Source organism: Variovorax sp. YR216, assembly GCF_900107745.1.
Lineage (GTDB): Bacteria > Pseudomonadota > Gammaproteobacteria > Burkholderiales > Burkholderiaceae_C > Variovorax.
The window spans coordinates 1-57,671 of sequence record NZ_FNRO01000030.1; the positions used below are offsets into that span (position 1 = coordinate 1).

Here is a 57,671-nt window from a genome sequence, read left to right on the forward strand (position 1 = left end):
GACAAGGAAATGGTCATGCCCGGCGACAACGTGTCGATCACGGTCAAGCTGATCGCTCCGATCGCCATGGAAGAAGGTCTGCGCTTCGCGATCCGTGAAGGCGGCCGCACCGTGGGCTCGGGCGTCGTGGCCAAGATCCTCGACATCTGATCTAGGAATCGCGGAGGGGTATAGCTCAATTGGCAGAGCGTCGGTCTCCAAAACCGAAGGTTGTAGGTTCGATTCCTACTGCCCCTGCCACCTGAGGGTGGTCCCAAAAAGCCCGTCATGCCCTGACGGGCTTCGGCGTCTCAGAAGACGCATTGAAATGGAAGCCGAGAGGCTTCAGGAATAGTGCCCAAGATGGCTTCTTCTCAAATCGAAACCGTAAGCACCAGTGCTGACAAGGCCAAGCTGGCGACGGCTGTCGTCCTGGTCGTGGCTGCCATTGCTGCGTTCTATCTGCTGACCCGCCAGGGTCCGGTGGTGCAGTGGGGCGCCTTGCTGGTGGGGCTTGCTGCCGCCGTCGGGGTGTTTGCGAGTTCTGAGAGTGGCCGTCAGCTGTTGGCGTTCGGCCGCGACTCCTGGCGTGAAGTCAAGAAGGTTGTCTGGCCGACTCGCAAAGAGGCGATCCAGATGACGGCGTACGTGTTTGCCTTCGTGGCGATCATGTCGATCTTCCTTTGGCTCACCGACAAGACGCTCGAATGGGTGTTTTTTGATCTCATTCTGGGCTGGAGAAAGTAATGACTGACGACGCCATCGACGTTGCGCCGGAGGGTGGGCATGTGCTGGCTCCGGCCGCCAATCCTGACTTCCGCTGGTATGTAGTGCACGCATACTCCGGCATGGAAAAGGCCGTGGAGCGAAACATCACGGAGCGCATCACGCGCGCCGGGATGCAGGACAAGTTTGGCCGGATCCTCGTCCCGACTGAAGAAGTGGTCGAGGTCAAGAACGGGCAGAAGCGTACGACCGAGCGCCGCTTCTTCCCGGGTTACGTTCTGGTCGAAATGATCATGGACGACGAGAGTTGGCATCTCGTGAAGCACACCAACAAGGTGACGGGCTTCGTCGGTGGCGCGAAGAATCGCCCCGCCCCGATTTCGCAGAAGGAAGTCGAGGACATCGTCAGCCAGATGCAGCAGGGTACCGAGAAGCCGCGCCACAAGGTCGAATTCGTCGTGGGCGAATTCGTGCGCGTCAAGGAAGGTCCGTTCACCGACTTCAACGGCACCGTCGAGGAAGTCAACTACGAGAAGAACAAGGTTCGCGTGTCGGTCATGATCTTCGGTCGCGCCACGCCGGTCGAGCTCGAGTTCGCGCAGGTCGAAAAGACATAAGCAAGTAAAGACAAGGCCAGGCGCCCTGGCCTTGAACTTTTTTCGGTTCACGTCCCTCCGACTCGGCGTGAATTCAGGTTGGAAAGAGTCGTCAACCCCGGGGAGCTGAGGCCGAGACGGCCAAGGCGTCAATACCCGCAAGGAGAAAAGCATGGCGAAAAAAATCGTCGGCTTCATCAAGCTGCAAGTGCCAGCTGGTAAGGCCAATCCGTCACCGCCAATCGGTCCCGCTCTGGGCCAGCGCGGTCTGAACATCATGGAATTCTGCAAGGCGTTCAACGCGCAGACCCAAGGCGTCGAGCCGGGTCTGCCGCTGCCGGTGGTCATCACCGCGTTCGCCGACAAGAGCTTCACCTTCATCATCAAGACGCCGCCGGCGATCACGTTGATCAAGAAGGCGATCAAGCTCGAGAAGGGTTCCGCACGTCCGCACACCGACAAGGTCGGCAAGATCACGCGCGCACAGCTCGAAGAAATCGCCAAGACCAAGATGAAGGACCTGACCGCGGCCGACCTGGACGCAGCGGTTCGCACCATCGCCGGTTCGGCCCGCTCGATGGGCGTGAATGTGGAGGGCGTGTAAATGGCCAAGATCACCAAGAAGCAAAAGGCCCTCGCAGGCAAGGTCGACAGCAACAAGCTCTATGCGCTGGCTGACGCGCTCGGCATCGTGAAGGAAGCCGCGACGGCGAAATTCGACGAGTCGATCGACGTCGCGGTGCAACTCGGCATCGACGCCAAGAAGTCCGACCAGGTGGTGCGTGGCGCGGTCGTGATGCCGAACGGCACCGGCAAGACCAAGCGCGTCGCCGTGTTCGCTCAGGGCGCCAAGGCCGAGGAAGCCAAGGCTGCCGGCGCCGACATCGTCGGCATGGACGACCTCGCCGCACAGGTGAAGGCCGGTGACATGCCCTTCGACGTCGTGATTGCCGCACCTGACGCCATGCGCGTCGTCGGTACCCTGGGTCAGATCCTGGGTCCGCGCGGTCTCATGCCGAACCCGAAGGTCGGTACCGTCACGCCCGACGTCGCCACCGCGGTCAAGAACGCGAAGGCCGGCCAGGTGCAGTTCCGTGTCGACAAGGCCGGGATCATCCACGGCACGATTGGCCGCCGTTCGTTCGAGAACGACAAGCTGCAAGGCAATCTCGCGGCGCTGATCGAAGCGCTGGTCAAGGCCAAGCCGGCATCGAGCAAGGGTGTGTACCTGCGCAAGGTTGCGGTGTCTTCGACGATGGGTGTGGGTGTCCGCGTGGACACGCAGACCATCGCCCAGGGCTGATGTGAATTTGCCTGGCGACCCGTCAAAAGGTCGTCGGGCGATGTGGTGGGTCGAAGCTGCTTCAGGCGGCTTCGGGCCATCCAAGACCGCTGGCGTACAGGATTGCCTGTACTTAATCGCTTCACTCGGTGTAGCGGCCAGCGCAGATGGCGATCCCGCTGCAAAGGAACTCGTTTCCCGAACAGTTGGTCGCTGCATGAAGCGCGTTCCGAGACTCCGGTCGAGGGGCGCATTGAAAAGGAGTAGACCTTGAGTCTGAATCGCAGTGAGAAAGAAGCGGTCATCAATGAAGTGACCAGCCTCGCCGCAAAAGCTCAAACGCTCGTGATGGCGGAATACCGTGGCATCACGGTCGCCGATATGACCAAACTGCGCACCGAAGCGCGCAGCAAGGGTGTGAGCCTCAGCGTGTTGAAGAACACGCTGGCCCGCCGTGCTGTCGCTGGAAGCGCATTCGAGGTCGTCGGTGACCAGATGACCGGTCCGCTGATCTATGGCTTCTCCGAAGACGCCGTGGCTGCCGCGAAGGTGGTGGCCGATTTCGCGAAGACCAACGACAAGTTGGTGATTCGCGGTGGCGCATTCGGTGGCAAGGCCCTGGACGTCGACGGCGTGAAGCAACTGGCCAACATTCCTTCCAAGGAAGTGTTGCTGGCACAGCTGCTGGGCTTGATGCAATCCCCGATCTCGCGCACGGCCCGTGTCCTGGCCGCGCTCGCCGAGAAGCGTGGTGGTGGCGAAGCACCGGCGGAAGCTCCCGCCGCAGAAGCGCAGGCCGCCTGAGCCTTGCGTTTGAAAAATTCAACCCAATTGTTAGGAAACAAAAATGGCATTCGATAAAGACGCATTTCTGACCGCGCTCGACAGCATGACGGTCCTCGAACTCAACGACCTGGTCAAGGCCATCGAAGAGAAGTTCGGCGTGAGCGCCGCTGCGATGGCTGCTCCGGCTGCTGCCGGTGGCGCCGCCGCCCCGGCCGCTGAAGAGAAGACCGAGTTCAACGTCGTTCTGCTCGACGCTGGCGCGAACAAGGTGTCGGCGATCAAGGCCGTGCGCGAAATCACCGGCCTGGGCCTCAAGGAAGCCAAGGACCTGGTGGAAGCCGCTCCGAAGGCCGTCAAGGAAGGCCTGCCGAAGGCAGACGCCGAAGCCGCCAAGAAGAAGCTGGAAGAAGCTGGCGCCAAGGTGGAACTGAAGTAATTCAGTCTCCCTGGAGGGCTGGAGTGTGCCGAAAGGCCCTCCAGCCTTTGCCGCTTTCAGAGCGCACTCAAAAGTCGCCTTCCCCCAGCGATTTTTGAGTGTCTTCTGACCCCGACTACAGAAGACCCCTTGGTTCGGGTGATGTGCAACGCATCACTGTCCGCCAACGGCTGGTAGTGGCCAGCCGCCAAGCAGCGGCGCGAAAGCGCGGCTGACAAGTCGCTGAAGATCTCAAGCACCGGAGCTCTCATGGCCCAAACGTCCACGTACAGTTACACCGAACGCAAGCGCATCCGAAAGAATTTCGGCAGCCGCGACAGCGTCGTCGAAATCCCCTACCTGCTGCAGATGCAAAAAGACGCGTACACCGCGTTCCTGCAAGCGGGTGTCCCGCCGCAGAAGCGGACCGTGGAAGGTCTGCAGGCCGCATTCCACGCAGCGTTCCCGATCGTCTCGCACAACGGTTTCGTCGAGATGAAGTTCCTCGAGTACAACCTGGCCAAGCCGGCGTTCGATGTGCGCGAGTGCCAAACCCGGGGCCTGACCTTCGCTTCGGCCGTTCGCGCCAAGGTGCAACTGATCATCTATGACCGTGAATCGTCGACGCCGCAGTCGAAGGTGGTCAAGGAAGTGAAGGAGCAAGAGGTCTACATGGGCGAAGTGCCGCTCATGACGGACAAGGGTTCTTTCATCATCAACGGTACCGAGCGCGTCATCGTGTCGCAGCTCCACCGTTCGCCGGGCGTGTTCTTCGAGCACGACAAGGGCAAGACGCACAGCTCGGGCAAGCTGTTGTTCTCGGCCCGCGTGATTCCCTACCGCGGCTCGTGGCTCGACTTCGAGTTCGATCCGAAGGACATGCTGTACTTCCGCGTGGACCGTCGCCGCAAGATGCCGGTCACGATCCTGCTGAAGGCGATCGGCCTGAACCCCGAGTCGATCCTCGCGAACTTCTTCGTGAACGACAACTTCCGCCTCATGGACAGCGGCGCGCAGATGGAGTTCGTCTCCGAGCGCCTGCGCGGCGAAGTGGCGCGCTTCGACATCACCGACAAGTCGGGCAAGGTCGTCGTTGCGAAGGACAAGCGCGTCACGGCGCGCCATACGCGCGAACTCGAGCAGTCGGGCACGACGCACATCAGCGTGCCGGAAGACTTCCTGATCGGCCGCGTGGTCGCTCGCAACATCGTCGATCCGGACTCGGGCGAGATCCTGGCCAAGGCCAACGACGAGCTCACCGAAACGCTGCTGAAGAAGCTGCGTTCCGCCGGCGTGCAAGAGCTGCAGTGCATCTACACGAACGAGCTCGATCAGGGGGCGTACATCTCGCAGACCCTGCGCATCGACGAAACCGTGGATGAGTTCGCCGCGCGCGTCGCGATCTACCGCATGATGCGCCCCGGCGAGCCGCCGACGGAAGACGCGGTGCAGGCCCTGTTCCAGCGTCTGTTCTACAACCCGGACACCTACGACCTGTCGCGCGTCGGCCGCATGAAGTTCAACGCCAAGGTCGGCCGCGACGAATCGACCGGCCCGATGGTGCTGACGAACGAAGACATCCTGGCCGTGGTCAAGATCCTCGTCGACCTGCGCAACGGCCGTGGTGAAGTCGACGATATCGACCACCTGGGCAACCGCCGCGTGCGTTGCGTCGGCGAACTGGCCGAGAACCAGTACCGCACCGGTCTCGCCCGTATCGAAAAGGCCGTCAAGGAACGTCTGGGCCAGGCGGAGCAAGAGCCGCTGATGCCGCACGACCTGATCAACAGCAAGCCGATCTCGGCTGCGCTGAAGGAGTTCTTCGGTGCATCGCAGCTGTCGCAGTTCATGGACCAGACCAACCCGCTGTCCGAGATCACGCACAAGCGTCGCGTCTCGGCCCTCGGCCCGGGCGGTCTGACCCGCGAGCGCGCCGGCTTCGAAGTGCGCGACGTGCACGTCACGCACTACGGCCGCGTGTGCCCGATCGAAACGCCTGAAGGTCCGAACATCGGCCTGATCAACTCGCTGGCCCTGTATGCCCGCCTCAACGAATACGGCTTCATCGAGACGCCGTATCGCCGCGTGGTGGACAGCAAGGTCACGAACGAGATCGACTACCTGTCGGCCATCGAAGAAGGCAAGTACGTGATCGCGCAGGCCAACGCCGCGCTCGACAAGGAAGGCCGGCTGACCGGTGACCTCGTCTCTGCTCGTGAAACCGGTGAATCGATCCTGGTGAGCGCCGAGCGCGTCCAGTACATGGACGTGTCGCCCGCGCAGATCGTGTCGGTGGCTGCGTCGCTGGTTCCGTTCCTCGAGCACGACGATGCGAACCGCGCGTTGATGGGCGCCAACATGCAGCGTCAGGCCGTGCCTGTGCTGCGTCCCGAAAAGCCGTTCGTCGGTACCGGCATCGAGCGCGTTTCCGCGGTCGACTCGGGCACCGTCGTGACCGCGACCCGTGGCGGCGTCGTCGACTATGTCGACGCGACCCGCATCGTGGTCCGCGTGAACGACGCGGAAGCGGCTGCCGGTGAAGTCGGTGTGGACATCTACAACCTGATCAAGTACCAGCGTTCGAACCAGAACACGAACATCCATCAGCGTCCGATCGTCAAACGCGGCGACAAGATCGCCAAGGGCGACGTGATCGCCGACGGCGCATCGACCGACCTGGGCGAGCTCGCGCTCGGCCAGAACATGCTGATCGGCTTCATGCCCTGGAACGGCTACAACTTCGAAGACTCGATCCTGATCAGCGAACGCGTCGTTGCCGAAGACCGCTACACCTCGATCCACATCGAGGAGCTGGTGGTGATGGCCCGCGACACCAAGCTGGGCGCAGAAGAAATCACGCGCGACATCCCGAACCTGGCCGAGCAACAGCTCAACCGCCTGGACGAATCCGGGATCATCTATGTCGGCGCCGAAGTGCAGCCGGGCGACACGCTGGTGGGCAAGGTCACGCCGAAGGGCGAGACCACGCTGACGCCGGAAGAGAAGCTGCTGCGCGCGATCTTCGGCGAGAAGGCTTCCGACGTGAAGGACACCTCGCTGCGCGTGGACCAGGGCTCGCAAGGCACCGTGATCGACGTGCAGGTGTTCACCCGCGAGGGCATCACGCGCGACAAGCGCGCCCAACAGATCATCGACGATGAACTGAAGCGCTTCCGCCTCGACCTGAACGACCAGCTGCGCATCGTCGAAGCCGACGCGTTCGACCGTATCGAGAAGCTGCTGACCGGCAAGGTCGCCAACGGCGGTCCGAACAAGCTGGCCAAGGGCACGAAGCTCGACAAGGCGTACCTGTCGTCGATCGAGAAGTTCCACTGGTTCGACATCCGCCCGGCGGAAGACGATGTGGCCTTGCAGCTCGAGTCGATCAAGAACTCGCTGGAGCAGACGCGCCACAGCTTCGACCTCGCGTTCGAAGAAAAGCGCAAGAAGCTCACGCAGGGCGACGAGCTGCCCGCGGGCGTGCTCAAGATGGTCAAGGTGTACCTGGCCGTCAAGCGGCGCCTGCAGCCTGGCGACAAGATGGCCGGCCGTCACGGCAACAAGGGTGTGGTGTCGAAGATCGTTCCGGTCGAAGACATGCCGCACATGGCCGACGGCACGCCGTGCGACATCTGCCTGAACCCGCTGGGCGTGCCTTCGCGGATGAACGTGGGTCAGGTGCTGGAAGTGCACCTGGGCTGGGCTGCCAAGGGCGTCGGTCAGCGCATCGGCGACCTGCTGCAGGCGGAAGCCAAGATCGCGGAACTGCGCAAGTTCTTCGACGAGCTCTACAACGGCTCGGGCCGCAAGGAAGAGCTCAACGCGCTCTCCGATGCCGACGTGCTCGAAATGGCGCAGAACCTGTCGCAGGGCGTGCCTTTCGCGACGCCGGTGTTCGACGGTGCCTCGGAAGAGGAAATCCGCGGCATGCTGAAGCTCGCCTATCCGGACGACATCGCCAAGCTCAAGGGCCTGACCGAAACCCGCACGCAGGCGTACCTGTACGACGGCCGTACCGGCGAGCGCTTCGAGCGTCCGGTCACCGTCGGCTACATGCACTTCCTGAAACTGCATCACCTGGTGGACGACAAGATGCACGCCCGCTCGACCGGCCCGTACTCGCTGGTCACGCAACAGCCGCTCGGCGGCAAGGCGCAGTTCGGCGGCCAGCGTTTCGGGGAAATGGAAGTGTGGGCGCTCGAAGCCTACGGCGCCGCCTACGTCCTGCAGGAAATGCTGACCGTGAAGTCCGACGACGTGCAAGGCCGCACGAAGGTCTACGAAAGCATCGTCAAGGGCGAGCATTCGATCGAAGCCGGCATGCCGGAATCGTTCAACGTGCTGGTCAAGGAAATCCGTTCGCTGGGTCTCGACATCGAGCTCGAGCGTTCGTAATCGAAAAGGGGAAAGAGTCTTATGAAATCGCTACTCGACCTGTTCAAGCAGTTCACCCCGGATGAGCATTTCGATGCCATCAAGATCGGCATGGCTTCGCCCGAGAAGATCCGTTCGTGGTCTTTCGGCGAGGTGAAGAAGCCCGAGACCATCAACTACCGCACGTTCAAGCCCGAGCGCGACGGTCTCTTCTGCGCCAAGATCTTCGGCCCGATCAAGGACTACGAGTGCCTGTGCGGCAAGTACAAGCGCCTGAAGCACCGCGGCGTGATCTGCGAGAAGTGCGGCGTCGAAGTCACGCAGACCAAGGTGCGCCGCGAGCGCATGGGTCACATCGACCTGGCCGCACCGTGCGCGCACATCTGGTTCCTGAAGTCGCTGCCGTCGCGTCTGGGCCTCGTGCTCGACATGACGCTGCGCGACATCGAACGCGTGCTGTACTTCGAAGCCTATGTGGTGACCGACCCCGGCATGACCCCGCTGAAGAAGTTCAGCATCATGTCCGAGGACGACTACGACGCGAAGCGCAAGGAATACGGCGATGAGTTCATCGCCAAGATGGGCGCCGAAGGCATCAAGGACCTGCTGATGGGCATCGAACTCGATACCGAGATCGAAAAGCTCCGCGGCGACCTGACCGGCTCCGAAGTCAAGGTCAAGAAGAACTCCAAGCGCCTCAAGGTGCTAGAAGCCTTCCGCAAGTCGGGCATCAAGCCCGAGTGGATGGTGCTCGACGTGCTGCCCGTGCTGCCGCCGGACCTGCGTCCGCTGGTGCCGCTGGACGGCGGCCGCTTCGCGACCTCCGACCTGAACGACCTCTACCGTCGCGTCATCAACCGCAACAGCCGCCTGCGCCGCCTGCTCGAACTGAAGGCGCCGGAAATCATCGCCCGCAACGAAAAGCGGATGCTCCAGGAAGCGGTCGACTCGCTGCTGGACAACGGCCGTCGCGGCAAGGCGATGACGGGTGCCAACAAGCGCGCGCTCAAGTCGCTGGCCGACATGATCAAGGGCAAGAGCGGCCGCTTCCGCCAGAACCTGCTGGGCAAGCGCGTCGACTACTCGGGCCGTTCGGTCATCGTGGTGGGCCCGACGCTCAAGCTGCACCAGTGCGGCCTGCCGAAGCTGATGGCGCTCGAGCTGTTCAAGCCCTTCATCTTCTCGCGCCTCGAAGCCATGGGCATCGCGACCACCATCAAGGCGGCGAAGAAGGAAGTCGAATCCGGTACGCCGGTGGTGTGGGACATCCTTGAAGAAGTGATCAAGGAGCACCCGGTGATGCTGAACCGCGCACCGACGCTGCACCGCCTGGGCATCCAGGCCTTCGAGCCGATCCTGATCGAAGGCAAGGCGATCCAGCTGCATCCGCTCGTCTGCGCGGCGTTCAACGCCGACTTCGACGGTGACCAGATGGCCGTCCACGTGCCGCTGTCGGTCGAAGCGCAGATGGAAGCCCGCACCTTGATGCTGGCCTCCAACAACGTGCTGTTCCCGGCCAACGGCGAACCGTCGATCGTGCCGTCGCAGGACGTGGTGCTGGGTCTGTACTACACGACCCGCGACCGCATCAACGGCAAGGGCGAAGGCCTGATGTTCTCGGACATCGGCGAAGTCCAGCGCGCGCTCGACGCGGGCGTGGTCGAGCTCACAGCCAAGGTCAGCGTGCGCATCACCGAGTACACGAAGGACAAGGAAACGGGCGCGTTCACGCCTTCGACCTCGCTCGTGGACACGACCGTGGGCCGCGCGCTGCTGTCCGAGATCCTGCCGAAGGGCCTGCCGTTCTCGAACATCAACAAGGCGCTGAAGAAGAAGGAAATCTCCAAGCTCATCAACGTCTCGTTCCGCAAGTGCGGCCTGAAAGAGACCGTCGTGTTCGCCGACAAGCTGCTGCAGAACGGCTTCCGCCTCGCGACCAAGGCCGGTATCTCGATCGCGATCGACGACATGCTCGTGCCTTCGGAAAAGCACGGCATCATCGACCGCTCGGCCAAGGAAGTGAAGGAGATCGAGCAACAGTACGTCTCCGGTCTCGTGACCGCCGGCGAGCGCTACAACAAGGTGGTCGATATCTGGGGCAAGGCCGGCGACGAAGTGTCGAAGGTCATGATGGCCAAGCTGTCGAAGGAAAAGGTCATCGACCGCAACGGCAAGGAAGTGGAGCAGGAGTCCTTCAACTCCATCTACATGATGGCCGACTCGGGTGCTCGTGGTTCCGCCGCGCAGATCCGCCAGGTGGCCGGCATGCGGGGCCTGATGGCCAAGCCGGACGGCTCGATCATCGAGACGCCGATCACCGCGAACTTCCGCGAAGGCCTGAACGTGCTGGAGTACTTCATCTCCACCCACGGTGCCCGTAAGGGCCTGGCCGATACCGCGCTGAAGACCGCGAACTCGGGTTACCTGACCCGTCGTCTGGTCGACGTGACGCAGGATCTGGTCGTCATCGAGCAGGATTGCGGCACGCAGGACGGCGCCGTGATGCGCGCGATCGTCGAAGGCGGTGAAGTCATCGAGTCGCTGCGCGAACGTATCCTGGGTCGTACGGCTGCCGAAGACGTGCTGCACCCCGAGACGCGTGCCGTGCTGGCGAAGGCTGGCGACATGCTGGACGAAGACACGATCGAAGCCCTCGAAGCCGAAGGCGTCGACGAAGTCAAGGTCCGCACCGCGCTGACCTGTTCGACCCGCTTCGGCCTGTGCGCCAAGTGCTATGGCCGCGACCTCGGCCGCGGCGGCCTGGTCAACAACGGCGAAGCGGTCGGCGTGATCGCGGCGCAGTCGATCGGCGAACCCGGCACGCAGCTGACGATGCGTACCTTCCACATCGGTGGTGCGGCATCGCGTGCAGCCGTGGCCTCGAGCGTCGAAGCCAAGTCCAACGGCGTGATCGGCTTCAATGCCACGATGCGCTACGTGACCAACAGCAAGAACGAGCTGGTGGTGATTGCACGTTCGGGCGAGATCGTCATCCACGACGAACACGGCCGCGAGCGCGAGCGCCACAAGGTGCCGTACGGCGCCACGCTGACGGTGAAGGCCGACCAGCAGATCAAGGCGGGCCACGTGCTGGCCAACTGGGATCCGCTGACGCGCCCGATCATCACGGAATTCGCCGGCAAGACGAAGTTCGAGAACGTCGAGGAAGGCCTCACGGTCGCCAAGCAGGTGGACGAAGTCACCGGCCTGTCGACGCTGGTCGTGATCGACCCCAAGCGCCGCGGCGCTGCCAAGGTCGTTCGTCCGCAGGTGAAGCTGATCGACGCCTCGGGCGCCGAGGTGAAGATCCCCGGCACCGACCACTCCGTGACGATCGGCTTCCCGATCGGCGCACTGGTCCAGGTGCGTGACGGTCAGGACGTGGGCCCCGGCGAAGTGCTGGCGCGGATTCCGGTCGAAGGCCAGAAGACCCGCGACATCACCGGCGGTCTGCCGCGCGTGGCCGAGCTGTTCGAAGCCCGTTCGCCGAAGGACAAGGGCATGCTGGCCGAGATGACCGGTACCGTGTCGTTCGGCAAGGAAACGAAGGGCAAGGTCCGCCTGCAGATCACCGACCCGGAAGGCAAGGTCTGGGAAGAGCTCGTGCCGAAGGAAAAGAACATCCTGGTGCACGAAGGCCAGGTGGTGAACAAGGGCGAGTCGATCGTCGACGGCCCGGCCGATCCGCAGGACATCCTGCGCCTGCTGGGCTCCGAAGAACTGGCGCGCTACATCGTCGACGAAGTGCAGGACGTGTACCGCTTGCAGGGCGTGAAGATCAACGACAAGCACATCGAGGTGATCGTTCGCCAGATGCTGCGCCGCGTCGTGGTCGAGAACCCGGGCGACACCAGCTACATCGCCGGTGAACAGGTCGAACGCAGCGAGATGCTCAACACCAACGACGCCCTGCGCGCCGCTGACAAGATCCCCGCGACGTACACGAACCTGCTGCTGGGTATCACGAAGGCATCGCTCTCGACCGACAGCTTCATCAGCGCCGCATCGTTCCAGGAAACGACGCGCGTGCTGACCGAAGCCGCGATCATGGGCAAGCGCGACGAGCTGCGCGGCCTGAAGGAAAACGTCATCGTCGGCCGCCTGATCCCCGCAGGCACCGGCATGGCGTACCACCAGGCACGCAAGGCGAAGGACGCGATGGACGAGGCCGAGCGCCGCGCCATCGCCGAAGCCGAGGCGGCTGAGCTGTCCGGCTCCACCGCGGCCGATGATGCGACAGTGACGGTCGACGCTGGCGAAGGTGCTGCAACCGAATAAGCGGTAGTAGCATCGCCGGTCATGACCGGTCCCCAACTGCCCCCTTTCCGCCCGCGGATCGGGGGCTTTTTATTGGGTGCGCACTAGATGCCGGACATGCCTGAATCCCTGCCCTACTGGATTGCCGGTGCGATCGCGCTGTTCTGGTTCGTGGGCGCCTACAACCGGCTGATGCGCCTGCGCTCGGCCGCGCTGCAGGCGTATGCGGTGCTCGACGCGGCGCTGGTCCGGCAGCTCGACTTCGTGCTCGCCCGTGTGGCCGAGGAGGAGCCGTCCGCCACGCCGCTCGAGTCGCCAAGCGCTTCGGTGCGGGCTGCGGCGAACCAGCTCTCCACGCTGCTCGCTGCCACGCGCCTCAGGCCATTGAACCCTGCGGGCATGGCGGCGATGAGCACGGCGATGCACGTCATGCTCGCGGCCTGGCAGCGCCTCCATCCCGATGCGGTGGTCAGCTTCGACGCTGACGGAACCCTGTCGCGGCCCGCGTCGCTCGAGGGTCACGGGGAAGGCGCCGAAGTCTCGATACCCATCGCCTGGCCGGAACCGTCGGCGGCCGCGGAGATGGCCCGGGCGCAATTCAATCTCGCCGTGACCCAATACAACGCCGCAATCGCCGACTTTCCGGCGGTGCTGGTGGCGTGGATCATGCAGCTCAAGGCAGCGGCCCCGCTGCGCTGATCCCCAGTGTTGCGTGGCTGACGCATCACCCAATTACCATCGACCCGATTTGCCAGACCTTTCCCATCCCAATTCTGTTTCGCCGCCTCTGTGGCGCCAGCTGCACTTGACCGCCGCCGCGCTGGCTTCGATCCGCGCGGGGGTTTCGGGCTCCGTCGCATTCGAAGCGGTGGAGCCTTCGCTGCGGCCGGGCGTCCAGGCCCTGGGCTTCCAGGCGCTGCGCTGGCTCGGCCGCGCCGAGGCGCTGCGTCGCCAGCTTGCCAAGCGCACGCCGCCCCCCGCGGCGGACGCGCTGCTCTGCACCGCGCTCGCGCTCGCGTGGGACGCGGCGCGCTCGCCCTACGAGCCGTTCACCCTGGTCGACCAGGCCGTCGAAGCGGCCAAGCGCAATCCGGAAACCCGCGCGCAGGCGAGCTTCATCAATGCCTGCCTGCGGCGCTTCCTCCGGGACCGCGAAGAGCTGATCGCCACAACGGATCGTGAGCCGGTCGCGCAGTGGAACCACCCCCGCTGGTGGATCGAGCGCCTGAAGCGCGACCACCCGCGCGATTGGCAGCGTGTGCTCACTGCCAACAATTCGCAGGCGCCAATGACCCTTCGCGTCAACCTCCGCAAGGGCAGCGTCGACGGCTATCTCCACAAGTTGACCGCCGCTGGCCTGCAAGGCTTTCCTGTCGGCGAAAGCGGCATTCAGTTGGCACGTGCGCGGCCGGTGCAGCAGCTCCCTGGGTTTGCCGACGGCGAATGCTCGGTGCAGGACGCCGCGGCGCAGATCGCCGCGCCGCTTCTGATGGCCGGTCTTCGCGCTGGCGGCGCACCGCTTCGCGTGCTGGATGCCTGCGCAGCGCCCGGTGGCAAGACGGCGCATCTCCTCGAAACGGCCGCTCCCGGCGACATCGAAGTCACCGCGCTCGAGGTTGATCCGGCGCGCAGCCGGCGCATCGATGAAACCCTCGCGAGGCTTGGCATGCGCGCCAAGGTGGTGGTGGCCGATGCCTCCCGGCCGGCCGAATGGTGGGACGGCGTGCCCTTCGACGCCATTTTGCTCGACGCCCCGTGCACGGCCTCCGGGATCGTCCGGCGCCATCCTGACGTGCGATGGCTGCGCCGCGAGAGCGATGTCGAACAGCTGGCGCTCGAGCAAGCCATGCTGCTGCAGGCGCTCTGGCCCCTGGTCCGTCCGGGCGGCCGCCTGCTGTATTGCACCTGCTCGGTGTTTAAGGAAGAAGGCGTGCACCAAATCGAGGCGTTCTTTGCACGCAACAAAGACGGCCGTTTACTGCCTTCGCCGGGTCATTTGCTGCCTCAAATCGGGGTAAACGCGCGTGGGCTCCCGGACAATCCGTTGGGTGATCACGACGGTTTCTTCTTCGCCCTGCTGGAAAAACAGAAGGGCTGACCGATGCTTCCCGGCCCGACTGGCCGTGCTGCTTGTGGTCGCCTGGTGTCTCGCGTGGTTCCCCGGCGCCGTGAAAGCCGACGCGCATGGCGCATCCGTCACCCAAATGCGGCTCGAGCAGGCAGACGACGGGATCTACCTCAGCGCCCAGGTCCAGTTCGAACTGCCGACGCTGGTCGAGGAGGTGCTGGAGAAGGGCATCGCCATCTATTTCGTCGCCGAGGCCGAGGTCTACCGCGAACGCTGGTATTGGACTGACCTTAAAGTCGCACAAGCCGTGCGGCACATGCGACTCGCCTACCAGCCGCTCAGCCGGCGGTGGCGTCTCAACGTGTCGCCCGTACCCATCACCAATGCCGGGTTCGGCGTTTCGCTGAACCAGAACTTCGACACCCTCGCCGACGCCCTCGATGGGGTGCGGCGGGTTGGGCGGATGCGGCTGGGCGATCTGTCCGATATCGGCGACGCGCAGGAGCATCCGGTGACGTTCCGCTTCCGCCTCGACACCTCGCAACTGCCGCGGCCGTTCCAGTTCCAGATCGGTGGCCTCGGGGGCCAGCCCGACTGGAACATCTCCATCGAGAAGAGCGCCCGCCTGCCGCTGGAGAAGGCGAAGTGAGCATCGCATCGCGCGGCGGCTCCAAGTCGCCGGCGGCGCGGCGTTCGCGCGCGGTCCGATGGGCCATCGGCGTCGGTGCGGCGATGGTCACTGCCATCGGCCTCGTGCTGATGTTCCTTCTTGCGCAGGCGACCAACAATCGCGCGTTCTACGAGCGCAATTACGAGCGGCTGCTTGGCATCAACGTGGTCGTGGCGGTGGTGCTCGTCCTCGTGATCGGATGGGTTGCCTACCGGCTGCTCAGCCGGCTGCGCCAGGGAAAGTTCGGCAGCCGCCTGCTGGTCAAGCTGGCAGCCATCTTTGCGCTGGTGGGGGTCGTGCCGGGCGTGCTGGTGTATGTGGTGTCCTATCAGTTCGTGGCGCGGTCCATCGAAAGCTGGTTCGACGTCAAGGTGGAAGGCGCGCTCGATGCGGGCCTGAACCTCGGGCGGGCCACGCTGGACTCGCTGTCCGAGGACCTCATGAACAAGACCAAGGCGTCTGGCGCGCAGTTGGCCAACGTGTCGGATGCGGGCGCCGGGCTGGTGCTGGAGCGGATCCGTGACCAGTTGGGCGCCACCGATGTCGTGTTGTGGTCGAGCAGCGGCCAGCTCATCGCCGGCGCCGGCGCCTCGCGCTTTCAGCTCAGCCCCGAGCGTCCCACGTCGCAGCAACTGCGGCAGGTGCGCGCCGACAGGGCCATCGCGCACATCGAGGGCCTCGACGAAATCCCCGCCCCAGGCGGTGCCGCGCCGCCGCCGGCGAGCGTCCGCGCGATTGCGCTCGTGCAGCGGCAGGGCTTCGAGTTCAACACCGAGCCCCGCTTCCTGCAGGTGACGCAACCTCTGCCGCCCGCAGTGGTCGCCAACGCGCTGGCGGTGCAGGAGGCCAACCGCGAATACCAGGAGAGAGCGCTCGCACGCGAGGGCCTGCGCCGGATGTACATCGGCACGCTCACGCTGACGCTCTTCCTGGCGGTCTTCGGCGCGGTGCTCCTGGCCGTCCTCTTCGGCAACCAGCTTGCCCGGCCCTTGCTGGTACTGGCCGACGGCGTGCGCCAGGTGGCCGGCGGCGACCTGCGGCCAACCGTCGTGCTGCAGGGCAAGGACGAACTCGGCGGTCTCACCCGCTCGTTCGCCGTCATGACCCAGCAGCTCGCCGAGGCGCGAGGCGCGGTCGAAAAGACCATGGGCGAGCTGGATGCCGCGCGTTCCAATCTGCAGACCATCCTCGACAACCTGACCTCCGGCGTGATCGTGCTCCATGCGGATGGCGTCATCGCCTCGACCAACCCGGGCGCCACGCGCGTCTTGCGTGCGCCGCTGGCGGCGTACGAAGGCCAGCGCCTGTCCGACGTGCCGGGCCTTTCGGACTTCGCGCAGGGCGTGCAGCAGCAGTTCGACGACTTCGAGGTGGAGCGCCTTCAGCACGGCCTCGACCATTGGCAGCATGCGTTCGAACTGCACGCCGCGGGCGACGCCATGGTCGAGGACACGATCAACATCGTCGCCCGCGGCGCCGAGCTTCCCGGGGCGACCCGGTTGCTGGTGTTCGACGACATTTCCGAAATCGTCTCTGCGCAGCGCGCGCAGGCCTGGGGCGAAGTCGCGCGTCGGCTCGCGCACGAGATCAAGAATCCGCTGACTCCGATCCAGCTCTCGGCCGAGCGGCTCGAGATGAAGCTCTCCGGGAAGGTCGCCGCGCCCGAGCAGACGGTACTGACCAAGTCCGTCAAGACCATCGTCGACCAGGTCGATGCCATGAAGCGGCTCGTCAACGAGTTCCGCGACTACGCACGGCTGCCGGCGGCCGACCTGAAGGCTGTCGACATCAATGCGCTCGTGACCGACATCCTCCATCTCTACCCGGCGGAAAACGCCTCGGTCGCCCTGCGGCCGGAACTGGACGAGCGCTGCCCCCCGATCCGCGCCGACGCCCAGCAGATCCGGCAGGTCATTCACAACCTCCTGCAGAACGCCCAGGATGCGGCGGAGGTCAACGCCGGCCGGACAGGCCATGCCGGCGAGGTCGTCATCCGCACCCGTCTCGCCGAATCCGGCCAGCGCGTGCGCCTGACGGTGCAGGACAGCGGCGCCGGCTTCGCAGAGCACATCCTCAAGCGCGCCTTCGAGCCTTACGTCACGACCAAGGCGAAGGGCACCGGCCTGGGACTCGCGGTCGTCAAGAAGATCGCCGACGAACACGGCGCGCGCATCGAACTTTCGAACCGTGTCGTCGATGGGGCTGTGGTTGGTGCACAAGTCTCGTTATCATTTGCGCTTGCAGGGGGGCCGCAGGGAGCGGTTACTCACACAGAAGATTCGAAGTCATCCGCGACCTGAGCACACTGCAGGCGATCCATCGATCAGATCTTCGGGCACATCACCAACTAGACAAACATCGGCGCACACCTCAAAGACATGGCAAACATCCTCGTGGTCGATGACGAGCTGGGCATCCGAGACCTGCTCTTTGAAATTCTCAACGACGAAGGTCACAACGTCGAACTCGCCGAGAACGCAGCCGAGGCCAGAGCCGCGCGACAGCGGGCCCGCCCCGACCTCGTGCTGCTCGACATCTGGATGCCCGATACCGATGGCGTGACGCTGCTGAAGGAGTGGTCGGCCGCAGGCCTGCTGAGCATGCCCGTGGTGATGATGAGCGGCCATGCCACCATCGACACCGCCGTCGATGCCACGCGCATCGGCGCCTTCGCCTTCCTCGAAAAGCCGATCACGCTGCAGAAGCTTCTGAAAGCCGTCGAGCAGGGCCTGGCGCGCGAAAGCGCGCGCCGCGCCGCCGCCAGCGTGGTGCCGCCAGCGAACAGTTTTTCCGCGGTGGTCACGACCGTCGGCGACAGCACGCTGGTGCCATCGGCGCCGCAGGCGGTCGCGGTGGAGACCGGCCCGCAATCCACGCAAAGCTTCGACCTCGATCGTCCACTGCGGGATGCGCGAGACGGCTTCGAGAAGGCCTACTTCGAGTTCCACCTCGCCATGGAGAACGGTTCCATGACCCGCGTCGCCGAAAAGACGGGGCTCGAGCGCACCCACCTTTACAGAAAACTGAAGCAACTTGGCGTCGACCTTTCGAGAGGGCGCCGAAGCACTGTATAATCGAGGGCTTCATACCAAGGCCCGGTAGCTCAGTTGGTAGAGCAGCGGATTGAAAATCCGCGTGTCGGTGGTTCGATTCCGCCCCAGGCCACCAAATCATCAGACCCTCGAATCCGAAAGGATTCGGGGGTTTTCGCTTTCTGGCGCACCAAACCCGAGCGACGTTTTCGGTGCACGGCGCCATGGAGTGGATCACTCGGCACCATATCCGAGCCAATCCGGCACCATTTTTGCTTGCGACAGGCGGGCATTCGCACAAATCAGGCGAATCGCACCACAACAAGACAATCCCCTTCGCAAGCTCTCCATGGACGCACTAACTCAGGGCGCGAACGCGCTCTTCATCCTTCTTGGCGCCATCATGGTCTTCGCCATGCACGCCGGCTTTGCCTTTCTCGAACTCGGCACAGTCCGAAAGAAGAATCAGGTCAATGCACTGGTCAAGATCCTCGTCGACTTCTCGGTGTCGACGGTCGTGTACTTCCTCGTCGGCTACGGGGTGGCCTACGGCACGCATTTCTTCGTCGGCGCGGAAGCCCTGTCCGCGAAGAGCGGCTTCGAACTGGTGCGGTTCTTCTTCCTGCTGACGTTTGCAGCGGCGATCCCCGCGATCATCTCGGGCGGGATCGCCGAGCGCGCAAAGTTCTGGCCGCAGCTCGTCGCGACGGCGGTGATCGTCGGGTTCGTTTACCCGTTCTACGAGGGCATTGCCTGGAACAAGGCCTTCGGCATCCAGGCGTGGATCGCCTCGGTCACCGGCAGCGAGTTCCACGATTTCGCAGGTTCGGTCGTGGTGCACGCCGTGGGTGGCTGGCTGGCCTTTCCAGCGGTGCTGCTCCTCGGCGCGCGCCGCAATCGCTATCGCGGCGATGGCTCGCTGAGCGCGCATCCGCCGTCGAACATTCCCTTCCTCGCGCTGGGTGCGTGGGTGCTGTGCGTCGGTTGGTTCGGCTTCAACGTGATGAGCGCGCAGACGATCGACAAGATCTCCGGCCTCGTCGCAGTGAACTCGCTGATGGCGATGGTGGGCGGCACGCTTGTCGCTCTCGCGCTCGGCAAGAACGATCCGGGTTTCGTCTACAACGGGCCGCTGGCGGGGCTGGTCGCCATCTGCGCCGGCTCCGACCTGATGCATCCCCTGGGCGCGCTGGTGGTTGGCGGCGTGGCTGGCGCGATCTTCGTGGTGATGTTCACCCTGACGCAGAACAAGTGGAAGATCGACGACGTGCTCGGCGTGTGGCCACTGCATGGCCTGTGCGGCACCTGGGGTGGCCTCGCCGCCGGCATCTTCGGCAGCAAGGCGCTGGGCGGGATCGGCGGTGTCAGCCTGATCGCCCAGTTGATCGGCGTCGCGATCGGCGTCGTCTGGGCGGCCGTGGCGGGCGTGGCTGTCTACGGCGCGCTCAAGGCCACCGTGGGCATCCGCCTCACCCAGGAAGAAGAGTACGACGGCGCGGACATCTCCATCCACCGCATCTCGGCGACGCCCGAGCGCGAGGCGGCCTGGTAGGGCCTCAGAAGTCCACCAGGCTCACGCCCACCATGAAGACCGTGCGCTTCTTGTTGTAGTCGATCAGCGTGTCGCCGTAGCCGTAGAACAGTTGCGTGTGGAAGCGCAGGTTGCTGCGCGCCGGGTCGCCGATCGCCTTCAGCCATTCGAGGCGGATCGAGCCCTTGCCGCTCGGGCGCAGGTTGTTGCGCACCGTGACGCCGAACTGGTTGTTGCGATCGAAGTTCCAGATGCCCTTGACTTCGGCGCGCCCGATGTAGTCCTCGATGTCCGGGTTGTCGTCCTTGGCCGGATCGATGTGCACCGAGCCGTCTTCGGAGATGCGCTTCCAGACGCGTCCCGTGATGATGTAGCGGTCGTCCAGATCGGCGCCGGCCATCAGGTAGATGCGGTTCCAGCTCCGCGACAGCGGCAGGTCCTGGCCGTTCGACTGGTGGTTCAGGCCGAGGCCGGTGTAGCGCACCCGCCAGCCGCCGGGCAGCTTGTAGTCGGTCGGGTAGGAGTACATGAACTCCGGCTCGTGATCGGTGGTGCGGAACGGACGGGAGAGCTCTCCGTTGAACACCTGCCAGGTCGACTGCTGCGTGTAGCCGAACCACAGCGCATCGCGCTTGTTCGGGTCGTCGCCGGTCAGCAGCCCTTGCGCGAGCTTGGTGCGCAGCGAAAGACCGATGCGCATGTCCTGCGCCTGGTAAGGCCGATCCACGCCATTGCGGCCCGGCGCCGGGGAGGTCGGGGTCTCCGGGTCTTGTGCCGCCACGCCGAGGGACACGTTGAGCGGACGGTACCCGCGGAAGCCGAAGGTGCCGCAGTCGGTGCCGGCTTCCAGTTCCCAGAATCGAGACAGCGAGCTGTATTGCCTGTCGCGGCAGCCGTCGGTGGTTGCGACCGAGACGATGCGTGTGGCAGGCACGCTGGCGTCCACCGGCGTTGGCGGCGGTGTTTCGGCGAGCACGGCCGGCGCCGGAGGCACCGCCGCGGCGGGCAGCGTCTGCTGCTGGGCCCAGCGGTCGAAGCACGCCAGGCGCGCTTCTTTGTTGCCGGTCAGCTGCTGGCACTCCTGCCAGGTGAGTTGCGCATCGGCGAGCGGGCTGCGCGGCCTGTCCACGGCTTGCGCCTGCACCGAGGTCGCGCCGAGCCCCCCGATGAGCGTCACGAAAGAGAGGATGCGAATATCCACCTTCATCGTCATTTCCCGGTGTTGTCGTTGATCTTGGTCAGCACGAAGGGGTGCGTGCTTTCGTCCGCGGCGTTGCGCCAGATTCCCTTGAATTCCTTGCCGCAGGAGGCGGCCTGGAGTTGTCCCAGCCAGACGCCGCTGATCGAGCGACCATCCATCGATTCGTCGAGGCTCAGATCGCCGTCCTCGTCGACATCGCCTGCAAGCTGGGCGGTGCTCGAAGGCGCGTCGCCCCCGCTGCGCGTGATCGTGCCGCGCACGCCGGCGTAGTCGGGGTGTTTCGCAAGCTGCACCTTGGCAACGCCGGGCAGCCCTTCGAAGCGCGCCTCCCATGTGCCGAAGAGCGCTTCGAGCGGCATGTCCGAAGCGGTCGCCGGGCAGCCGGTCGCGGGAGCGGCAGGCGATGTGCCTTGCGCCGATGCGTTGCCGCCCATGAGCAGGCATGCCGCGGCCAGGCAGGCGAGCAGGGCGCCTCTCATGGCGCCGATGCCGCGGCGGCCGCAGCTGCGTTGTCCTTGACCTTCCGGGCGAACTCGGCGCGCAGGGCCTTGAGCTTTTCGCGCGGGTCCTCGCGGACCGTGTTCTTGTCGAGCGCCATCTCGGCGATGAAGCGGCTTGGTTGCGCGGCCACCATCTCGCGGCCTTGCTTGCGGCGCTTGGTCCAGCTCACCGCCAGGCTGCGCTGCGCGCGCGTGATGCCCACATACATGAGCCGCCGTTCTTCCTGCAGCCGTTCCAGCGTGCTTTCGCTGACCTTCTCCTGCCGGCCGTTGTCGTCGTCGAGCTTGAAGGGCAGCAGGCCTTCGTTCACGCCGATCAGCATCACGTGCGGCCACTCCAGGCCCTTGGAGGCATGCAGGGTGGAGAGCGTGACCACGTTCTGCTCCTGCTCGCGCTCGCTGATGGTGGAGAGCAGCGAGATCGTCTGCGCCACTTCGAGCAGGCTCTTGCGCTCGCTCTCCATCGTTGCACCGGAGGCGTCGTCGATCTGGCCACCGCAGCGCTGCGACATCCAGTCGCAGAACTCGAGCACGTTGGTCCAGCGGCTGGCCGCGGCCTGCTCGCTGTCCTCGCCGTCGTAGAGGTGCTTCTCGTACTCGATTTCCTTGAGCCACTCGGCGAGGAACGCACGCGAGTCCTCGGCGCCCGTGGTGCGGCGCGCCCGGTATTCGAGGTCGTTGATGTAGCGGCCGAATTCATGCAGGCCATCGAGCGCGCGCTTGGGCATCACGCTGGGCAGCGAGGGGCTGAACAGCGCCTCGAACAGGCTGAGCTTGTACTGGCTCGCAAACGTACCGAGGCTCGCGAGCGTGGTGTGTCCGATGCCGCGCTTGGGCGTGGTCACCGCGCGCAGGAAGGCCGGGTCGTCGTCGTTGTTGACCCAGAGCCGGAACCAGCCGCAGAGATCCTTGATTTCCGCGCGGTCGAAGAAGCTCTGTCCGCCGGAGACCTTGTATGGGATCTGCGCCTTGCGCAGCGCCTGCTCGAACACCCGGGCCTGGTGGTTCGCGCGATAGAGGATCGCGAAGTCGCGAAACTCCCGGAACTGCTGGCCCTGCGAGCTCGCGTCGCCGGCGCGCAGGCTCTGGATGCGCGCCACCGCGCGTTCCGCCTCGTGCTGCTCGTTGTCCGCGTCGACGACGCGCACCGGCTCCCCCTCGCCGAGCTCGCTGAACAGCGTCTTCGGGAACAGCTTGGGATTCGGCCCGATCACGTTGTTCGCCGCGCGAAGGATCGCGCTCGTGCTCCGGTAGTTCTGCTCGAGCTTGATGACCTTGAGGTTGGGGTAGTCGACCGGGAGCTTCTTGAGGTTGTCGAGCGTCGCGCCGCGCCAGCCGTAGATCGATTGGTCGTCGTCGCCCACCGCAGTGAAGCGGCCGCGTTCACCCGCCAGCGCCTTGAGCACTTCGTATTGGGTGGCGTTGGTGTCCTGGTATTCGTCGACCAGGATGTGGCCGAGTGCAGCCTGCCACTTGGCGCGCACTTCGTCGAAGTCCTTGAGCAACTTGAGCGGCATGCCGATCAGGTCGTCGAAATCCACGCTTTGATAGGCGACGAGGCGCTCCTCGTAGCGCGCCATGATGCGTGCGGTGATCCGCTCGTTGTCGTCGGCCGCCTGGGCCTCGGCCTGCGCGGCGTTCAGGCCCATGTTCTTCCACTTGCTGATTGTCCACTGCCAGATGCGTGCGGTCGCCAGGTCGCTGGTGCCACCGGCGTCCTTGAGGATCTTCGCCACGTCATCGGCGTCGAGGATGCTGAAGGCCGGCTTGAGGCCGAGCACCGCGCCGTCCTCGCGCATCATGCGCACGCCGAGCGCGTGGAAGGTGCAGACCACCACGTTCTTCGCATCGCGGCCGATCAGCCCCTTGGCACGCTCGCGCATTTCGGCGGCGGCCTTGTTGGTGAAGGTGATGGCGGCGATGCGCTTGGGCTCGAGGCCCGCCTGGATCAGCCGCGCGATCTTGTGCGTGATCACGCGCGTCTTGCCGGAACCCGCGCCTGCGAGCACGAGGCAGGGCCCGTGCATGTAGTTGACCGCTTCTTGCTGCGCGAAATTGAGACCGGAGGACATGGAAGGAGGGAACGGGGAGGCGCAAAGCGGGCAATGATACGGGTCGGCTCGAGGTCGACGGCGCCTTGATTTGTGCTAGACCCGCGCTGCTTTTTGCGTTAGTCGCCTGCTCCCCGCCCTGCGGCGCTACGCAGGGACAATCGCCGCGTGCTGCAGATATTTCTTGTCACCGTTCCCTTCTTCGCGTTGATTGCAGCCGGCTACGCCGCGGCGCGCGGCGGGGCGCTGCCGCTGGCGGCGATCCCGGGCCTGAATGTCTTCGTCCTGTACTTCGCGCTGCCGTGCATGCTGTTCCGGTTCGGTGCCGGCGCGCCGATCGCCCAGTTGCTCGATGCAGGCGTCGTGCTGATCTGGGGCTTCTGTGCGCTGATCGTGGTGGGTGCGGCCGTGGCCTTGAGCCGCAACCGGCGCATCGGCTGGAACGACGCGGCCTTCGGGGCGCTGGTGGCGGCCTTTCCCAACACCGGCTTCATGGGTGTCCCGCTACTGGTGGCGATCCTCGGCGCGCAAGCGGCGACGCCGACGATCATCACCATCGCATTCGACATGATCGTGACGTCATCGCTGTGCATCGCGCTGTCGCGTCTCGACGGGGCGGATGAGCACGGTGGCGCCAAGGCGGTGCGGCAGGCGCTGCGCGGCATCGCGCAGAACCCCATGCCGTGGTCGATCGTGCTGGGCGGTCTCGCCTCCGCGACCGGGCTGGTCCTGCCGGCCGCGGTGGACCGCACGATCACGATGCTCGCGGAGGCCGCCTCGCCGGTCGCGCTGTTCACCATCGGCGCGGTCCTTGCGCGTGCCTCGGTGCTGGCGCGGGAGCACCAGGCGAGCGCGGTCGTGGCCAAGGCCATGGGGAGCGCATCTGCGCCGCCGCCGCGGGCGCCCCTCCGGGACGTGCTCCCGGTGATCGCGATCAAGCTGGTGGTGCATCCTCTCCTGGTCTACGGCGCCGCGCGCGGTGCGATGGCGCTGGGCGTGACACTGGCGCCGTCGACGCTGGTCACGATCGTGCTCATCGCCGCGCTGCCGAGCGCGAGCAACGTATCGATGCTCGCCGAGCGATTCGGGGCTGACAACGCGCGCATCGCGCGGATCATCTTCTGGACCACCGTGGCGGCTTTCTTCAGCTTCCCGCTCGTCGCGGGCTGGCTGCATGCGGCGCCCTAGCTAGGGCGTCAGGACGCCGAGCTTGTACGGATCGGCATCGGAGAGCAGTTCGCACCGCGACATGTCGCGTCCCTGCGTTCCGTCACAGTAAAAGCTGTTGTAGACGCGGCCGAACAGCGTCGGCGTCGAGACGAACAGCACGCCCTGGTTGGCCTGCCAACGCTCCTTGGGCGCTGCGGCCTGGACGGTCACCGCGGCGCTGGCCTGTGCAGGTGTGGCGGCCGCGGCGGTGTCCGTCGGCGCCACTTCCGCAGGGGGGGCGATGAAATCCGACAGGGTCCGCACGCCATCGTCCCCGTTCCATCGGCTCACGAGATCGGCGGGGCGCGGCCGCCCCGCGACCGGAATGAGCAGCCCGTTCACCTGGAAGCCGCGGCCGAACCGGTGCTCCTTGCCGGCCAGGAATGCATAGGCGCAGGCCGCATGACACTGCCCCTTGACCTCGGTGTTGACGCCGTTGGCCCGGATGGCTTGGGCGAATTCGCTGGCCACCTCAGGCGTGCCCCCGAGCGAGTTCTCGAACACGACGGTCCGGATGTGGCCGGACGCGAGTTGCTCCTCGAAGGCCTTGATGGCGGTGCCGTCCAGCATGCCGCTGACCAGGAGCCGGCTGCCTTGCAGCTCCAGTTCCGCGGCGGGCGCAGCCGCGCACAGCAATGCGAGCGAAACACCCCAGAAGACTGCAAACGGCGATTTCACTGGTCCACCCTTGTCGGATCCGGCATGAATCCATCCTTTTCCGTAGCTTGAACAGCGCTTCGATGCGTCGTCAACCACTGTTTCAGAGTATTTCCTACGAGCCGGGCAACGCAATAGGGCGATAGTGCCAAATATTGCATATTGTTAATGCTTAGGTTTTCACAACCACTGCTAAAGTGGTTTCTCGAACCGGGAGAGTTGGCATGACGACATGGTTGCGAGGGGCTTTGTGGTTGGTCTGGCTCACCATGGCCGCCGTCTTGTGGCACATGGGGGCCTTGCGCACGGGCGCGGCGCTGGGCGCCGGGCTCTTGGGCACGCTGCTGCTCGTATGGCCGAGCACGGCGAGCCGAAGAAAGCGATCGAGCCTGCAGTACGTCGAAATGGGCAAGGACCCGGTCGGCCAGCTCTAAGCGCGAGCGCCGCCGCCTGACGGGCGGCGCAGCGCCTCAAATGCTGTGTGGATCCACGTCCACCAGCCACCGGATCACGCCCTTGCCCTCTGGCGTGCGCCTCAATTCGTGCAGCAAGGGCTGCCAGCCGGCAAGCACCCGCTGCAGCGCGGCGCGCGACGCGCTCTCCAGCAGCATCTGCGCCCGTTCCACGTTCGCCACGCGCTGAATCGCCAGCGGCACCGCCGGGTACCGCGTGACCTGTTCGGCGCCCGGCAGCGCATCCGCCGCGGCATTCGCGGCGCCCAGGAATGCCTGTGCAACTTCCTGCGTACGCGCATCGGCGCGCAGCAGCGCCTGGAAGGCGAAGGGCGGCATGCCGGCGGCAGCGCGGTCTTCGAGTTCGCCTTGCGCGAACGCGGGGTAGTCGTGCCGCTTCAGCGCGGCGAAGAGCGGATGCTGCGGATGATGGGTCTGGATCCACATTTCCGCCGTCGCCCCCTGCGCCGAGACATAGGCCGCGTCGCGGCCCGCGCGTCCTGCCGATTGCATGAGCAGGCTGAACAACCGCTCGGGTGCGCGGAAGTCGCCCGAGAACAGCGCCCCGTCGGGATTGATCGCGGCCACCAGCGTGATGCGCCTGAAGTCATGCCCCTTGGCGATCATCTGCGTGCCCACGAGCACATCGACTTCGCCGGCATGGACGGCGGCGAGCTGCGATTCGAGCGCGCCCTGCTTGCGGGTGCTGTCCGCGTCAATGCGGGCGATGCGCACTGCGCTGCCGTCCGGGCGCCGGACCGCGGCGAACAGCTCGCCCAGATGTTCTTCCAGCCGCTCGGTGCCGCGGCCCACGGGGGCGATGTCGAGGTTGCCGCATCCGGGGCAGGCGCGTGGCACGCGCTCGGTGAAGCCGCAGTGGTGGCAGCGCAGTGTCCGGTCGATCTTGTGGAACACGCGGTAGGCGCTGCAGTGCGGGCATTCGCTCTTCCAGCCGCAGTCGGCGCAGGCCAGCACCGGCGCGTAGCCGCGACGGTTCAGGAAAACCATGCTCTGCTCGCCGCGGGCGATGCGCTGCCCGATCGCATCGAGCAGCGCGGCCGAAAGTACCGTCTTCGGCGGCTGCAGGTTCATGTCCACCAGGCGCACTCTGGGCAGCGCACCGGTGCCGATCCGCAAGGGCATCGACAGCCGTACGTAGCGCCCGCCGGGATCGTCGCCCGCGGCCGGCCGGCTCTGGTGCCAGCTTTCGAGCGAGGGGGTGGCCGAGCCGAGGATCACCTTCGCGTTTTCGCGCCGGCCGCGCCAGACGGCCAGATCGCGCGCCGAGTAGCGGGCGCCTTCCTGCTGCTTGTAGCTGGGGTCGTGTTCCTCATCGACCACGATGAGCCGCAGCGACGGCATCGACGCAAACACCGCCATGCGCGTGCCGAGCACGATCCGCGCTGCGCCGCTGTGCGCCGCGAGCCAGCTCGCGAGACGCTGGGGATTCGTCATGCCGCTGTGCAGCGAAACCACCGAGTCCGCGCCGAAACGCTCCTTGAAGCGGGCTTCGAGCTGGGGCGTGAGGTTGATCTCCGGCACCATCACGAGCGCCTGGGCCTGCGGCTCCCGCTCCAGCAGCGCGGCGACCGCGCGCAAATAGACCTCCGTCTTGCCGCTGCCGGTGCTGCCGAAGAGCAGGAAAGGCCCGGCTTCGGCCTCGAATCGCGACAGCGCTTCGGTCTGCTCGGCGCTGAGCGTCACCGGGGAGGGCGACACGCCGCCTGGCGCGCCGCCGCTGCCCTTGCGCTTCAGCCGCCGCGCCAGCTGGACCGCGGAAAGATCGCGAAGCTGCGGTGGCAAGGCCGCCAGCGCAATCTCGCCGAGCGAGCGCTGGTAGTAGCGCGCCGCAAAGGCAACCAGATCGCGCCAGGCGTCGCCGAGCGGCGCAAGGGCGTCGAGGACGGCGCCGATCGGCTTGAGCTCCAACGTCGCCGGCCCGGTGTCTTCCCGATTCACCTCCCAGGCGACGCCGAGCACCTCCCGGCGTCCCAGCGGAACCCGCACCAGTGCCCCCGGCGTGACTGGCGCGCCACTGCTGTAGCTAAGGACATCCCCTAGTGCACTGTGCGCCGGTGTCTGAACTGCGACGTTGATTTGCCAGCTCAACGCCGTTCTCCGTATGACACGTTTGTTAAAGCGACTTTGAGCAAAACGGCCTAAGTTGTTGATTTGACAGTGCTTTGCACATCATCCAGAGTTTCTGTGGATAACTTTGTTGATATTGGGGTCCGACGCGCCGCGAGCCCTTGAAAATCAAGGCTCCCGCTGGAATGCCCGTAAAAAAAGCAAAGTTCAAAACCTATATAAATCAATGACTTAGCGGCGCTATCGCTTTAGGAGCGAGGCTTGGCGCGCTTCAGATGGTTTTGCGCACCGCAACAGCCGTTTTGTGCATAAGTCAGTCCCTCCTCACCCTTTTCCGCCCTTGACAAACTCCGGATCGACGATCTCGGTGTTTACAAGTCATAACAATACGGTCATGCACGAAGGGCGCGCGACTGTGCGTGCACGGCCGCAACCAGTGCGGCGACGTGCTCCGGCGGGGTGTACTGGCTGATGCCGTGGCCGAGGTTGAAGATGTGCGTCGGGCCGTCCGTTTGGGTGTCGGTGTGCGGCTTGCCGAAGCTTTGCAGCACCTTTGCAACTTCCGTTTCGATCTGCGCTGGCGGCGCGAACAACACGTTCGGATCGATGTTCCCCTGCAGCGCCTTGCCGCCGTCGCCTTCGCCGACGAGGGCACGCGCGCGAGCCAGGTTCACGGTCCAGTCGAGTCCCAGCACTTCGCAGTCGAGTGCGCGCATGTCCTGCAGCCAGAGCCCGCCGCCCTTGGTGAACACGATGCGCGGGACCGGTTGGCCGTCAGCACCGTCCCGACGCAACTGAGCGAGCACGCGTGCGGTGTAGGCGAGACTGAATTCCTGGAACGCGCCATCGGCCAGGACACCGCCCCAACTGTCGAACACCATCACCGCCTGCGCGCCTGCCGCGATCTGGGCGTTGAGGTAGGCGGCGACGGCGTCCGCGTTCACGCCGAGCAGGCGATGCATCAGGTCCGGGCGGCTGTACATCAGCGTCTTGACCAGCCGGTAGTCGCTGGAGCCCGCCCCCTCGACCATGTAGCAGGCGAGCGTCCACGGGCTGCCCGAAAAGCCGATCAGCGGCACGCGGCCGGCGAGCGCCTTGCGAATCGAGGCGACGGCGTCGAAGACGTAGCGCAGCCGCTCCATGTCCGGTACGGCAAGCGCGGAAATCGCCGCTTCGTCGCGCACCGGGCGAGCGAAGCGCGGGCCCTCGCCGGCTTCGAAAGAAAGGCCGAGGCCCATCGCGTCCGGCACGGTCAGGATGTCGGAGAAAAGGATTGCCGCGTCCAGCGGATAGCGCGCGAGCGGCTGAAGCGTGACCTCGGTCGCGTAGTCGACGTTGGTGGCCAGCCCCATGAAGCTGCCCGCCTTCGCGCGCGTTGCCACGTATTCGGGCAGGTAGCGCCCCGCCTGCCGCATCAGCCAGACGGGCGTGTGGTCGGTGGCCTGACGCCAGCAGGCGCGCAGGAAGGTGTCGTTCTTCAGGGGGGCGAATGGCATCCCGCGATTGTCGCAGGCGGGGCGGCCGTTCCCGCTATTCCCCGCGCTGGAACGACTCCCGATTCACAGGGCCGACCAACTGGATGAATTGAATTCATCGCGCAATGGAAGGAGCGGACGACCTTGCTTTCAATGCGATTTGCAAAAAAGTGTCGATCCCATGGCGTCTCGAATTTCTCTCCCGGAGGTCTGAATTTCTTGATTTGAAATAGAAGTAAATTGAAATTGGAGTGCGAATTGGTGGGCGCAAAAACAGGCTTCGCCTTCCTGAGGTCTGCGCTCTGAGCCTTGCGTGGCGCGGCGGTTTCGAGCGAGGTATGCGCCGTGATATTTGTCACGATTCTCCTGCGACCCGGGTGCGCAATTTGATTTTGAGATTGTTCTTATATCCCTCGAATATCGTCATCAATAGACTGACGGCTGAATAAATTTCCATTGCAAGTCAATCTCCAATCAGCGGGTTGATTTGCCACTATTTGGCTGGTTGTTGATCGATATCAAGGAAGATTTGTGAATAGGATTTTCAAGACTGTCTGGTGCGAAGAGACGGGCACTTTCGTAGCGACTTCGGAGACGAGCAAGGCCAGGGGCAAGAAGTCGTCGTCGGCGCGCGCCGGCGCGGCGGGCCTGATTGCCGGGGTGCTGCTTTCGCTGGGCGGCGCGGCGCAGGCGGTGGACTACAGCATTGAGAACCTCAAGATCCTCGACGGCGTGGGGGCGGATGCCAGCGCGACGGGCCCCGGTTCGATCGCCATGGGCGTCAAGGCCACTGCGCAAGGTGCCACCGGGGGCGACTACTCGGCCATTGCCATCGGTGCCAACACCACGGCCAGCGGACAAGCCGCGCTGGCCATGGGTGAGGGTGCCACCGCAACCGGCAACCGCACCATCTCCGTCGGCAACTCCTCGACGGCCACCGGCAACAACGTGACGGCCTTCGGCGCCGATTCCAAGGCCCTGTTCGATGGCGCCGCCTCGTTCGGCGCGAGCGCCCAGACGGCTGGCGCCGCGAACACGGCGATCGGTTTCAACAGCCAGGTGGGTACCGCCGCCGCGCCTGTGGGCGCATGGACATTGCAAGCCTCTAAAGAAGGCACGGCTCGAACCGACGGTCTGGGCCTGAACATCACCAATGGCATGCCTTCCGTGGCGGGCGCCGCCCTCGGTGAGAACTCGTTGGTCACCGCGTCGGGCGGCGTCGCGCTCGGCGGGCGTTCGACTGTTTCGGGCATTGGCGGGCTGGCGGTGGGCAGCTACAGCACCGCTGCCGGCCGCAACAGCATGGCCGTGGGCTCGGCGGCCTATTCCAGCGGATTGCAGTCGATGGCGATCGGCTCGTATTCGGCGGCCACGATGCGGGGCGCCACTGCGATCGGCGCCAGCGCCACAGCCAAGGGTGAGGACGCCACCGCGATCGGAAGTTCGGCCGTGGCCAGTGGTCGACGTTCGATTGCGCTGGGCGCGGCCATGGGCGCCCAGTGGGGATCCAACCAAGACATGTTGCAGAACACCACCTCCAATGCGAAGGCCACCGGCGATGATTCGATCGCGATCGGCACCAACGCTTCAGCCATCGGAGACAGATCGTTGTCGTTGGGCATGTACTCCAGCGCAACCAATGACAAAAGTGTCGCGATCGGCTCCTTTTCCAAGGCGCAGGCGGACTTGACGATTCCAGCCTACAACCCAAGCGATGCCGCAATCGCTGGCGCGACCCCGGACGCCGAATTCTCCGTGGGCGACACCGCCAAGGAGCGCCGCGTCACCAATGTGGCGGCGGGTGCATCGAATACCGATGCGGTCAACGTAAGCCAGATCAAGGCGACCGACGCAAACGTCGCGGCCAACAAGACCAACATCGCGACCAACACCACGAACCTCGCCAACCTTGGCAGCAAGACCGCAACGGCGCTGGGCGGCGGCACCGCCTTCGATCCCGCCACCGGGTCGCTGAACGGGACGAGCTTCGCCCTGACCAAGGCCAATGCGATCAACGGCACGACGGGTGCGGCCACGAACGTGGGGGCGGGCTTCGACACCGTCGATGCGGCGCTGGGCAACGTGAGCGACTCCGTCACTGGCATCTCGGACCGACTCAGTGCCGGCACGGTCGGCCTGCTGCAGCAGGCGGCAGCAGGCGCCGATCTCACGGTGGGCAAGGGCACCAACGGTGCGGCCGTGGACTTCGCCGCCTCGGGCGGGGCGACCCGCAGGCTGAAGAACGTCTCCGACGGCGTCGCCAACAACGATGCAGTCAACGTGAAGCAGTTGAATGCCACCGACCTGAAGGCAACGACCAACGCCACGAACCTCGGCAACCTTGGCAGCAAGACCGCAACGGCGCTGGGCGGCGGCACCGCCTTCGACCCCGCCACCGGTTCGCTGAACGGGACGAGCTTCGCGCTGACCAAGGCCAATGCGATCAACGGCACGACGGGTGCGGCCACGAACGTGGGGGCGGGCTTCGACACCGTCGATGCGGCGCTGGGCAACCTGGACGGCCGGATCAGTGCCGGCACGGTGGGCCTGGTGCAACAGGCGGCAGCAGGCGCCGATCTCACGGTGGGCAAGGGCACCAACGGTGCGGCCGTGGACTTCGCCGCCTCGGGCGGTGCGACCCGCACGCTGAAGAACGTGACGGCGGGTGTGGCCAATACCGACGCGGTCAACGTGGCACAGCTGAAGGCGACGGGTCTCGTCGACAACGGCGGCAACACGGTCAGCGCGGTGACCTTCAACGGTCCGAGCGGCGAAGCCAATGCAGCGGGTCAGAAGATCATCAACGTGGCGGCCGGTACGGCCCTCACCGATGCGGTCAACATGGCGCAGCTGAAGGCGACCGGCCTCGTCGACAACGGTGGCAACACCGTCAATGCGGTGACCTTCAATGGTCCGAGCGGTGAAGCCAACGTGTCGGGCAAGAAGATCATCAACGTGGCGGCCGGCACGGCCGCCATGGACGCGGTCAACGTGGCTCAGCTGAGCACGGCCAACCAGTCCGTGGCGACGGCCATCGGTGGCGGCACCGCCTTCGACCCGGTCTCCGGTTCGCTGAGCGGGACGAGCTTCGCCCTGGCGAAGGCCAATGCGATCAACGGCACGACGGGTGCAGCCACGAACGTGGGTGCGGGCTTCGACAAGGTCGATACGGCGCTGGGTAACCTGGATGGCCGGATCAGTGCCGGTACGGTGGGCCTGGTGCAGCAGGCGGCAGCCGGCGCCGACCTGACGGTGGGCAAGGGCACCGACGGTGCGGCTGTGGACTTCGCTACCGTGGGCGGTGCGACCCGCACGCTGAAGAACGTCACGGCGGGTGTGGCCAACACCGACGCGGTCAACGTGGCACAGCTGAAGTCGATCGGCCTGGTGGATACCGGCGGCAACACCGTCAATGCGGTGACCTTCAACGGTCCGAGCGGCGAAGCCAACGTGGCCGGCAAGAAGATCATCAACGTTGCGGCAGGCACGGACAACACCGACGCGGTGAACGTGGCACAGCTGAAGGCGACGGGTCTGGTCGATACCGGCGGCAACACGGTCAACGCGGTGACCTTCAACGGCCCGAGTGGCGAAGCCAACGTGGCGGGCCAGAAGATCATCAACGTGGCGGCCGGTACGGCCAATACCGATGCGGTCAACGTGGCGCAGCTGAAGGCAACCGGGCTGGTCGATACCAGCGGCAACACGGTCAGCGCGGTGACCTTCAACGGCCCGAGCGGCGAAGCCAATGCGGCGGGCCAGAAGATCATCAACGTGGCGGCCGGCACGGCCAACACCGACGCGGTGAACGTGGCTCAGTTGAAGGCGACGGGTCTGGTTGATGCCGGTGGCAACACGGTCAACGCGGTGACCTTCAACGGGCCCAGCGGCGAAGCCAACATGGCGGGCCAGAAGATCATCAACGTGGCGAATGGCACTGCCAACACGGACGCGGTCAACGTGAGCCAGCTGAACACGGCCAACCAGTCCGTGGCGACGGCCATCGGTGGCGGCACGACTTTCGACCCGGTCACCGGCACCTTGAGCGGGACGAGCTTCGCCCTGGCCAAGTCCAACGCGATCAACGGCACGAGCGGTGCGGCCACCAGCGTGGGCGCAGGCTTCGACAAGGTCGATGCGGCGCTGGGCAACCTCGACAGCCGGATCGTTGGGGGTACGGTGGGTCTGGTGCAGCAAGCGGCAGCAGGCGCCGACCTCACGGTGGGCAAGGGCACCGACGGTGCGGCCGTGGACTTCGCCGCCTCGGGCGGTGCAACCCGCACGCTGAAGAACGTCTCCGACGGCGTCGCCAACAACGATGCAGTCAACGTGAAGCAGCTGAAGTCTATCGGCCTCGTGGACAACGGCGGCAACACGGTCAACGCGGTGACCTTCAACGGTCCGAGCGGTGAAGCCAACGTGGCAGGCAAGAAGATCATCAACGTGGCGGACGGTGCTGTGGACAGCGATGCGGTCAACATGGGCCAACTCAGGACCACGGTGAGCAGTTCGGTGGCCAACGCGGTGATGTACGACGATGCCAGTCACAGCGTCCTCACGTTGGGTGGCGCAGGTGCTTCGGCGACCGTCCGGCTGAAAAACGTTGCCGATGGCACCGACGACAACGATGCCGTCAACGTCCGCCAGCTCAGGTCGAGCGGTCTCGTTGATCCGGGTGGCAACTTGCGGGACGCGGTGGCGTACGACGCGGGCTCCAGCCGGGGTGTGATCACTTTCGGTGGCGGTACGGACGGCACCTTGCTGGCGAATGTGCGCGATGGTCGGATCGGTACCGACAGCCGAGAAGCGGTCAACGGCGGCCAGATCGCTTCGCTGCAAGCCAAGCTTGATAGCCGGATCGACGGCATCGATGGGCGCGTCGCGAACATCGAGGCCAACGGTGTGGGTGGAGGGACTCCGGCTTTCGTCGACGGCAACGCCAACGGCAAGAGCGCAACCAAGGCCGATGCCGGAGACACGGCGGGTGTCGCGGTGGGCTACAACTCCAAGGCGACGGGTGACAACGCCTCGGTGGTGGGCCAGAACGCCGCGGCGCTGGGCAGCTACGGCACGGCCATCGGCAACGACAGCTATGCCGCCGGCCCCAACGACACCGCGCTGGGCGGCAATGCCAAGGTGTTCGCCGACGGCAGCGTGGCTGTGGGTGCCAACGCCTCGGTGACTTCAGCTACCGCGACGAATGCGGTGGCGGTCGGTGCCGACACGCAGGTGAGCGCGGCCTCTGCGACGGCCATTGGCCAGGGCGCCAAGGTGACGGCCTCGGCAAACGGTGCGGTGGCCCTGGGCCAGGGCTCGGTGGCCGATCGTGCCAACACGGTGTCGGTGGGCTCGGCGGGCAACGAACGCGCCATTGCCAACGTTGCGGCCGGCACCGCGCCGACCGATGCGGTCAACGTCCAGCAGTTGCAGGATTCGCAGCAGCAGTCGACCGCCTATACCGACATGCGGGTCAACCAGGTGCAGTCGGAACTGGCGGGCGCGCGCCGCGATTCGAACGCGGCGGCCGCTTCGGCGATGGCCGTGGCCAACCTGCCGCAGTCGATCATTCCGGGCAAGGGAATGGCCTCCGCGGCGGTGAGCAACATGGACGGCGAATCGGCGGTCGCCGTGGGCGTCTCCAAGGCGTCGGAAGACGGTCGTTGGGTGACCAAACTGTCCGCCACGGTCAACACGCGCGGCAAGGCGGGCGTCGGCGCGGGCATCGGCTTCCACTGGTAAGCCATCGCCCGGGCGGATGGCCGCTCGAATGAAAAAGGAGGGTTGCGATTTGTCGCAACCCTCCTTTTTTCTTGGCCGGTGTCGCGTCAGCTCTTGTACTTGATCGCGCAGCCGTAAGGGCGCGTGGCTGCGGCGCTGATGGGCTTGCCGCCGAAGGCTTCGCCGAGCGCCTGGCTCACGTAGTTGGTGGCGGTCTTGATGTCCTCGGCCCGGGCCGAGGGGATGCTGTCGATGCCGCCGGCATACACCAGCGTGCCCTTGGGATCGACGATGAAGATGTGCGGCGTGGTGCGGGCGCCGTAGGCGCGCCCGATCACGCCGTCCTCGTCCATCAGCAGCGCAGTCGGCGCGCCGGACTGCTCCTTCATCCAGGCGTCGAGCGCCGCCGGCTTCAGGTAGTCGCTGGCGGCGCGCTCGGTCGAATTGATGGCGAGCCAGACCACGCCCTTGTCGGTGGCGGCCTTCTGCGTCGCCGGCATGTTGCCGCTGCCGTAGTGCTTGCGCACGAACGGACAGCCGGGATTCGTCCATTCGAGGACGACGTACTTGCCGGCGAAATCAGAAAGGCGATGCTGCTTGCCGGCGGTGTCCACGGCGATGAAATCGGGCGCCGGCTGGCCGACGGCGGGGGCGGCCAAGGCCTGTGCATTCATGAGGAAGGTGGCACCGAGGGCGACTGCGGCGGCCATCACGGCGCGGCGGGAGGCGCGGCTCAGTGCAGCCCTGGCCTGGCGTGCGGCGCGATACGAGCGGGAATCCACAGATGACGATGACGACATGGTCAGCTTGACCTCCAATCGATAAAACTCAACAACCACGACAGCTTAGAACGGATTCTTCATGTGATTGTGACAACCCGTACCGGTTCATGGTCTCACAGCCTGGCGAGCGCCGCGCGCACCTCCTCGGTGCTGAGGATTTCCGTCAGGACCACCGGCGCCTTGCCCGGCGCGTGCAGCACATACACCGGCACGCCGCTGCGTCCGAGCGCGGTCAGCGCGGCGGTGATGGCCGGGTCCCGCCGCGTCCAGTCCGCGCGCAGCATGGCGACGTTCCGGGCATCGAAATCGGCGAGGACGTCGGGGTTGGACAGCGTGGCGCGCTTGTTGTACTGGCAGGTGACGCACCATGCGGCGGTGAAGTCGACGAACACCGGCCGGCCGGCAGCCCGGAGTTCGGCGGCCTTCGCCTCCGACCAGGGCTGCCAGCGATCGCCCGCCGAAGCGGCGGCAGCCGGTTCGGCGACTCGCACGACATTGCCACCGATGGCCGCTGCGAGTGCGGCGGTCGCGGCGATCGCGATGCTGGCCACCACGATCCGGGTGCGGCCGCGCAGGGTGAATGCCCAGACGACCGCCGCGAGGCAGACCAGCAGGCCGAGCAGCGCGCCCGCGCCATCGATGCCGCTTTGCTGGCCCAGCACCCAGACCAGCCATGCGACCGTGGCGAACATCGGAAACGCGAGCAGGCGGCGCAAGGTCTGCATCCAGGCGCCCGGCTTCGGCAGCAGGCGCGCGACGGCCGGAACGAAGCCCGCCAGCAGATACGGCAGCGCCAGACCGAGCCCGAGCGCGGCAAACATCAGCAGCGCTTCGGTCGACGGCAGTCCGATCGCGAAACCGAGCGACGCGCCCATGAATGGCGCGGTGCACGGCGAGGCGATCATCACCGCGAGCACGCCGGAGAGAAAGTCGTTGACCACCGGGTGTCGGACCTGCGCCGCGGCGAGCGACCTCGGCGCGACGTTGGCGAACTCGAAAAGTCCCGCGAGATTGAGCCCGATCAGCGTGAACAGCGCCGCAAGCGCAGCCACGACCGCCGGCGACTGCAGTTGAAACCCCCAGCCGAGCTGGGTGCCGGCGGCGCGGAGCCCCAGCATCGCGCCGCCGAGCGCCAGGCAGGACAGGATCACGCCGGCGGTGTAGGCGATGGCAGCAAGACGATGCCTGCGGCGATCCTCCGCGTGCCGCGTGAAGTTCAGAACCTTGATCGCCAGCACCGGGAACACGCACGGCATGAGGTTGAGGAGCAGGCCGCCGATCAGCGCGCCCAGCAGCGCGGCGACGAGCGTGCCCGACGGGCGCGGGGACGATGGGAGCGTGGCGTTGGCTTCGAGCGCGGCTTGCAGTGCCGGGGAGACCTGGGCCTTGGCGGCCGTCGTGGGCCATGTGCCGCTCACCGGTGCCTCGGCCCGCCATGCCATCGGCTGGCCCGGTTGCCGGTCGGCATCGGCCAACGCGACGACGACCGGCATCGCGCTCGGGCTGGCGCTGCGCTGTTCCGCGAGCGGGACGGTCGCGGTCCAGGCGTCGCCTTGCCACGACTGGGTCCAGTCCTTGCCGAGGACCGCGGCGGTGTGGATGACTTCGCCGGTCTCCGGGAAAAATTCGAGCGTCTTCCCGCGCGCCGACGCCGGCAGGCCTTCGAGGCGGACCTGGAGCTTGTTGCCGTCGATCCTGACTTCGCCGGGCTTGTCGAGCGCGACCGGCTGAGCGGCCCATGCGGCCTCGAATTCGCTCCTGTGCAGCGCGGTCGAGCCGTGCAGCGGCACCTTGAGCTGGAACTCGCCCTCTTCGGGAATGCACTCCTTGCGGCAGACCAGCCAGGAGGCCTTGAGCCTGACGTCGAGTTCCTGCGCGCCGGTGAGCGACACAGGCGGCTTGAAATCCGGCCCCACCGTGAGCGGCACCGGCAGCAGCACCGTGTCTTCGTAGCCGTAGTTGGCGAGATTGCCGATCGGGATCTTCCGCGGCACAGGCCAGGCGATGTCGCCTGTCGACACGCCGGTCGGGAGCGTCCACGCCAGCTCGGTCGGCAGGCCGGAATCGCCGGCGTTCTTCCAATAGGTGTGCCACTCGGGCTGGTGGGTGATCTGCAACCCGACCCAGGCGGGCGTGCCGGGCGAGATGCCGTCGGGCGCATGCGCGATGAGCTCGGCGCGCACATGCGGCGTGGTCACGACCGCACCGACGCGCGGGGAGAGTTGTGCCGCGGCCGGCAGCGAGGCCGCGGTGGCGAGGGCGGCGAGCCAGAGGCCCGCGAGGCGTCGACGAATCAGGATGGCCATGCGGTCAGTCGGAGCGGGCGCTTCGGTCGAAGTTCCGGGGTCGCTTCACGGCGCCCATCCGAGCACGACGCGGCGGCTGTTGGCGCTTTTCTTCTCGATCTTGGTCACGATGACCGCGCCGATCTCGCTTGTGTTGGCCACGTGCGTACCGCCGCAGGGCTGGAAGTCGATCTGCTCCGCCTCGCCGATGCGGATCGTGCGGACGGTGCCGGTGCCACGCGGCGGCTGCACGCTCATGCTCTTCACGAGGGCGGGATTGGCATCGAGCTCGGCATCGGTGATCGCGCCGACGGTGAGCGGATGCCCGGCCGCGACCAGCCGCGCGAGACCGGCGGTGAGCGCCTCCTTGTCGAGCGGCTCGGTCATGTGGAAGTCCAGCCGTGCGTACTCGGGCGTGATCGAGCATCCGTTGACCGGCTGCGGTACCAGGTGGCACAGGAGGTGCGTGGCGGTGTGGAAGCGCATCAGCCGGTGCCGGCGTTCCCAGTCGATGCGCACCTTCACGCCGTCGCCGGGCTTCAGCGCATCCAGCAGCGCGTCCTGGCCGGGGGCGGGGACATGGACGATTTCCTGGATTGCCTTGCCTTCGGCGTCCTTGGCCTTTCGGGTATCGGCGATCGCGATCTCCCGGCCATCGGCCAGCACCAGCCAGCCGCTGTCGCCTGCCTGGCCGCCGCCCTGCGGATAGAACACGGTGCGGTCGAGCACGATGCCGCCTTCTTCGATGCGGAGGATGGAGGCTTCGCAGTCGCGCAGGTACGCGTCGGAGCGGAACAGTTCGTCGGTCATCGCGTGATGGTAGCGGCCGCGTCATGCCCGGGTGGCTCCCACGCCCGAAAGCGCCCGTCGCCGACACTCGGAGGCGACACCGATTGCACGATACAAACGGATGCCATTTCGTGGCGATCCAGATGCCGACGACGTCGGCAACGCGGTGTGGCGCGTCGCCCGCAAGTGAACCCGGGGCACTAAGATCGCCCGCATGAACGCCCCTGCCAGCCGCTTCTGGTCCCGACTCACCACGCGCGACTTTGCAGCGCTCGACCCGGCGACGACCGTCGCGGTGTTGCCGCTCGGCGCGACCGAGCAGCATGGCCCGCACCTGCCGCTCGGCGTGGATTCGACGCTGGCGGACGGCATCATCGCGGCGGCGCTGCCGTTGCTGCCGGCCGATCTTCCGGTGCTTTTCCTGCCGACCCAGCAGATCGGGCTCAGCCCCGAGCATGCGCGCTTCCCGGGCACGCTGACGCTGTCGTCCGAGACGCTGATCCGGCTCTGGAGCGAGATCGGCGCCAGCGTGGCGCGCACGGGCATCCGGAAGCTGGTGCTGTTCAACGCGCACGGCGGGCATGTCGGCGCGATGGACATCGTGGCGCGCGAACTGCGCGTGGCGCATGACCTGATCGTCTACAGCGTCAGCTGGTTCAACCTGCCGCTCGGCGACGCGGGCGCGCAGTTCAGCGCGGATGAACACCGCTTCGGCGTCCATGCGGGCGACATGGAAACGTCAATGATGCTGGCTCTCGCGCCTGGCGACGTCGCCATGGAGGCCGCCCGCGATTTCGACTCGACCTCTCGCGACCGCGCGCGCGACTACGCGATCCTCGGCAACGGCAAGAGCGCCAAGCTGGGCTGGGCGATGGAGGACTACAACCCCGCCGGCGCCGCGGGCAACGCCGCGGCAGCCACGGCCGGGAAAGGCCGCGCGCTGGTGGATGCGGCGGCGAAGCAACTCGCGTTGCTGCTTGCCGAAGTCTCGCGCCTGCCGCTCGGGATGATCGGCAACGCGCCCAATCCCTGAGCCATCAGCCCGGCACTGCGCCGGTCGGCACGGTGTCGCCGATCTTGATCGAGCCGTCGGGTCTTTCGCAGGTTCCGATCAGCAGGCCGCTCGCGATGGCGTGCGCTTTCAAGGCATCGAGCAATTCGTCGCGGCCCGGGCTCGCCGAGAACGCATGCGGCGCACCGAGCGCGAAGATCTGGAACGCATAGCGGTGCACGCCGTGGCCCGGCGGCGGATCGGGTGGCAGCCAGGCGGTTCGGAGGTAGGAGTTGCGGCCCGTGTGGACGCCGTTTTCATCGTCTTCGTCCGACAACGCGCCGTCGGCCAGTCCGCCGTCGGCGGCGGGTAGATCCACCGCGATCGCATGGACCAGGGGATGCGGCGTGGGCGAGTCCGCGTCTTCCACCAGCAGCACCAGCGAGACCGCGCCGGGCGGAATGCCGATCCAGTGCAGCGGCGGCGAGTGTCCTTCGCCATCCGCGGTGTAGCGCGCGGGCAGCGGCGCGTGATCGGCGAATGCCAGGCTGGAGATCTGGATCGATGCCATGCCCTGGCGCAGGCCGATGGTGTTGAAGGCGATCTTGTCGAGCCCCGCACGCACTTCGTGCAATGCGTGGCCGATCGCATCCGGGAGTTTTTCCAGCATGCTGTTTTTATATAGCGGCGGCGGCTGCACGGGTGTAGGAGCGATTCACAGGGGCTCCGCTATCATCAAAACCGCATCGTTCCGCGGCGGCATGCGCCGTCTTCCTTCCTCCATCAGGAGCACCGTATGAGCATCGTTTGGACCATTCTGATCGGCTTCGTTGCGGGCCTGGTGGCTCGCGCAATCAAACCCGGCGACGATTCGGCCGGCTTCATCGTCACGACGCTGATCGGCATCGCGGGTTCGCTGATCGCGACCTACGCGGGACAGGCGATGGGCTGGTATTCGGCGGGGCAGGGCGCGGGGTTCATCGCCTCGGTGCTCGGTGCGATCGTGCTGCTGTTCCTCTACGGCTTGATCAAGCGCAAGTGAGATTGCGCCGGTCCGCTGCATGCCGACGCGCAAGACGCGCAGCCGCCATCACCATCACGTCTACGTGATCGAACTCGACGACCGCGTGTGGAACGCTGCGCGGTTCCGGCGGGCCAACCCCGACTACAAGCTCGGCATGCCCTTTGTCTACGTCGGAATGACCGGGCTCGACCCCGACGTGCGATTCGACAAGCACAAGGCCGGCATCCAGGCCAATGCCTTCGTGCGCGACCATGGCCTGAGGCTGCTGCCCGCCCTCTACGCCATGTACAACCCGATGCCCTACGAAGCCGCTCGCGAGATGGAGGTCGAACTCGGCATCGCGCTGCGCGAGGCGGGATACGGCGTCTGGCAGGGCTAGCGATTCATTTCGGGGAGAGGCACATGGATTCAGGCGTTTGCATCGTGATGACGAGCATCGGCACCGAGGACGAGGCGGAATCCCTCGCCGAAGCGATCGTCGAGGCGCGGCTTGCCGCGTGCGTCCAGGTGCAGCGGGTGCGCAGCCTCTACATCTGGCAGGACGTGCTGCACCGCGAGCCGGAATGGGTGCTGCACATCAAGACACTCGAAGCGCGCTGGGGCGCGCTCGAAGCCTTCATTCGCGAGCGGCACAGCTACGACACGCCCGAGATCGTCCGCGTGCCGATCACGGCGGGTTCTGCCGACTATCTGGACTGGCTCAGGGCCGGCAGCACGCCGCTGCGCACTCAGGAGTAGGTGATCCAGTTCCCGTACGCCGGCGCGTCGAGATGGGGTAGCGTGTTGTAGGTCACCAGCATGTGGCGCTTGGGTGTAAACGTGAATTCGGTGACGGCCGAATTGCGCATGCGCAGATTGAGTTCCACCGTGGTCGCCGGACTGGTGCCGAGAACGTGGCCCACTGCCGTGGAGATGGGCCCGCCGCTGGACACCACGAGCACCTTCGCGCCATGGTGTCGGGCGCGCACGTGGTCCAGTGCGCTGGTCACGCCGGCCAGAAAGTCGATGTAACTCGGCATCCCCGCGGGGGTGGTTCGTCCCTCCATCCAGGCGTTGAGTCCATCGCGCAGGAGCCGGAAGTGGTGCCTGTACATCTCCGGCGTATCCGCCTTCTCCAGCTTGCCGGGGTGGATGGTCGCGATGATGGCTTCGCTGTCGTACTCGTTCAGACCCGGCCAGGGGAGGGCATCGTCCGGCGACATGCCGAGGCCTTCGGCGATGCCCTGCCAGGTCTGCCGGTGACGCCGCAGGGTGCCGGTGATCACGGCGTCGAAGCGCATGCCGCGCTCACGCCAGTACTCGCCCAGACGCACCGACTGCTTGCGGCCCAGGTCGCTCAGCTGGTCGTAGTCGGCTGCGCCGAAGCTGGCCTGTCCGTGACGGACGAGATAGAGGGTTCCCATGCCGCGGATTCTGCCGACCGGCAGCGATTTTGTGCGTCACCGCGGTGACCTCTGCGGAGCCGCGCTTCCGGACTTTGTTCACGATGCGCCGCATTCGCGACCGGTCGCGTGCGGGCTTTTCAGATGGTTCTCATGGGTGCGCCAGTCACCTCTTCTTACGATCAGTTTCACTCGATTCGTGGGGTGCCCCAGTCTGAATCGAACCTCACCGGGCGCTTGCGCCGCCCGCTCCTTGTTTCAGAAATCCGGGGAACTCTCATGCTGGTTCTGCTTGCCGCCGCCTTGGCGTGGTGCTTGATGTCGTTGACCTTCCTTCGATCGAGGTGGGGTGCGCGCATCGGGAACTCGCGGCCGGTCGAATTCGCGCCGTCCGGGGACATGTCGCCCGAGCTCCTGTTCGGATGCTTGCTGAGCGCAAACTTTGCCGTGCTGATGCAAGACAACTTCAACCAGTTGGCGAGCGCATTGCCCGAACGGCAAGTCAGGAAGCTGCTGGCCGGACACTGGGGCATCGAGGCCCACGCGGATTGCGTTCAGGTGATCGAGCAGCGCATGGCGCGGCTGGGGGAAATGTCCCGCGCGGAAATCCAGGCTGTGGCGGCCTGGCTCGATGAGCAGCGTTCGGAGGTCGAAAACGCCCATGCTTCCCGGCCACCGGTCGAGCACCTTGCCTCGACCGACGACCTCAGCCACGGCCATCTCAGTGTGCTGGCATGGGACATCCAGCAACTCGCGTACCTCGTCCGTCTCGCGTGCGCCGTCGGTCACGTCTCGCAGGCCCATGCGGAAGCGGTACTGGCGCGATTGGCCCTCCGTGCCCGTCTGCACTACGGATCCTGGAATGTTTACTCGATGGCGGCGCTGGTGGGCCTCGGCGTGCGGGGGGCCATGGAGGTCTTCGAAACGTCGGCCTGGGAGCGTTACTCGCGCACGCATTCCATCTTTCTGAGCGGCCGGCACTCGCCCACCAGGTTCGCGTCATCGTGGAGCGCCGCTCGTGTCGCGGTGCCGCGACTGCCTGCCGGAAATCCGCGTCCCGCTCCGATCGCCGCGGTCTGAGTTTTTCATCACTGCCAGGACCGGATCGGGTTTCGCCCTCTCCGGTTTGGAATCCGCCCGTGTCGCCCTTCCATTCGTCGAATTTCGGTGGGAGCTTTCGCTCTCGCGCGGCGTCTGGCCCTCTGCGACGCGTGCTCGACGGCGGAATCTTCGCGACCCTGTTGACCTGTCTCCTCGGTGTCGCGAGCTATCTGTTCGGGCGGCCGATGGCGATCGAGCTGAGCTGGCAGTGGGCGGCCCTGATCTCCATTGGCATCGTTGCGCTGGCCGTGCTGCGGTTCGCCAGTTCGCTGCGGGCGCAGCGCCGTAGCGATGCACTCCATTCCATTCTTGATGCGGTTCCTCATGCCTTGTTCGTCAAGGACTCCCGGTTCCGCTACAAGGCCTTGAATTCGGAGTTCGAGCGCGTCTTTCGCATCGACTCCGAACGTGTCATCGGCCGAAGTGACCAGGACATCTTCGGCCCTGACCTTTCCAAACGCTTCGCTGCCCAGGACCGTGAGCTGATGGGCTCGGGCGTCGCGCATGCCTTTCACGACGAGATTGCGGTCGATGGTGTCGTGCGCAACTTCCAGTCGCGCAAGCAACCCATCTTCGATCCACGGGGGCGGTTTCTGGGGCTTGTCGGTGTAGCGATCGACGTGACGCCGGAATTGCAGATCCGACGCGAGCTCGAACAATCGCGCTCCGACCTGGAGCTGGCGCTGAGCCTGGGCGGTCTGGGTGTGTGGCGCTCGGTCGCGCGGCTTGGCAAGCGTGCCCGCCTGAACGACCCGGCGTTTCTCGACGCTGCCATCAACGCGGATCGCCGCATTCGCGAGATCTGCGGCTTCAGTGAAGAAGAGCCGGTCACCTACCGGCAGTTGTTCGTGCGCGTCCATCCGCAAGACCGCCAGCGCGTGGCCGCGCGGCTGGAGGAGGTGTACCGTCAGCGCCGCGGGGCTTACCGGAAGCAGTTCCGCCTCCGTACCCCCGATGGCGTGGAGCGCACCCTGGAAGTCCGCGGCAGCCTGTCCGTGCACAACGATCCGGGCACCGCCGGCACCATCGTTTCCTTCATCGGCATCGTCAAGGACATCACCGACGAAGAGGTGCTCAAGGCGAGCCTGGTGACCAAGGCCGAGGAAGCGCGCTCGGCGGGCGACGCCAAGGCCCACTTCCTCGCGATGATGAGCCACGAGGTGCGCACGCCGCTGAACGGCGTGCTCGGCATGATCGACCTGGTGCTGGACACACCCCTGGACGACGACCAGCGCACCATGCTCATGCGCTGCCGCGAGTCGTCGGTGTCGCTCCTGACGATCATCAACGACGTGCTGGACTTCTCCAAGATCGAGGCGCGCATGCTCGACATCGAGAGCCGGCCGCTGTCGCTGTCCGGTCTCGTGGAAGACGTGTGCGCCACCTTCTCCGCCGAGACCGCGCGCAAGGCGATCGGGCTGGCCTTCCACGTCGATGCGGCCATCCCGCAGTTCGTGGTGGGCGATGCCGTGCGGCTGCGCCAGGTGCTCACCAACCTGATCGGCAATGCCATCAAGTTCACCCCGCAGGGAGAAGTGCGCGTGGAGGCGCTGCGCACTGCGCAGGGCGAGCTCGAGCTCACCGTGCAGGACACCGGCATCGGCATCGACCCGCGAGCCACAAAGACGCTCTTCGAGCCCTTCCGCCAAGCCGACATCGCCACCACTCGGCGTTACGGCGGCACCGGCCTGGGCTTGACCATCGTCAAGCAGCTGGTGGAACTGATGCAGGGCAGCGTGCGCTGCGAGAGCGCACTCGGCGTGGGAAGCCGCTTCATCGTGACCTTGCCGCTGCGCCCGTGGGTGCCCAGCGTGGACTCCATGCCAGGGCGTAGGGCGCCGCACCGGCTGGCTATCGATGCGAGCAAGCAATCCGTGAGCGCCAGGGCACTGCCAGTATCCCCGTCCGGACAGGGTCAGCGGGTGTTGCTGGCCGAGGACCATCCGATCAACCGCGAGGTACTCACCCGCCAACTGCGCAAGCTGGGCTACGCGAGCGACTGCGCCGAGGACGGGCAACAGGCCTGGGAGATGCTGGAAGCGGCGTCGGCGCTCGGCACCGGCTACGCCGTGCTGCTGACGGATTGCCACATGCCGCGGTTGGACGGCTACGAGTTGACCCGCCGCGTGCGTGAGCGGGAGGCTGTGCGAGGGGGGCTTCGCTTGCCGATCGTGGCGCTGACGGCCAATGCGCTGCTGGGTGAAGCGGAGCGCTGTCTCGCGTTGGGGATGGATGCCTATCTGTCCAAACCGCTGCAACTCGGGGATCTGCGCGAGGCGCTGTCGAAGGTGCTGCAGACCGGCGCCGGCGCCGGCGAGGAGGGCGCGGCGCAGGCCGGCTCAGGCGCTGTCGCGACCGCACTTGCCTCTTCGCCGCACTACGCGCGACTCATGCAGCTGTGCGATGGCGATGAGGCCAAGGTCGCCAAACTGGTGGGTGTCTTCGTCACGGCCACCGAAGAGGATATGAAGGCGATGGACCGGGCCGCTGCCGCCTTCGACCATGCCGCGCTGCGGCAACTCGCGCATCGCATGCGCTCTGCCTGCCATCAGCTCGACGAGGATGCGGCAGTGCGCGCCTTCGAGGCCGTGGAGAACAGCGACTCCGATTCGCGGATCCTTGCGCTCTACCGTGACGCCCGCGCGGAGCTCGTGTCTGTCATGCGGCGGGCAGCGGCGTTTGCCGGTGTGCCCGCGCAAATCCCGGGGTGAGCGCCGTCGCTCGGGCAAGTTCAGGAAATCAGGTTGTGCTCTCTCGCGAAAGCGTAGATCTCCAGATCGCTCTTGAGGCCGAGTTTGTTCATCGCATCGGTCTTCTGTCGGCTCACCGTCTTGACACTGCGTGACAGGCGATCGGCGATCGCGGACACGGTCATCCCGGACGCGAAAAGGCGAAGCACTTCGACCTCCCGAGGCGACAGGCGCGCGGCCACGCCGTTTTCGGCGTCGAACTGGCTTTGCAGAAGGCTCTGCTTGAAACTGGTGCTGAGGTAGTCCCGCCCCTGGTTCACGGCCTGGATTGCGAGCGAAATTTCGGACATGCCCGCGGCTTTGTCGATCAGGCCGCGCACGCCGGTTCCGAGGATTGCCCCAATCACGCCGACATTGCCCACCATGGTCAGGACGATCACGGGGAGATCGGGGTACAGGCGGCGGATGCGCTGAAGCAGTCCAAGTCCATCAGCCTCCTGGCCGCCCGGCATTGAGAAATCGGTGATGAGCAGATCCGCGGGCGTCTCACGCAACGCCGATAGCAGCGCTTCCGGTGAATCGGCCTCGGCGACGATGGAGATGTTCATCGCGCTTTCCAGCACCATGCGGACGCCAGCCCGGATGATGGGGTGGTCGTCGGCGACGATGACACGCTTGTTCATGCAATCAACCCATTCTTGAGGACAGTGCGGCTCCCCTGAACCGAGGGGCACACATTCTACTTGCCGCCAATAGGTCGAAACCTCGCCTCCAACGGAGGGCCGTTTCAGTATGGTGCATTCGGTGAACCATGTCACCAATGTCAAAGTGAGCGGCGATTGCGAGCGCGTCGGCGCCCGCAATTCGGTCATTTCACTTCCGATCCGACAAGGCGATGCGAAGCGCCAGCGCAGCGAGGATACTTCCCATCACGTACCGCTGTGCGATCAGCCAGCCGCGGCTCCTCGAGAGGAATGCCGTGATGCCCGCCGCGCCGAGAACCAGCAGCGCGTTGATTCCGCCGCTCACGAGGATCTGGATGGCGCCCAGGGCCAGGCTTTGCAGCAGCACGGAGCCGCGATCGGGATGCAGGAACTGCGGGAAGAACGACAGATAGAACATCGCGACCTTGGGGTTCAGGACGTTGGTCAGGAACCCCATGCTGAACAGCCTGGCCGGCCGGTCGTGTGGCAGCAGGCGGGCTTCGAACGGTGCGGTGCCGTTGGGCCTGAGCGCCTGCCAGGCTAGCCAGAGCAGATAGGCGGCGCCGGCCAGGCGAATCGTGTCGAATGCGAGGGGGACCGCGATCAGCAACGCGGTCAGGCCGAGGGCTGCGGCCATCAGGTGCACGACGAAGCCCAGCAGGACGCCGCCGAGCGAAATCAGGCCCGCGGCCCGGCCCTGGCAAAGCGTGCGGGAAACGCAATAGATCATGTTGGGTCCGGGCGTCAGGACCAGCACCAGGGCGGCCAGGGTGAACCAAGCGAGTTCGGTGGGCGTCAGCACGTCAGATACCTCGTGAATGGAGCGAGACGGTGCCGCGCGGCGTTTCCAGCACGGCGTGGAGATCGGGTGCGCCGTTGGCGAGCGACACACCTGAAAGTCCGATGGCGCGCAGCGCGGCTTCGAGATCCACAGGTCGCGGATGCGCGAGATCCAGCGAGCGCAGCGTCACGCCCGAATCGATCATGCTGTCGCTCGGGTGAACCGGGCCCCATTGGATCAGCGTGGGCAGCGCCCCGTAGAACAGCCGCTGACCATCGTCGCGCACCGTGATCTGCCAGGACAGGCGGCCGGCCGGCGTATCGCGCGAGGCCTCGATCACGTGGCCGCGATCGAGCCGCGCCTGTCCGAGCGCCTGCACGGCGGCGTGCGCATCCGGCACCTCGGCGACGAAGTGCACCAGGCGGGGACCGCTGCGCGCAAGCGCCGCTTGCAGGTGGGCATCGTCAAGGTCGAACCATCGATGCTTCGCGGCGCCGCGCGTGGGCCTCGCGCCGGGATCGATGGCGATGATCTCCACATACGCGCGCGGGAATGCGGCGCTTCCGATCTTCATCAGCCGGTTGTGCGTCCCCATCAGCGGGTGCGAGCCGCCGTGGCCTGGCGTCACGCCCAGCGTGGCTTCGCACCAGCCCACGCCTTCGTCAAGGCTGCGGGCAGCGATCACCAGATGATCGACGCGCGCGTGCACGGCGGTGCTAGAGCGTGACGTGTCCGTCGATGCAGGTGACCGAATCGCCTCCGACCCAGACCTGCCGGTCGCCGTCGCGCTCGATGTGGACACGTCCGTCGCGGCCCAGCACCTGGCCCTGCGATGCGACGTAGCGGTCCGGCATGTGGCCCTCGGCGATGAGCCACTCGGCAAGGCTTGCGTTGAAGCTGCCGGTGACCGGGTCTTCCTCCACACCGATGGCCGCGGCAAAGGCGCGCACTTCGATGGTCGGCTCAACCTCTTCCTCGGCGCGCGAGAAAGCGCGGGCCTCGCGGTTCGAGCGCGTGATCAACTGTGACGAAGCACCCGTCGGATAGAGGCCGGCGACGCCGACTTTCTGACCGAGTTCGGCAAGCGCTCGATGATCGGGCTCGAGCGCGAGCACGGTCTCCGCGTCGTTCAGCAGCAGCCCGAGCCACACCGGCCCGTTGTCGAGCAATTGCGCCGTGACGATCTGCTGTGCCTTGATGCCAAGCGCGCCCGCGACTTTCGCCAGCAGGGTCGGGCTGGGGGCGCTGCGCCGCAGCGCTGGGGCGGCGAAGGTCAGTCGCTCGCCTTCGCGCCGGATCGGCACCAGGCCCTTTGCGCACTGCTGCACGATCAGATTGCCGCCCTTCGGCTTGCCGCCGGCCTGCAACCAGGCGTGGCAACTGCCCAGCGTCGGATGTCCGGCAAAAGGCAGTTCGCCGCCCGGCGTGAAGATGCGCACGCGGTAGTCGGCCGAAGGATCGGTCGGCGGCAGCAGGAAGGTGGTTTCGGAAAGGTGCGTCCACGACGCGAAGCGCTGCATCGTCGCGTCATCGAGCCCAGTGCCGTCGAGCACCACGGCGAGGGGGTTGCCGAAATACGGCGTCGAGGTGAAAACGTCGACTTGCTTGAAGGGGCGGGTCTTCATCGGAGTCATTCCAGAGGGAGGTCGAGAACGCCGCGTGCGCCGGCCCGGGCACGCAGGTCGGCAAACCAGCGCTCGACGTTCGGCCACGAAGGCCGCGTGTATTCGGTCTGAGGCAGGCCGAACCAGCGATGCGCTTCGCAGCCGACCGGGATGTCGGCCATCGTGAAGCGGTCGCCGAGCATGAAGGTGCGCGTGGCGAGGTGGGCATCGAGCAAGGCGAAGAGCGGTTCGGTGGCGTGCACCGAATGCGCGATCACCTCGGGGTGGCGCTGTGCGGCGGGCGTGCGGATCCACTGCCTGAAGGCGCCGCCGCTCACCGGGTTCAGGGTCGTCTGCTGCCAGTCCATCCAGCGTTCCGCGTCGAAGCGCTCGGCCAGCGGCTCGGGATAGAGCCGGCCCGTCGAATGTTTGGCGCAGAGGTAGCGCACGATGACGTTCGATTCCCAGAGCACGACCCGGTCTTCGCCCTCGCCGTCATCGATGACGGGCACGAGCGCATTCGGATTCATGCCGAGATACTCGGGCGTCTGGACCACGCCGAACTTGCCGCCCGCTTCGGTGCGCTGGAAGTCGAGGCCGAGTTCCTGCGCGCACCAGACGACCTTGCGAACGTTGATGGAGCTGATGCGTCCCCAGATGTTGAGCATTTCAGGTCTTTCGCAGCGGCTTCAGTTCGGGTTGGCGGCCATCTGCCGCTCCACCTCGGCTGCGGCGCTGTGCGCGAGTTGTTCGCGGATCGCGTCCGCGAGTGCGGCAATGGCGGTGTCGATTTCCTCGTCGCTGGCGGTCACGAAGGACAGCCGCAGCGTGCGTGCATCGCCCTCTCCGGCGTAGAACGGAAGGCCCGGAACGAAGGCCACGCCGCGCTCGACCGCCTTGGGCAGAAGCGCAACCGCGTCCACGCCCGGCGGCAGGCGCAGCCAGAGGAACATGCCGCCGTTGGGCTTGTTGAACGTGACCTGCAAGCCATTCATTTCGCGGGTGAGCGCAGCCAGCATGACGTCGCGCTGGCGCTTGTAGAGCGCGCGAATCGTGGGCACGTGCTTGCCGAGGAAGCCGTCCTTCATGACTTCGGACACCATCCGCTGGTTGAAGCTCGGCGTGTGCAGGTCGGCCGCCTGTTTGGCCTGCAGCAGCTTCGGGAAGATCGCCTTCGGCGCCACGAGGAAGCCGAGCCGCAGGCCCGGAGCCAGCACCTTCGAGAACGAACCGAGGTAGATGCAGCCCTCGGGATTGCGCGCGGTGAGCGGCAGCGGCGGGGCTTCGTCGAACCAGAGTTCTCCGTAGGGGTTGTCTTCGATGATCGGCAGGCCCGCCTTGGCAGCGGCCGCGGACACCGCGGCGCGGCGCTCTTCGGTCATCGTGCGGCCGGTCGGATTCTGGAAGTTCGGCAGCAGGTAGATGAACCGCGCATCCTTCGACTTGGCGACCATGTCGTCCACGATCACGCCTTCGTCGTCGCTCGCGACGCTCACCGGTTCGGGTTCCATCGGCGAGAAGGCCTGCAGCGCACCAAGATAAGTCGGCGTCTCCACCAACACGCGGCTTCCGGGGTCGAGCAGCACCTTGGCGATCAGGTCGAGGCCTTGCTGCGAGCCGGTCGTGATCAGCACCTGAGCCGGGTCCACCTTCCAGGGGAGCATCTGGCTGACCGCTTCGCGCAGCGGGCCGTAGCCTTCGCTGGCGGCGTACTGCAGCGCGGCCTGGCCGTCCTTGTGCAGCACGTTGGCGCAGGCTTCCGCGAACGCCGAGATCGGGAAGGTCTTCGGTGAAGGCAGGCCACCGGCCAGGCTGATGATGCCGGGGCGTTCGGTGACCTTGAGGATTTCACGGATCACCGAAGGATTCATCTTTTCGGCCCGTGCGGCGAGTTTCCATTGCATTTCTTGACTCCTTGAGGTGTGTGAATCGCTATCGCGAAGCCGGAGCTAGCGCGGTGGGCGTGGCGGGTTGTGACAGCCGCTTGCCGGCGATCACGGTGGCGACGACGGCGGCCGCGAAGCCGAGCGTAACGATATCGAGGGGCTCGCCCAACAATGGCATCGCGGCGAGGATGGAAAGAAAGGGTTGCAGCAGTTGCGTCTGGCTCACGCGGAGTGCGCCGCCGATCGCCAGACCGCGATACCAGGCGAAGAAGCCCACCCACATCGAGAACACCCCGACATAGACGAACCCGACCCAGGCGGATGCGGCGACCGCCTGCTCGGGCCAGAGCAGGATCGTGCCCGGCAGCGTGACCGGCAGCGCGAGGACGCAGACCCAGCAGATCACACGCTCGGCGCCGAGCGCTGGCGTGACCTGTGCGCCGTAGATGTACCCCAGCGAAGCCGCGAACACGGCGCCGACCAGGAGCAGGTCCGCCCATTCGAAACCGAAGCCCGTGCCGTGGCCCGATGCACGAATCAAGGAGAACACCACCACGAGGGCGCTGCCGGCCATGGCGCAAAGCCAGAAGCCGAGTCGCGCGCGCTGGTGAAGCACCCATGCGGCGCACGCTGCCGTGACCAACGGGAGGAGTGCAGTGATGACCGCCGCATGGCTCGCGCTGACGACACGCAGCGCGTAGGCCAGCAAGAGCGGATAGCCGATCGCGTTGCCCAGCACCGCCATGCCCAGCGGCCGCCAGTGGCTCGGCTGCGGACGCGGTGCGCGCGTGACGATGAGAAAGAGGGTCGACAGCACGCCGGCGAGTGCCGCGCGCCCCAGCGTCACGAACCAGGGCGAGAGCTGCGGGTCGGCCTGCGTCCCGGTGGCCAGGCGCGTCATCGGCAGCGTGACCGCGAAGAAGGCCACGCCGAGCACGCCCAGCCACATGCCGAGGGTTTCGTCCCGATGGTTTTTCATACGCTCAGCATCCACCATGCGGTGAGAACCAGCACCGCGCCCATAAGGCGGTTGAACCACAGCAGTCTCTGCCCCTGTGCAAGCCAGTGGCGCAACAGCGCACCGGCGACGGCGTATGTCAGGTTGCTGACGAATGCATAGAGCAGCATCACCGGCGCCACGATCGCAAGACGCTGCAGCGCATCCGGCTGCCCGGCGATCCAGCCGGCCACCAGCGTCAGCGCGAGCAGCCAGGCCTTGATGTTGAGGAACTGCAGGAGCACGCCCTGCTTGAATCCGACGTTCAGCCGCGCGCCGTCCGCCTGCCCGAGCGACGCACTGCGACTGAGTTTCCAGGCCAACCACAGCAGGTAGCCGACGCCGAATGCCTTGATCGCCCAGCGCAACGATGGAGCTGCCACCACCAGGGCGCCGACGCCGGCGGCGCACAACAGGAGCAGCAAGGTCCAGCCGACGGGGACCGCGATCACGAATCGCATCGCGCGCGGCAGTCCGCCGTTCGCGGCCAGCGCGGTGGACAGCGTCGTGTTCGGACCTGGCGAGAAGCTCATCGCCGTGGCGAGCACCAGCAGCGCGGTGAAATCTTGCCAGTTCATGGGACACACTTTAAACTGAGGACCATTACAGTAGCGATACAGTTGGTCGAACAAGGGGTGGTCTGTATTGGTTCACCGATCAACACAGAAGCAGGCACATATGCTGACACGAACGTCCTCGCAGTCTCTCACCGGCCAGCTTGCGGACCGGTTCGCCGAACGAATCCGCAACCGCTTGCTCGCCCCCGGCGCGCGCCTTCCTTCGGTGCGCGAATGCGCGCGCCAGCAGGGGGTGAGCCCGCATACGGTGGTCGCCGCCTACGACCAGCTGCTTGCGCAGGGCCTGGTCGAGGCGCGGCGACAGAAAGGCTTTTATGTGCGTGACGCGGCGACCGTGAACGGTGCGGCGTCGATGGGCATGAGCTTCGTCAGCCAGCCTGCGCCTGTACCGGTCGTGGCCGCGGACGCCAGCACGTTGATTCGCGGGATGTTCCACCGGCCCAGCGACAAGCCGCAGCCCGGCATGGGGGTGTTCCCGCCTGATTGGCTCGAATCGACCTTTATGCCCGCCGCGCTGAGGCGCGTCACCGGCGCAAAGTCCCTTCAGGAGTTCTCGCTGCAGTACGGCGAGCCGGCTGGCGACAGCGGCTTGCGGCGCAGCCTCTCCACCAAGCTGGCGGGTATCAACGTGCCGGCCGGGCCCGACCAGATCGTGACCACGGTCGGCGCGACACACGCGCTCGACATCGTCAGCCGCACCCTGTTGCGCCCCGGCGATCCGGTGATGGTCGAGGAGCCGGGATGGGCGCTCGAATTCGCCCGGCTCGAGGCGCTCGGCATGCGCATCCTGCCGGTGCCGCGGAACGCCGACGGGCCTGATCTGGAAGTGATGGAGCGTTACTGCAACGCGGGCGAAGGTCATCGGCCCAAGCTGTTCGTGAGCGTCAGCGTGCTGCACAACCCGACCGGATACAGCCTGTCGCCGGGCAGCGCCCACCGCGTGCTGCAGTTGGCGAACAAGCACGACTTCCATATCGTCGAGGACGACACCTATAGCCATCTCGCGCCTGAACACGCAACCCGGCTGTCTTCGCTCGATGGCCTTCGGCGCACTGTCTATGTGAGCGGTTTCGCCAAGATCCTCGCGCCCAACTGGCGCATCGGATTTCTCGCGGCCTCGCCGGAACTGGTGGGGCGCTTTCTCGAAACCAAGCTGATCGCGACCCTGACCACGCCTTCGCTGTTCGAGCGGGCCTTGGCCTGGTGCATCGACCAGGGCCAGTTGCGCCGCCATGCCGAGCGCATTCGCTTGCGGCTCGACGGCGCGCGTGGGCGCACGGTCAAGCTGGCGTTGAGTTCGGGCTGCACGCTGGCGGCAGAGCCGGCCGGCCTCTTCGGCTGGGTCGATACCGGCGTCGATACGGATGCCCTGACGCAGCGCATGCTCGACGAGGGTTATCTCATCGCGCCGGGCTCCCTGTTCCATGCGCGACGTCCCCCCACCACCCTGATGCGGATCAATTTCGCGACCGGACAGGATGCGGCGTTCTGGAAGGTGTTCGCGCGCGTGCGCGATCAGCTCTGATTCTAGAGCAGCGTGTCCGGGGCGAGCGGCCCCAAGAGCTTGAGCATCAGCCGCAGGCCGGGGCTCGCGTCGGGCTCGGTGGCCGCGTCCCGCAGCCCGCTGCCCTGCGGCGCATGCCATACGAGCCGGCCGTCTTCTTCTTGGACGTGCCATGAGCCCTCGCGTAGCGCGACCTCCATCTTTTCGGTGGCGATGCGCGAGAGTTCGTTGCTGCGGATCAGCACCGCGATCTCGGTGTTCTGGAGCTGCGATCGCAGGTCGAGGTTCATCGAGCCGACCACCACCCACTCCCCGTCCATGACCAGTCCCTTCGAGTGCAGCATCGAGCGGGACTCGCCCGACGCCCCGCCGCTGCCCGACGAGCCGAAGGCGCTGGTCACGCCGGCCTGCTCGCTGCGAAGCTCGTAGAGCTCGACGCCCATCTTCAGCAACTCTTCGCGATGGCGCGCATACCCCACGTGCGCGACCGGCGCGTCGTTCGACGCGAGGGAGTTGGTCAGCACGCGAATCCGGACGCCCCGCGCAAGCGCGGCGGCAAAGGCCTGCTTCATGTCCGGCCCGGGGACGAAGTAGGGCGAGATGATCAGAAGATCCTTGCGCGCAAGGCCGATCAACTGCAGCAATCCTTCGACCACGGTGTCGCCGTCGGCTGCGGCACTGACTGCGACCTGGAGCGAGCCGCTTGTGCCCTTGCCGTTGCCGGCCCCACGCGCCTTGCCGCCGGTGATCTCGACGCCCGGTGCCTTGCGTTCGCCGCTCGCCGCGTTCGATCCATCCGATGGAATCTTGGCCGGCTTGTCCGCCATCACTGCGGCCGGCGCCCAGATGAACGAAGCGGTCCGGAGGTCCATTGGCTGCCGGTCCCAGCGGGGGCGGCGCGGATCGGCCTGCGTCGCGCCCTGTTCCTCGGCCTGCGTCCCTTGGGGCTCAGCGCGTTCGCGTTCCGTCGCGGCTTTTGCGTCGGCGCGGATCTTTTCGAGCTCCTCGCGGGTGACCAGCGACTCCACAGGGTAGGCGCGCTCGTTGTTCCAATACGCATCGAAGCTGCGCGACAGATCCTGCACGACGCGGCCCGCCACCAGCACGTCGAGATCGACGAAGTTGGCGTTGGCGGCGTTGCCGAAGTACGCATCGCCAAGGTTGCGGCCACCGGTCACGCCGAGGACGTTGTCGGCGACAAAAAGCTTGTTGTGCATCCGCTGCTGGATGCGCGAGGCATCGTCGATCGAATTGACGAGCCGCGACAGCGTCGACGTTCTCGCGCCGGCGAGCGGATTGAACATCCGCATCTCGATGTTCGGCTCGAACGCGAGGTACATCACGACCGCGTCTCGTCCGGTGCTGTGGAAGTCGTCCAGCAGGATGCGCACCCGAACCCCGCGCCGGGCGGCGTCTCGCACGGCGCGAAGAAGGTGCGCGGTGCTCGCGTCGGCATGGATCGTGTAGTACTGCAGGTCCAGCGTCTTCTGTGCGCCCTGCGCCAGCGCGAGCCGGCTGCCATAGGCGGCTGACGGGCCGTCGATCAGAAGGAAGCCGGAGTCGAAGCGGGTTGCCGCCGCTTCGCGACGCTGCTTCACCAGCCGGGCCAGAGGCGTGTCGGCCGGGGCCTCCAGCGCCGTGGAAACAGGGCGCTGCACGTTCTTGGGCAACTCCGCGCACGCCGAAAGGCACAAGATCATGCCAAGCGACATGATCAGGTGTCGCATCGCGGCGGGCAGTCGTGTGAATCGGTGGAGTGACCTCATGCGGCATTCGAAGAGCCTCGACGCCGGATGTATAGCGCGGCCTTGGCGCGCCGCGCGTCAGACAAAGACGCCGCTATCCCTGGCCGACGGAGCCGAGTTCTTCCCAGCGTTCGAGCGCGGCGAGCAGTTCCTCCTCGATCCGGGCGTGGCGTTCACCGAGTTCGGCGGCGCGGGAGGCGTCGGTTCCGTAGATCGCGCCGCCGTCTTTCTCGAGGATCTCCGCGATCTGCTTCTGCTCGTCCTCCAGATCGGCGATCCGCGACGGAAGCATCTCCAGTTCGCGCTGTTCCTTATAGCCAAGCTTCCGCTTGAGGCTGCTTCGCTGGGGCGAGGCGGGTGCTGGAGCGGCAGGGGCTGGCGCTGGCGCCGGCGCGGAAGCGGTCGTTCGCTGCTCCGCGATCTCGCGGGCACGCCTGGATTGGGTGAGCCAGTCCTGGACACCGCCTTCGTATTCGCGCCAGCGGCCGTCGCCCTCGTACGCGATCGTGCTCGTCACCACGTTGTCGAGGAAGGTGCGATCGTGGCTGACCAGGAAGACCGTTCCGTCGTAGTTCTGCAGCAAGTCCTCGAGCAGTTCGAGCGTGTCGATGTCCAGGTCGTTGGTGGGCTCGTCGAGCACCAGGACGTTGGCCGGCCGCGCGAACAATCGTGCGAGCAGCAGGCGGTTGCGCTCGCCGCCGCTCAGGGAGCGCACCGGCGAATGCGCCCGTGTGGGTGAAAACAGAAAGTCGGCGAGGTAACTCTTGACGTGCTTGCGCTGGGTCCCGATCTCGATCCACTCGCTGCCCGGGCTGATGAAGTCCTCGAGCGTTGCATCCAGGTTGAGCGCGTTGCGCATCTGGTCGAAATAGGCCACCTGCAGATTGGTTCCGCGGCGGATGGTGCCCGCGTCGGGTTCGAGCTCGCCGAGGATCAACTTCAGCAAGGTCGTCTTGCCGGCGCCGTTCGGTCCGACGAGGCCCACCTTGTCGCCGCGCAGAATCGTGCTCGTGAAGTTGCGGACGATCGTCTTGTCGCCGAACGATTTGGACGCACCGGTCAACTCGGCAACGATCTTGCCGCTCGCCTGGCCTGAAGAGACATCCATGTTCACGCTGCCCAGCGCCTCGCGCCGCGCCGTGCGGTTGGCGCGCAGCTCCACGAGTCGGTTGATGCGGCTCTGGCTGCGCGTGCGGCGGGCTTCGACGCCTTTGCGTATCCAGATCTCTTCCTGCGCGAGCAGCTTGTCGGCTTTCGCATTCACGATCGCCTCCTGCGCCAGTTGCTCCTCCTTCTGTACGAGGTACTGCTCGAAATTGCCGGGGTACGAGGTGAGCTTGCCGCGATCCAGTTCCACGATCCGGGTCGCGACGCGATTGAGAAAGCTCCGGTCGTGCGTGATCGTCACCACGCTGCCCTTGAAGTCGATGAGCAACTGCTCGAGCCACTCGATGGAGTCGAGGTCGAGGTGGTTGGTCGGCTCGTCGAGAAGGAGAACGTCTGGTGTGGCAACGAGCGCCTGAGCCAGCGCCACCCGCTTGCGGGTGCCGCCGGACAGCGCCCCGACGCGGGCGGAGCCGTCAAGATGCAGGCGGTGGAGGGTCTCTTCGACGCGCTGCTCCCAATTCCATGCATCGAAGGCCTCGATCTGTGACTGAAGCGCGTCCAGATCGATGCCGGGTGCACCCGACAGATATTGCTCGCGGAGTGCGATGACGTGCGCGAGGCCGGCGCTTGCTGCGGTGAACACATCCGCGTCCA

The 57,671-nt window shown here is 65.9% G+C and carries 45 protein-coding genes, 2 tRNA genes and 1 pseudogene (1 of these 48 running past the window's edge); 27 read left to right on the plus strand and 21 right to left on the minus strand.

Going from position 1 to position 57,671, the window contains the following annotated elements:
- The 17 genes and pseudogenes from tuf to BLW05_RS34145 all read left to right on the plus strand — a co-directional run.
- Window positions 1-150 (plus strand): annotated as a pseudogene (gene tuf / locus BLW05_RS34065) (elongation factor Tu); the annotation flags it as partial.
- A gap of 14 nt (window positions 151-164) precedes the next feature.
- Window positions 165-240 (plus strand) — tRNA-Trp (locus tag BLW05_RS34070).
- Window positions 241-342: 102 nt separating this feature from the next.
- A complete protein-coding gene (secE, locus tag BLW05_RS34075) occupies window positions 343-726 on the plus strand; it encodes a preprotein translocase subunit SecE (protein ID WP_093169170.1) in 384 nt (127 codons plus the stop codon).
- On the plus strand, window positions 726-1,322 hold the full coding sequence (gene nusG / locus BLW05_RS34080; protein ID WP_093169172.1) for a transcription termination/antitermination protein NusG: 597 nt from the start codon (window positions 726-728) through the stop codon (window positions 1,320-1,322). Before secE ends, nusG begins: the two co-directional genes overlap by 1 nt.
- Before the next feature lie 151 nt (window positions 1,323-1,473).
- A complete protein-coding gene (rplK, locus tag BLW05_RS34085; protein WP_028252759.1) occupies window positions 1,474-1,905 on the plus strand; it encodes a 50S ribosomal protein L11 in 432 nt (143 codons plus the stop codon).
- Window positions 1,906-2,604, plus strand: a complete 699-nt coding sequence (gene rplA, locus BLW05_RS34090; protein ID WP_093169174.1) for a 50S ribosomal protein L1 — start codon at window positions 1,906-1,908, stop codon at window positions 2,602-2,604.
- Between the two features lie 249 nt (window positions 2,605-2,853).
- A complete protein-coding gene (rplJ, locus tag BLW05_RS34095) occupies window positions 2,854-3,387 on the plus strand; it encodes a 50S ribosomal protein L10 (protein ID WP_093169176.1) in 534 nt (177 codons plus the stop codon).
- 43 nt (window positions 3,388-3,430) lie between these two features.
- Complete coding sequence (gene rplL, locus BLW05_RS34100) at window positions 3,431-3,805, plus strand: 50S ribosomal protein L7/L12 (protein WP_093169178.1); 375 nt, start codon at window positions 3,431-3,433, stop codon at window positions 3,803-3,805.
- A gap of 249 nt (window positions 3,806-4,054) precedes the next feature.
- Entirely contained in the window at window positions 4,055-8,179 is a 4,125-nt protein-coding gene (gene rpoB, locus BLW05_RS34105) for a DNA-directed RNA polymerase subunit beta (RefSeq protein ID WP_093169180.1), read from the plus strand.
- 21 nt (window positions 8,180-8,200) lie between these two features.
- A complete protein-coding gene (rpoC, locus tag BLW05_RS34110; protein ID WP_093169182.1) occupies window positions 8,201-12,436 on the plus strand; it encodes a DNA-directed RNA polymerase subunit beta' in 4,236 nt (1,411 codons plus the stop codon).
- A 96-nt stretch (window positions 12,437-12,532) separates the two neighbouring features.
- On the plus strand, window positions 12,533-13,114 hold the full coding sequence (locus BLW05_RS34115; RefSeq protein WP_256330637.1) for a LemA family protein: 582 nt from the start codon (window positions 12,533-12,535) through the stop codon (window positions 13,112-13,114).
- A gap of 106 nt (window positions 13,115-13,220) precedes the next feature.
- Window positions 13,221-14,513: a 16S rRNA (cytosine(967)-C(5))-methyltransferase RsmB gene (gene rsmB / locus BLW05_RS34120; RefSeq protein WP_371127017.1), complete on the plus strand. Its 1,293-nt coding sequence runs from the start codon at window positions 13,221-13,223 to the stop codon at window positions 14,511-14,513.
- A 28-nt stretch (window positions 14,514-14,541) separates the two neighbouring features.
- Complete coding sequence (locus tag BLW05_RS34125) at window positions 14,542-15,132, plus strand: DUF4390 domain-containing protein (RefSeq protein WP_371127018.1); 591 nt, start codon at window positions 14,542-14,544, stop codon at window positions 15,130-15,132.
- Between the two features lie 83 nt (window positions 15,133-15,215).
- On the plus strand, window positions 15,216-17,453 hold the full coding sequence (locus BLW05_RS34130) for a sensor histidine kinase (protein ID WP_093169252.1): 2,238 nt from the start codon (window positions 15,216-15,218) through the stop codon (window positions 17,451-17,453).
- A gap of 78 nt (window positions 17,454-17,531) precedes the next feature.
- On the plus strand, window positions 17,532-18,227 hold the full coding sequence (locus BLW05_RS34135; RefSeq protein ID WP_093169188.1) for a response regulator: 696 nt from the start codon (window positions 17,532-17,534) through the stop codon (window positions 18,225-18,227).
- Window positions 18,228-18,245: 18 nt separating this feature from the next.
- Window positions 18,246-18,321 (plus strand) — tRNA-Phe (locus BLW05_RS34140).
- 213 nt (window positions 18,322-18,534) lie between these two features.
- Window positions 18,535-19,737, plus strand: coding sequence for an ammonium transporter (locus BLW05_RS34145; RefSeq protein ID WP_093169190.1), 1,203 nt, complete (start codon window positions 18,535-18,537; stop codon window positions 19,735-19,737).
- 4 nt (window positions 19,738-19,741) lie between these two features.
- Here the strand turns inward: BLW05_RS34145 and BLW05_RS34150 are convergent, their stop codons facing one another.
- Genes BLW05_RS34150 through BLW05_RS34160 form a run of 3 tightly spaced genes read right to left on the minus strand, consistent with a single transcriptional unit; the run spans window position 19,742 to window position 23,489 of the window.
- Window positions 19,742-20,923 carry a phospholipase A gene (locus tag BLW05_RS34150; protein ID WP_177142944.1) on the minus strand — a complete coding sequence of 394 codons (1,182 nt, stop codon included), beginning with the start codon at window positions 20,921-20,923 and terminating at the stop codon, window positions 19,742-19,744.
- 2 nt (window positions 20,924-20,925) lie between these two features.
- Window positions 20,926-21,396, minus strand: a complete 471-nt coding sequence (locus tag BLW05_RS34155; RefSeq protein WP_093169194.1) for a hypothetical protein — start codon at window positions 21,394-21,396, stop codon at window positions 20,926-20,928.
- Entirely contained in the window at window positions 21,393-23,489 is a 2,097-nt protein-coding gene (locus BLW05_RS34160) for an ATP-dependent helicase (protein ID WP_093169196.1), read from the minus strand. The genes BLW05_RS34155 and BLW05_RS34160 overlap by 4 nt, the downstream gene beginning before the upstream one ends.
- 147 nt (window positions 23,490-23,636) lie before the next feature.
- Here BLW05_RS34160 and BLW05_RS34165 point away from each other — a divergent pair, with 147 nt between their 5' ends.
- Window positions 23,637-24,656: an AEC family transporter gene (locus BLW05_RS34165; protein ID WP_093169198.1), complete on the plus strand. Its 1,020-nt coding sequence runs from the start codon at window positions 23,637-23,639 to the stop codon at window positions 24,654-24,656.
- Here the strand turns inward: BLW05_RS34165 and BLW05_RS34170 are convergent, their stop codons facing one another.
- Window positions 24,657-25,355: a hypothetical protein gene (locus tag BLW05_RS34170; RefSeq protein ID WP_256330639.1), complete on the minus strand. Its 699-nt coding sequence runs from the start codon at window positions 25,353-25,355 to the stop codon at window positions 24,657-24,659.
- 203 nt (window positions 25,356-25,558) lie between these two features.
- On the opposite strand from BLW05_RS34170, the gene BLW05_RS34175 reads away from it, so the two are divergent.
- On the plus strand, window positions 25,559-25,768 hold the full coding sequence (locus BLW05_RS34175) for a hypothetical protein (protein ID WP_093169200.1): 210 nt from the start codon (window positions 25,559-25,561) through the stop codon (window positions 25,766-25,768).
- 36 nt (window positions 25,769-25,804) lie between these two features.
- Here the strand turns inward: BLW05_RS34175 and BLW05_RS34180 are convergent, their stop codons facing one another.
- Together BLW05_RS34180 and hemE are read right to left on the minus strand one after the other, a co-directional pair.
- Entirely contained in the window at window positions 25,805-27,895 is a 2,091-nt protein-coding gene (locus tag BLW05_RS34180; RefSeq protein WP_093169202.1) for a primosomal protein N', read from the minus strand.
- Between the two features lie 371 nt (window positions 27,896-28,266).
- Window positions 28,267-29,370, minus strand: a complete 1,104-nt coding sequence (hemE, locus tag BLW05_RS34185; RefSeq protein WP_093169204.1) for a uroporphyrinogen decarboxylase — start codon at window positions 29,368-29,370, stop codon at window positions 28,267-28,269.
- 510 nt (window positions 29,371-29,880) lie between these two features.
- Between hemE and BLW05_RS34190 the strand changes: the two genes are divergently transcribed.
- Window positions 29,881-35,088 (plus strand): ESPR-type extended signal peptide-containing protein, encoded by a 5,208-nt coding sequence (locus BLW05_RS34190; RefSeq protein WP_093169206.1) that lies wholly within the window; start codon window positions 29,881-29,883, stop codon window positions 35,086-35,088.
- Window positions 35,089-35,174: 86 nt separating this feature from the next.
- Here BLW05_RS34190 and BLW05_RS34195 read toward each other — a convergent pair whose 3' ends face one another.
- The 3 genes from BLW05_RS34195 to BLW05_RS34205 form a co-directional block, all read right to left on the minus strand.
- Window positions 35,175-35,867: a thioredoxin family protein gene (locus BLW05_RS34195; protein ID WP_093169256.1), complete on the minus strand. Its 693-nt coding sequence runs from the start codon at window positions 35,865-35,867 to the stop codon at window positions 35,175-35,177.
- 95 nt (window positions 35,868-35,962) lie between these two features.
- Window positions 35,963-38,155, minus strand: coding sequence for a protein-disulfide reductase DsbD family protein (locus BLW05_RS34200; RefSeq protein ID WP_177142945.1), 2,193 nt, complete (start codon window positions 38,153-38,155; stop codon window positions 35,963-35,965).
- Window positions 38,156-38,200: 45 nt separating this feature from the next.
- Complete coding sequence (locus BLW05_RS34205) at window positions 38,201-38,944, minus strand: alanyl-tRNA editing protein (RefSeq protein ID WP_093169208.1); 744 nt, start codon at window positions 38,942-38,944, stop codon at window positions 38,201-38,203.
- A gap of 193 nt (window positions 38,945-39,137) precedes the next feature.
- Between BLW05_RS34205 and BLW05_RS34210 the strand changes: the two genes are divergently transcribed.
- Window positions 39,138-39,956 carry a creatininase family protein gene (locus BLW05_RS34210; protein WP_093169210.1) on the plus strand — a complete coding sequence of 273 codons (819 nt, stop codon included), beginning with the start codon at window positions 39,138-39,140 and terminating at the stop codon, window positions 39,954-39,956.
- Between the two features lie 4 nt (window positions 39,957-39,960).
- On the opposite strand, the gene BLW05_RS34215 is transcribed toward BLW05_RS34210, so the two are convergent.
- On the minus strand, window positions 39,961-40,584 hold the full coding sequence (locus BLW05_RS34215; protein ID WP_093169212.1) for a YbhB/YbcL family Raf kinase inhibitor-like protein: 624 nt from the start codon (window positions 40,582-40,584) through the stop codon (window positions 39,961-39,963).
- A 126-nt stretch (window positions 40,585-40,710) separates the two neighbouring features.
- On the opposite strand from BLW05_RS34215, the gene BLW05_RS34220 reads away from it, so the two are divergent.
- Genes BLW05_RS34220 through cutA form a run of 3 tightly spaced genes read left to right on the plus strand, consistent with a single transcriptional unit; the run spans window position 40,711 to window position 41,676 of the window.
- Window positions 40,711-40,956, plus strand: a complete 246-nt coding sequence (locus BLW05_RS34220) for a GlsB/YeaQ/YmgE family stress response membrane protein (RefSeq protein WP_093169214.1) — start codon at window positions 40,711-40,713, stop codon at window positions 40,954-40,956.
- Between the two features lie 19 nt (window positions 40,957-40,975).
- Complete coding sequence (locus BLW05_RS34225) at window positions 40,976-41,317, plus strand: hypothetical protein (protein WP_093169216.1); 342 nt, start codon at window positions 40,976-40,978, stop codon at window positions 41,315-41,317.
- A gap of 23 nt (window positions 41,318-41,340) precedes the next feature.
- The gene (cutA, locus tag BLW05_RS34230) at window positions 41,341-41,676 is read left to right on the plus strand and encodes a divalent-cation tolerance protein CutA (protein WP_093169218.1); all 336 of its coding nucleotides are present in this window, start codon (window positions 41,341-41,343) and stop codon (window positions 41,674-41,676) included.
- On the opposite strand, the gene BLW05_RS34235 is transcribed toward cutA, so the two are convergent.
- Window positions 41,667-42,341: a histidine phosphatase family protein gene (locus BLW05_RS34235; RefSeq protein ID WP_093169220.1), complete on the minus strand. Its 675-nt coding sequence runs from the start codon at window positions 42,339-42,341 to the stop codon at window positions 41,667-41,669. The two genes, cutA and BLW05_RS34235, sit on opposite strands and share 10 nt — an antisense overlap.
- A 258-nt stretch (window positions 42,342-42,599) precedes the next feature.
- On the opposite strand from BLW05_RS34235, the gene BLW05_RS34240 reads away from it, so the two are divergent.
- Complete coding sequence (locus tag BLW05_RS34240; RefSeq protein WP_177142946.1) at window positions 42,600-43,400, plus strand: DUF1266 domain-containing protein; 801 nt, start codon at window positions 42,600-42,602, stop codon at window positions 43,398-43,400.
- A 161-nt stretch (window positions 43,401-43,561) separates the two neighbouring features.
- Window positions 43,562-46,132, plus strand: a complete 2,571-nt coding sequence (locus BLW05_RS34245) for an ATP-binding protein (RefSeq protein ID WP_143045016.1) — start codon at window positions 43,562-43,564, stop codon at window positions 46,130-46,132.
- 20 nt (window positions 46,133-46,152) lie between these two features.
- Here the strand turns inward: BLW05_RS34245 and BLW05_RS34250 are convergent, their stop codons facing one another.
- Genes BLW05_RS34250 through BLW05_RS34285 form a run of 8 tightly spaced genes read right to left on the minus strand, consistent with a single transcriptional unit; the run spans window position 46,153 to window position 52,661 of the window.
- Window positions 46,153-46,983 carry a response regulator gene (locus tag BLW05_RS34250; RefSeq protein ID WP_218135274.1) on the minus strand — a complete coding sequence of 277 codons (831 nt, stop codon included), beginning with the start codon at window positions 46,981-46,983 and terminating at the stop codon, window positions 46,153-46,155.
- Window position 46,984: 1 nt separating this feature from the next.
- Entirely contained in the window at window positions 46,985-47,617 is a 633-nt protein-coding gene (locus tag BLW05_RS34255; protein ID WP_093169228.1) for a LysE family translocator, read from the minus strand.
- Window position 47,618: 1 nt separating this feature from the next.
- Window positions 47,619-48,305: a VOC family protein gene (locus BLW05_RS34260; protein ID WP_093169230.1), complete on the minus strand. Its 687-nt coding sequence runs from the start codon at window positions 48,303-48,305 to the stop codon at window positions 47,619-47,621.
- A 7-nt stretch (window positions 48,306-48,312) separates the two neighbouring features.
- On the minus strand, window positions 48,313-49,221 hold the full coding sequence (locus BLW05_RS34265; RefSeq protein ID WP_177142947.1) for a PhzF family phenazine biosynthesis protein: 909 nt from the start codon (window positions 49,219-49,221) through the stop codon (window positions 48,313-48,315).
- Between the two features lie 5 nt (window positions 49,222-49,226).
- A complete protein-coding gene (locus tag BLW05_RS34270; protein WP_093169234.1) occupies window positions 49,227-49,868 on the minus strand; it encodes a glutathione S-transferase family protein in 642 nt (213 codons plus the stop codon).
- Window positions 49,869-49,889: 21 nt separating this feature from the next.
- Entirely contained in the window at window positions 49,890-51,104 is a 1,215-nt protein-coding gene (locus BLW05_RS34275; protein WP_093169238.1) for an aminotransferase-like domain-containing protein, read from the minus strand.
- A gap of 28 nt (window positions 51,105-51,132) precedes the next feature.
- Window positions 51,133-52,065, minus strand: coding sequence for a DMT family transporter (locus BLW05_RS34280; RefSeq protein WP_093169240.1), 933 nt, complete (start codon window positions 52,063-52,065; stop codon window positions 51,133-51,135).
- The gene (locus BLW05_RS34285; protein WP_093169242.1) at window positions 52,062-52,661 is read right to left on the minus strand and encodes a LysE family translocator; all 600 of its coding nucleotides are present in this window, start codon (window positions 52,659-52,661) and stop codon (window positions 52,062-52,064) included. Before BLW05_RS34285 ends, BLW05_RS34280 begins: the two co-directional genes overlap by 4 nt.
- A gap of 100 nt (window positions 52,662-52,761) precedes the next feature.
- Here BLW05_RS34285 and BLW05_RS34290 point away from each other — a divergent pair, with 100 nt between their 5' ends.
- Window positions 52,762-54,186: an aminotransferase-like domain-containing protein gene (locus tag BLW05_RS34290; protein WP_093169244.1), complete on the plus strand. Its 1,425-nt coding sequence runs from the start codon at window positions 52,762-52,764 to the stop codon at window positions 54,184-54,186.
- A gap of 2 nt (window positions 54,187-54,188) precedes the next feature.
- Here the strand turns inward: BLW05_RS34290 and BLW05_RS34295 are convergent, their stop codons facing one another.
- Together BLW05_RS34295 and BLW05_RS34300 are read right to left on the minus strand one after the other, a co-directional pair.
- Window positions 54,189-55,892 carry a phospholipase D family protein gene (locus BLW05_RS34295; RefSeq protein WP_093169246.1) on the minus strand — a complete coding sequence of 568 codons (1,704 nt, stop codon included), beginning with the start codon at window positions 55,890-55,892 and terminating at the stop codon, window positions 54,189-54,191.
- A 112-nt stretch (window positions 55,893-56,004) separates the two neighbouring features.
- Window positions 56,005-57,671, minus strand: the 3' portion of a protein-coding gene (locus tag BLW05_RS34300; protein WP_093169248.1) for an ATP-binding cassette domain-containing protein. Its footprint extends 235 nt past the window's final position; 1,667 of the gene's 1,902 nt are visible here — the last part of the coding sequence; the start codon falls outside the window, past its right edge; it ends in the stop codon at window positions 56,005-56,007.

Excerpts from the sequence above, each read along its gene's own strand:
- rpoC (WP_093169182.1), top strand. The coding sequence starts at position 8,201 with ATGAAATCGCTACTCGACCTGTTCAAGCAGTTCACCCCGGATGAGCAT.
- hemE (WP_093169204.1), bottom strand. The coding sequence starts at position 29,370 with ATGCCATTCGCCCCCCTGAAGAACGACACCTTCCTGCGCGCCTGCTGG.
- BLW05_RS34115 (WP_256330637.1), top strand. The coding sequence starts at position 12,533 with ATGCCTGAATCCCTGCCCTACTGGATTGCCGGTGCGATCGCGCTGTTC.
- BLW05_RS34135 (WP_093169188.1), top strand. The coding sequence starts at position 17,532 with ATGGCAAACATCCTCGTGGTCGATGACGAGCTGGGCATCCGAGACCTG.
- BLW05_RS34150 (WP_177142944.1), bottom strand. The coding sequence starts at position 20,923 with ATGAAGGTGGATATTCGCATCCTCTCTTTCGTGACGCTCATCGGGGGG.
- BLW05_RS34205 (WP_093169208.1), bottom strand. The coding sequence starts at position 38,944 with ATGACCGACGAACTGTTCCGCTCCGACGCGTACCTGCGCGACTGCGAA.
- cutA (WP_093169218.1), top strand. The coding sequence starts at position 41,341 with ATGGATTCAGGCGTTTGCATCGTGATGACGAGCATCGGCACCGAGGAC.
- BLW05_RS34290 (WP_093169244.1), top strand. The coding sequence starts at position 52,762 with ATGCTGACACGAACGTCCTCGCAGTCTCTCACCGGCCAGCTTGCGGAC.
- BLW05_RS34200 (WP_177142945.1), bottom strand. The coding sequence starts at position 38,155 with ATGGCCATCCTGATTCGTCGACGCCTCGCGGGCCTCTGGCTCGCCGCC.
- BLW05_RS34265 (WP_177142947.1), bottom strand. The coding sequence starts at position 49,221 with ATGAAGACCCGCCCCTTCAAGCAAGTCGACGTTTTCACCTCGACGCCG.
- BLW05_RS34235 (WP_093169220.1), bottom strand. The coding sequence starts at position 42,341 with ATGGGAACCCTCTATCTCGTCCGTCACGGACAGGCCAGCTTCGGCGCA.
- BLW05_RS34240 (WP_177142946.1), top strand. The coding sequence starts at position 42,600 with ATGCTGGTTCTGCTTGCCGCCGCCTTGGCGTGGTGCTTGATGTCGTTG.
- secE (WP_093169170.1), top strand. The coding sequence starts at position 343 with ATGGCTTCTTCTCAAATCGAAACCGTAAGCACCAGTGCTGACAAGGCC.
- BLW05_RS34270 (WP_093169234.1), bottom strand. The coding sequence starts at position 49,868 with ATGCTCAACATCTGGGGACGCATCAGCTCCATCAACGTTCGCAAGGTC.
- BLW05_RS34145 (WP_093169190.1), top strand. The coding sequence starts at position 18,535 with ATGGACGCACTAACTCAGGGCGCGAACGCGCTCTTCATCCTTCTTGGC.
- BLW05_RS34215 (WP_093169212.1), bottom strand. The coding sequence starts at position 40,584 with ATGCTGGAAAAACTCCCGGATGCGATCGGCCACGCATTGCACGAAGTG.
- BLW05_RS34295 (WP_093169246.1), bottom strand. The coding sequence starts at position 55,892 with ATGCGACACCTGATCATGTCGCTTGGCATGATCTTGTGCCTTTCGGCG.
- rplL (WP_093169178.1), top strand. The coding sequence starts at position 3,431 with ATGGCATTCGATAAAGACGCATTTCTGACCGCGCTCGACAGCATGACG.
- BLW05_RS34210 (WP_093169210.1), top strand. The coding sequence starts at position 39,138 with ATGAACGCCCCTGCCAGCCGCTTCTGGTCCCGACTCACCACGCGCGAC.
- rplK (WP_028252759.1), top strand. The coding sequence starts at position 1,474 with ATGGCGAAAAAAATCGTCGGCTTCATCAAGCTGCAAGTGCCAGCTGGT.
- BLW05_RS34160 (WP_093169196.1), bottom strand. The coding sequence starts at position 23,489 with ATGTCCTCCGGTCTCAATTTCGCGCAGCAAGAAGCGGTCAACTACATG.
- BLW05_RS34155 (WP_093169194.1), bottom strand. The coding sequence starts at position 21,396 with ATGAGAGGCGCCCTGCTCGCCTGCCTGGCCGCGGCATGCCTGCTCATG.
- BLW05_RS34195 (WP_093169256.1), bottom strand. The coding sequence starts at position 35,867 with ATGTCGTCATCGTCATCTGTGGATTCCCGCTCGTATCGCGCCGCACGC.
- rplA (WP_093169174.1), top strand. The coding sequence starts at position 1,906 with ATGGCCAAGATCACCAAGAAGCAAAAGGCCCTCGCAGGCAAGGTCGAC.
- BLW05_RS34220 (WP_093169214.1), top strand. The coding sequence starts at position 40,711 with ATGAGCATCGTTTGGACCATTCTGATCGGCTTCGTTGCGGGCCTGGTG.
- BLW05_RS34275 (WP_093169238.1), bottom strand. The coding sequence starts at position 51,104 with ATGCAATGGAAACTCGCCGCACGGGCCGAAAAGATGAATCCTTCGGTG.
- BLW05_RS34250 (WP_218135274.1), bottom strand. The coding sequence starts at position 46,983 with ATGACCGAATTGCGGGCGCCGACGCGCTCGCAATCGCCGCTCACTTTG.
- BLW05_RS34280 (WP_093169240.1), bottom strand. The coding sequence starts at position 52,065 with ATGAAAAACCATCGGGACGAAACCCTCGGCATGTGGCTGGGCGTGCTC.
- BLW05_RS34130 (WP_093169252.1), top strand. The coding sequence starts at position 15,216 with ATGGTCACTGCCATCGGCCTCGTGCTGATGTTCCTTCTTGCGCAGGCG.
- BLW05_RS34175 (WP_093169200.1), top strand. The coding sequence starts at position 25,559 with ATGACGACATGGTTGCGAGGGGCTTTGTGGTTGGTCTGGCTCACCATG.
- BLW05_RS34225 (WP_093169216.1), top strand. The coding sequence starts at position 40,976 with ATGCCGACGCGCAAGACGCGCAGCCGCCATCACCATCACGTCTACGTG.
- BLW05_RS34285 (WP_093169242.1), bottom strand. The coding sequence starts at position 52,661 with ATGAACTGGCAAGATTTCACCGCGCTGCTGGTGCTCGCCACGGCGATG.
- rpoB (WP_093169180.1), top strand. The coding sequence starts at position 4,055 with ATGGCCCAAACGTCCACGTACAGTTACACCGAACGCAAGCGCATCCGA.
- nusG (WP_093169172.1), top strand. The coding sequence starts at position 726 with ATGACTGACGACGCCATCGACGTTGCGCCGGAGGGTGGGCATGTGCTG.